We start from the raw sequence: 57,671 nt of genomic DNA, 5'->3' as shown, positions 1-57,671 counted from the left end.
TCGTGTTCTATTATGGATTGACAGAAGTGTGGATGATCAGTGGATTCTGGTCCGTAGCTCTTGGACTTGCGTTCCACAATGGTGCCTATATTGCAGAGATTTTCCGTGGATCTATCCAATCGATCGGAAAAGGCCAGTCTGAAGCTGGTCGATCACTTGGAATGAGCGGTACCTTGACGATGCGTCGTATCATCTTACCTCAGGCTTTTAGACGTGCGTTGCCTCCGCTCGGGAATCAGTTTATCATTGGTTTGAAGGATTCATCGTTGGCCGCATTTATCGGTGTATCTGAGATATTTGCTGTAGCCACCACCCAAGGGGCCAACACATTCGACTATATGACCTGGTTGCTCGTAAGTGCCGTATGGTATTTGATTCTCGTATTCCTTCTGACGCTCGTTGTCAGTGCGATTGAGAAGAAAATGGCTGTGAGTGACTAACAGAGGAGGAAACACAATTGTCAGAGCAAATGATTCGAGTTAATAAATTGAATAAATCGTTTAGAGAACTCCATGTACTGAAGGATATTGATTTCCATGTAGAAGAAAGTGAAGTGGTCGTACTTATCGGGGCCAGCGGGTCCGGTAAAAGTACAATGCTGCGCTGTTTGAATTTTTTAGAAATGAAAAATAGCGGGGAACTCTTTATTAAAGGGAAACAAATTGATCCTAAAAAAGACAATTTGAACAAAGTAAGACAACAAGTGGGGATGGTCTTCCAGCATTTTAATCTTTTCCCCCACATGACGGTATTAGGCAACGTGATGGAAGCGCCTATCCAAGTCAAAGGAATATCTAAAAGCCAGGCGAAAAAAGAAGGACAGGAGCTCTTAGAAAAAGTTGGACTTGGTGATAAAGCCAATGATTACCCTTCAAGACTCTCCGGTGGACAGAAACAGAGGGTTGCGATCGCTAGAGCTCTTGCGATGAAACCAGAAATCATGCTCTTCGATGAGCCGACATCAGCGCTCGACCCTGAACTTGTCGGTGAAGTTCTTGCGACAATGAAAGACCTTGCGAAAGAAGGAATGACGATGGTCGTCGTCACGCACGAAATGGGATTCGCAAGAGAAGTCGCCGACCGTGTTGTTTACATGCATGACGGAAAAATCGTAGAGTCAGGAGCTCCGAAAGATCTATTCGAAAACCCACAAGAAGAACGTACCCAAGCGTTCCTAAGCTCCATTTTATAAGAGACAAAACCCCAGAGGCCACCTCTGGGGTTTTGTCTCTTTTCCTTTGAAAGACAGTTGTTAAAGAAAAGGGTAGGATTGTTGAAGACTCGATTTCGAGACTTTTGTTATGAGGGTTGGGGCTGCGGGAAATGAGTCGCTTTCCGCGGGAGCGTGGTGAGCCTCCTCGGACTTCGTCCTGTGGGGTCTTACCATACACTTTTTTCCCGCAGGAGTCTCGCCATTCCCCACCGCCCCTTTGCCATGTGAGTGTCTCGAAATCACTTCTGGAATCAACTCATTTTCAACTGATGGAGATGAGTAGTTTTTAGCACACGTGTCATGAATTGGATTCCTAATGCTTGATATAGAGAGATTCCTGCGTACACCACATGGACAGTGGAAGACTGTTCTACTGTGCGAAGGGGTTCGTTTCTCCACTATATCGAATGGGGTGGTTGGGAAGCTGCGAGACTCCCGTGGGAGAAAGGAGATAGGCGAGATCCCGCAGAACTTAGTCCGAGGAAGCTCGGCGCTCCCCCACAGGAAAGCGAGTTGCTTCCCAGCCACCCCTAACGCTCAACCAGGCGACGAACCCCGGAAACATCTCGAAACTGAGTCTTCAAGAATAGGGAGCTTTAGTGGAGGATTGGTTATTTCTTCTTTAGCAAATAAAAGCCAAAAGCGATCAGAGCCACTGGCCAGAAACGTTCGATCAACTGAAAAAGGCCTTGAATCCATTGGAACCAAGCAGGGCTTGTAGGGGCGAAAATGGCAAATAAACCGATTCCAAGAAATAGAAGTGCAGGAATCAACCCATTTTTCGTTTTTCTATAATGCAATAGAAAAGCTACGCCTACAATAATAAGGTACATGCCCCAGTGATCGCGCCAGAAAGGCACATAGTCTACGGCTATGAAATGTAAACCAAACCCAGTTAAAATCACACCGGTGAACAAGGATGAATGATCTTTTGTCCAATAGCTATGTAATAGAAAGGCAAGGCCTATGAATATGACTAAAGTAGGCCATGAGTAAAATGGGCTCAGTTCGGGAATATTGAGATGACGAAGGAAATAGTAAACGCCCAGCCCGATGAATAACAGTCCGATAAGGGAATTTTGCTTGTTCAGCATGATCACATCCTTTTCTATTGTACAAAAATGTCGGATCCTTGCGATTATGCGTAGGTTTTGGTATATTACAATCGGATTATAATTTAAAGTTCTTCTAAAAAAATCGTTATTATTTTCTATATCATCTAATTTCATCCTATCATAAGGGATTCAAAATCTGTTCATATTTCTAACGAAAAATCGTCCGGATTTTGTGCTATACTAATGGATATGTGATAAGTCTTGAACGTTTAATGGGGGTAGATGAAATGCACATTTTAGCTATCGGTCTTAATTACAGAACAGCCCCTGTGGAAATTCGCGAGAAGCTCACATTTTCTGAGGATGAGCTGACAGAAGCCATGCAGCACCTCAACATACAAAAGAGTGTTTTGGAAAATGTGATTATTTCTACATGCAACCGAACGGAAATTTATGCGGTTGTGGATCAAATCCACACAGGCCGTTATTATATCAAACAGTTTTTATCCGACTGGTTTGACATCGACAAAGAAGAGTTTTCTCCTTTTCTTTCTATTTACGAAACCGACGGCGCAATTGAGCACCTGTTGCGTGTAACGGCAGGTCTCGACTCTATGGTTCTTGGAGAAACTCAAATTCTCGGTCAAATGAAGCAGTCTTTCCTGCAGGCACAGGAAGCTGGGACAACAGGAACTATTTTTAATCAGTTGTTCCGTCAAGCAGTCACTATGGCGAAAAAGGGTCATAAAGAGACGGAAATCGGTGAAAACGCTGTATCTGTAAGCTACGCGGCGGTAGAGCTTGCTAAAAAGATTTTTGGTGATCTTGTCCACAAGCATATCGTCATCCTGGGTGCAGGGAAAATGGGAGAATTAGCTGCCAAGAACCTTCATGGGTCCGGAGTCCGGAAAGTTTCGGTCGTCAACCGGACGTTAGCTAAAGCTCAGAACGTAGCCAATCAATTCAATGGACATCCGCACACGATGGACGAGCTTGAGGGTGTGTTGGAGGATGCTGATATCGTCATCAGCTCAACGGGTGCAACAGACTATGTGATTACGAAGGAAAAGATGGAACCCATTCATAAGAAACGAAAAGGGAAACCTCTCTTCTTTGTAGACATTGCTGTTCCACGAGATTTAGACCCGGCAATGGAAGCTCTGGAAAGTGTCTTCTTGTATGATATTGATGACTTGCAAGGGATCGTAGATGCGAATCTTGCACTGCGGAAACAAGCAGCAAAAGAAATTGAAATCATGATTGAAGCGGAGATTGTGGAGTTTAAGCAGTGGCTACAAACAATAGGCGTGGTTCCTGTAATTTCAGCTCTTCGTTCAAAAGCTTTAAATATCCAGGCGGAAACGATGAAGAGTATTGAAAGAAAGATGCCGGAGCTAACCGATCGCGAACGAAAAGTATTGAGTAAACACACAAAGAGTATCATCAATCAAATGTTGAAAGAACCGATCTCTCAAGCGAAGGAAATGGCAGCTCAGCCAGATTCAGAGGAAACCTTGCGTTTATTCACTCAGATCTTCGGTATAGAAGAGCAAGTGAAAAAAGAGGCGGAAGACCAAGAAAAAAAGAACAGCGCGAAGGTGAAGAACGATACAGAGGCCAGTGATTCCATCTCTATTATCAGCCCTGTAGCCCATTCATAAGGTGGAAGTGAAATGCTTGAATTCAAATGGGTTTACGAACTTATCCTTTTTCTATATGGATTGAGTATCATTGGATACTTCATCGACTTTGTACAAAATAACCGGAAGGCGAATATTACTGCCTTCTGGTTACTTAGTATGGTTTGGGTTTTACAAACCTTCTTTTTACTCTCGCAGGTTTTTGTCAAAGATGATTTTCCAATCATGACGGTTTATGATGGATTATATTTTTATTCGTGGATTTTAGTGACGTTCTCTCTCATCATTAACAGACTTTTCAAAGTGGACTTTCTCGTTTTCTTCACCAATGTGGTCGGGTTTTTGATTATGATTATTCACATTTCCACGAGGGCCCAAAATGTCCTGGAAAACAGTGGAGTGGCACTCGTCAATGAACTGCTTGTCATCCATGTCAGTTTAGCAATCATCTCTTATGGTTTCTTTACCCTATCTTTTATCTTTTCTGTTATGTATTTATTGCAGTACCGCTTATTGAAGAAAAAGAAATGGGATGCTAAGCTCTTCCGCCTTGGTGACTTAACGAAGCTGGATCACTTTTCTTATGTGTCTATTATCTTGGGTGTCCCTTTATTGTTGATTGCCATCATTCTTGGTGTCGTTTGGGGGTATGTCTCTACAGCCGCTTTTTACTGGTATGACTCTAAGACACTTGGGTCGTTACTCGTATTAGTTGTCTATATCGTATATTTGACGCTGAGAGTTATAAAAGGGTATCAAGGACGGACGATTGCCATATTTAATGCCGCAGCATTTCTGTTTCTATTGATCAACTTCTTTTTATTTGGTTCATTATCTAACTTTCATTTTTAGTATCGAGGAGGAAATGTTTTGAGAAAAATCGTCATCGGATCACGCAAAAGTAAATTAGCAATCACACAAACAGAATGGGTCATCGATCAATTGAAACAAATCGATCCATCCTATGAGTTTGAAATCAAACGAATTTCAACAAAAGGGGATGAAATCCTTGACGTCACCCTTTCCAAAGTCGGGGGCAAAGGGCTTTTCATTAAAGAGATTGAACAGGCAATGTACGATGGAGAAATCGATATGGCTGTTCATAGTATGAAGGATATGCCGGCCGTTGTTGCCGAAGGTCTGATGGTTGCGGCTGTTCCGATCCGTGAAGATCACCGCGATGCTTTTGTTTCGAATGGAAACGTTGCACTTAAAGACCTTCCCGCTGGAGCAATTGTTGGAACAAGCAGTTTGAGACGCGGTTCTCAAATCAAGGCCGTCCGTCCAGATGTAGAAATTAAATGGATCCGCGGGAACATTGATACACGTCTCCGTAAGTGTAAGGAAGAGGACTACGATGCCATTGTCCTCGCAGCAGCGGGCTTAAAACGCATGGGCTGGGATGATGACGTGGTAACCGAATATCTCGAGCCAGATGTCTGTGTCCCTGCGGTTGGACAGGGAGCTCTAGCGATTCAATGTCGTGAAAATGACTCAGAATTACGAGATTTTCTTAAGAAGTTGAATCATGAGTACACCGAAACGACGGTGACGGCTGAGCGTAAATTCCTTCATGATTTGAATGGAGGTTGTCAAGTTCCGATCGGTGGTTATGCCTACCGTAAAGGAGAAGAAATCGTCTTGACAGCGCTTGTCGGGACGCCTGATGGAAAGACCATCTTGCTTGAAACGGTTTCAGGTAAAGATCCAATTGAAGTCGGGAAAGAAGCAGCCGATCGTTTGAAAGCTCAAGGAGCACAGGAGATTGTGGATCGTGCTAAAGAGGAGTATGACCAATAATGCAGCCATTGCAGGGGAAGAGAATTCTCGTGACGAGAGGACAGTCCCAAGCACGCTCATTTATTGAGAGAATTGAAGCAGAAGGTGGAGTTGTGTATCATACTCCCCTTCTCTCCTTCCAATTGAATGATTCGGAATCTCATCAAGAGGTTTTGAAACGACTTCACGACTATTCCTGGGTGTTTATCACAAGCGCGAATGGTGTGAAGTTTTTTTTCGAGCTTCTGAAAAAGTACAAGGTTGAGATTCCGTTATCTCTTCAATTTGCCATCATTGGATCAAAAACCGAGAAACGCTTAAATGATTTTGGATTTCAGGCTGATTTCATCCCTTCAAAATACCATGCGTCTTCGATGGGGAAGGAGTTTTTTGCTAAAGAGCCTCAGCCTGGTCCCATTTTGTACATAAGAGGAAATCGTTCAAGAGACGCTCTTCCCCGCATGTTTGATGACAAGGGTGTATTTTTTCATTCCATGACCGTATATGATACGCTACTAGTGGAAGAGAAAAAGTCTGAACTCCTTGTGTGGCTTCAGGAACGAAAGATTGATGCATTAACCTTCACAAGTCCGTCAACTGTTCGTGCATTTGTATCCATGGTCCAGGATCAAGGCGTAGAGATTCCATGTTTCTGTATCGGTCCGACGACAGCGAAAGAAGCAGCAAAACGGGGGTTTACCAACGTGCATGTTCCTGAGCAGTACACCATCCCCCATCTGTTAAAACAATTGACTTACTATTTTTCTAACGAAGGGAAAAGATAAATATGAAAGATTTGCAGTTCAAACGCCACCGTCGCTTGCGCCGAACGGATTCCATGAGAGCGCTTGTGAGAGAGACCCATCTTCGTACGGAAGATTTAATCTACCCGATTTTTGTTGTAGAAGGAGAAGGCGTTAAAAACCCAGTAGCATCGATGCCTGGAGTCCATCAAGTTTCCCTCGATCACTTGAACGAGGAAATGGACGAGCTGGTGGGTTTAGATATAAAATCTGTCATTGTCTTTGGTGTTCCAGCCGAAAAAGACGACGTAGGAAGTCAAGCCTATCACGAACAGGGGATTGTTCAACGTGCCATTCGCCAAATTAAAGAAAGCTTTCCTTCCTTAACCGTGATTGCGGATACATGTTTATGTCAATATACAGACCACGGTCATTGCGGAATTGTCCGTGATGGGGATATTGCCAATGATGAGTCTTTGACTTACATTACGAAAACGGCCATCACTCAAGCGGAAGCAGGCGCCGATATTATTGCCCCATCGAATATGATGGATGGTTTTGTTGCAGCTATCCGTCAGGGTCTTGATGAAGCAGGCTTCAGCCATATCCCTGTTATGTCTTACGCTGTCAAATATGCTTCTTCTTTTTATGGTCCATTCCGCGATGCGGCTCACAGTTCTCCTCAATTTGGTGACCGCCGTGCTTACCAGATGGATCCAGCGAACCGCTTGGAAGCATTAAGAGAGGCAGAGTCAGACGTAGAGGAAGGTGCTGACTTCTTGATTGTTAAACCGGCTCTGGCTTATCTTGATATCATGCGTGAAGTGAAAGATCGTTACAACTTGCCGCTGGTCGCATACAACGTCAGTGGGGAATACTCCATGATCAAAGCAGCTGCGCAAAATGGCTGGGTCAATGAAGAAGAGATGGTTTTAGAAAAGCTGACCTCTATGAAACGAGCTGGCGCCGACCTCATCATTACGTACTTCGCTAAAGATGCGGCTCGTTATTTAAATCAATAACGCGGACAGAAAGGGTGTCTTATAATGAAAACATTTGATCGTTCAAAACAAGCCTATAGAAAAGCAGTAGATTTAATGCCAGGTGGAGTGAACTCCCCTGTACGTGCATTTAAATCTGTCCAGATGGACCCGATTTTTATGGAAAAGGGTGCCGGTTCCAAACTTTATGATCTCGATGGCAACGAGTATATCGATTATGTCTTAAGCTTCGGCCCATTAATTTTAGGACACGCCGATGAGAAAGTGACAGAATCCTTAACCAAAGCGACTGCAAATGGAACAAGCTTCGGTGCTCCTACGGAAATGGAGAATGAATTGGCTACCCTTGTGAGAGAAAGGGTCCCGTCTATTGAAATGCTCCGTATGGTGAATTCAGGTACAGAAGCGACGATGAGTGCTCTTCGTGTGGCTCGTGGATATACGGGCCGCGATAAAATCTTGAAGTTCGAAGGAAATTATCATGGACACGGTGATTCCTTGTTGATCAAAGCAGGCTCTGGAGTAGCCACTCTTGGACTGCCGGATTCTCCTGGTGTGCCGGAATCCATTGCCCAAAATACGATTACGGTCCCTTACAATGACTTAGAAAGCGTCCGTTACGTTTTCGAAGAGTTCGGAGATGATTTAGCCGCTGTCATTATTGAACCAGTCTCTGGAAATATGGGTGTTGTTCCACCAAACGAAGGGTTTCTCCAAGAGTTGAGAACAATGACGGAAGACAATGGGACGGTTCTCATCTTTGATGAAGTTATGACTGGATTCCGTGTAGGTTACTACAGTGCTCAAGGCCACTTTGATGTCACTCCTGACATGACATGCCTTGGTAAAGTAATCGGAGGCGGTCTCCCTGTAGGGGCCTATGGTGGAAAGCGGGAAATTATGGAACGGGTCGCTCCTGTTGGAGATATCTATCAAGCAGGTACGCTTTCTGGAAACCCTCTCGCAATGACCGCAGGTTTTGAAACGATCTCTGCGATGACTGAAGAAGCGTATGCTTCCATTAACAAAAAAGTAGATCGCCTGATTGAAGGATACCAACAAGCGGCGGAAAAACACGACATTCCATTGACGGTGAACCGGGCAGGTTCTATGGTAGGTTTCTTCTTTACAAACGAACCTGTAACGAACTTTGAAACAGCCAACCAATCCGATCTAGAATTGTTCACACACTATTTCCAAGGAATGATTGAAGAAGGCATTTATTTGCCACCTTCCCAATTTGAAGGTCTGTTTTTATCTGTCAAACATACGGATGAGGATATCGAGAAAACGATTCAAGCAGCTGAGAAAGTCTTTTCGCAAATTAAATCTAAATAATAAAAGCGCATGGGGAATACCCATGCGCTTTCGTTATGTATATTACTCTAACTCTCGCATAAGGTGATAATAGAGAAAAGTGTTTATTACCTTAGGGAGGGGACCGAACTTTGCAAAACAAACAAAATGTATTTTCCTTTTATTTAGATGAATCCATATGGTTCAAGGAAGGACAGGGCGTTCGCGAGTTAATCGGCATTTCATTAGAACCTGAAATAACTATCGAAGAGCTTGGAGATGAGGTCCGGCTGAAAGGGACCGTCGACCTTGCAGGCGAATACATTCCGACGGGAAGCCAAGATGCGCAGGATGAAAGTCCTCTTGCACCATCTGTACGAACCATGGATGTAGTCGAACCATCGGAAGAAGGTATTCATACATTCAACCACTCTTTTCCCGTTGAAATCACGGTACCTTTAGAAAGAGTATCGAACTTAGAAGATGTGCTCATTGACATCGAAAGTTTTGATTACGAACTTCCAGCCAATCGTCAACTTCGTCTTCATGCCCATGTAAACATTAACGGTCTGGAAGAAAAACAACATGAAGCATCAAATGAACCGACGTTCGATGAGTCTGCGACTGTCGGTCCCGTCAATTTTCAAGAGCAGAGTCAAAAAGAATCACCTGTTCTGCCAGAACGGGAGGCACCTATTTTCCGGATTGATGAAAAAGATGAAAGTGAGCATACAGAAGAAGATGATGGCCGTTGGTTTTATAAAAAATCACAAAGCTTCCCAGAGTTTTTCGGGCATGCTCAGGAAAATACCCAATTAACTCCGGAAGAGCCTTCCTATGATAGCGAGGATTGGGGAGAAGTCAGTGTAGAAGAGTCCAGCAGTGAAGAGTCTGATCAGGAAAGTGCTCAGGCACCGGGCGGCATGGATGGCATTAAACAGATTTTTAAACACTTGTTCCCGAACCGTGAGGACACGTACACTCAGATGAAAATGTATATTGCCCAGGAAGAAGAAACGTTGTCGTCTATTGCTGAAAAGTATGAAGTATCTGTGAAACAATTAGAAAGAGTCAATGATTATAAAGATGATGTTTCCCCTGGGCAGATTGTGTATATTCCGAACTAAATCCATTTATATTTGAATGCCAGATACAACCCGAGGACCAATCCGAGAAGGAAGATGTCGAAAGTAGTCGGGAAGATGATGGTTCGTAGTGCCTGAAAAATAACAATAGGCAGTAGTGATTTTTCAATCACATATAACCATGTCCTGCACCATGGAGGCAGACGATAACGATACAAACGACTCATACAGAGCACCTCTTTTCATAGGAGGATAAAGGCTCCTGGGCAATCTGCTCAGGGGTTTTCGCCTTTTTCTTTGACGTAGTTGACTAAATGCCTCTTTTTTATATACAATATGTAATATAGTCTTTATACGTGAAATGCTTAGATAGGGAAGAGTACATGAACAATTCCTTCAGAGAGGAAAACATTCGCTGAGAGTTTTCCAGGAACCCTGTTTATGGAAGGTCGCCCTTGATGCAGCTTCTTTGAACAACGAGTAGGAGAAGCCGGTTAGAAGCCGTTATTTTTATTTGAGTGTACAGGAATGATTTCCTGTAAATTAAAGGTGGTACCACGGAAATGAAACCCTTTCGTCCTTTTTTAGGATGAAGGGGTTTTTTTATTTTTATAAAGAGAATAAAAGGAGGAAGATCGAATGGATCAAAAAGATCTTTCAATGCCTACAAAGTACGATCCGGCAGCCGTTGAAAAGGACCGGTATCAATACTGGGTAGATGGTAAATTTTTTGAAGCAACTGGAGATAAAAACAAGGAACCTTATACAATCGTCATTCCACCGCCGAACGTTACAGGAAAGCTGCACCTCGGCCATGCGTGGGACACGACATTACAGGATATCCTGACACGCGTGAAACGGATGCAGGGCTACGATGTACTCTGGTTACCGGGCATGGACCACGCGGGAATTGCTACACAGGCAAAAGTAGACGCAAAGCTTCGTGAAGAAGGGGTTTCCCGCCATGATCTCGGACGTGAAAAATTTCTGGAGAAATCGTGGGAGTGGAAGCATGAGTATGCGAAATTCATCCGTGCCCAGTGGGAGAAACTAGGACTTGGACTTGATTATTCCCGTGAACGCTTCACTCTCGATGATGGTCTTTCAGAGGCGGTTAAAGAAGTTTTTGTCACTCTCTATGAGAAAGGCCTGATCTACCGTGGGGAATATATCATCAACTGGGATCCTGCCACACAGACGGCTTTGTCTGATATCGAAGTGGAGTACAAAGATGTGCAAGGTGCGTTTTACCATATGCGCTACCCGTTGAAAGATGAAGAGGGCACCATTGAAATTGCGACCACACGTCCAGAGACAATGCTTGGAGATACAGCCATTGCTGTACATCCGGAAGATGAGCGTTACAAACACTTGATTGGTAAAAAAGCAATTTTGCCGATTGTCGGCCGGGAAATCGAAATTGTTGCTGATGATTATGTTGATATGGAGTTTGGTTCCGGGGCTGTGAAAATTACTCCAGCGCACGATCCGAATGACTTTGAAATTGGAAATCGTCACAACCTTGAGCGAATTCTTGTCATGAATGAAGACGGAACGATGAATGAAAATGCCGGCAAGTATAAAGGTATGGATCGTTTTGAATGTCGTAAACAAATCGTCAAGGACCTTCAGGAAAACGGTGTTCTTTTTGAAATTGAAGAACACATGCACTCGGTCGGTCACTCAGAGCGAAGCGGAGCAGTCGTTGAACCTTATCTTTCGACGCAATGGTTTGTTGATATGAAGCCACTAGCTGACGCGTCGATCGACTTGCAAAAGGGAGACGATCAAGTACAGTTTGTTCCTGATCGATTTGAAAAGCCATATCTACACTGGATGGAAAATACGAGGGATTGGTGTATTTCCAGACAATTATGGTGGGGACACCGAATTCCAGCCTGGTACCATAAAGGAACGGGCGAAATTCATGTCGGTAAAGAAGAGCCGAAAGATCCTGAGAACTGGAAGCAGGATGATGATGTCCTGGATACTTGGTTCTCCTCCGCGCTTTGGCCTTTCTCAACGATGGGATGGCCTGATGAAAACAGTGAAGATTATAAACGCTATTTCCCAACCAACGTACTCGTTACAGGGTATGATATCATTGGTTTCTGGGTCAGCCGCATGATTTTCCAATCCCTTGAGTTCACAAATGAGCGTCCTTTCAATGATGTCCTTATTCATGGCCTTGTTCGTGATGCTGAGGGTCGTAAGATGAGTAAATCGCTGGGTAATGGTGTCGATCCAATGGATGTTATCGATAAATACGGGGCAGATTCCCTTCGTTATTTCCTGTCCACAGGATCATCTCCTGGTCAAGACTTGCGCTTCCACTGGGAGAAGGTAGAGTCTACATGGAACTTCGCCAATAAAATTTGGAATGCTTCTCGTTTTGCTTTGATGAATATGGGCGATTTGAAATATGAGGACATTGATATCACAGGTGAAAAATCTGTAGCCGATCAATGGATTTTGACTCGTCTCGACCAAACGATTGAGCAAGTGACGACAAACATCGATAAATATGAATTCGGTGAAGCCGGCCGTCACCTTTACAACTTTATTTGGGATGATTTCTGTGATTGGTATATTGAAATGGCGAAGCTTCCACTGTATGGAGAAGACGAGGCACGTATCCATACGACACGCTCCATTCTTGCGTACACGCTTGATCAGACGATGCGTATGCTTCATCCATTCATGCCATTCATTACAGAAGAAATCTGGCAGCACCTTCCTCATGATGGAGAGTCCATTACCCAGGCTTCATGGCCCGTGGTAAGAGAAGACTTTCATAATGAAGAAGCGGTTGAAGAAATGAATCGTCTCGTTTCCATCATCCGTTCTGTGCGTAATATCCGTTCAGAAGTGGATACACCGATGTCTAAAGAGATCCAGTTGATGATCCAGGCGAAAGACGATGCCATTGTCAAAGAGCTTGAGAAGAACCGTGACTATTTAGAAAGGTTCTGCAACCCAAGTGAACTGACGATCGCAACAGACTTGCAGGCACCTGAGAAGGCGATGTCAGCCGTCATTACTGGAGCTGAATTGTACCTTCCATTAGCAGGCTTGATCAATATCGAAGATGAAATCAAGCGTCTTGAGAACGAATGGAAGAAATGGGACCAAGAAGTGACTCGTGTTCAAAAGAAACTTTCCAATGAAGGTTTCGTAAGTAAAGCGCCAGAACATGTGGTGGAAGAGGAACGCAAAAAAGAAACAGACTACCTTGATAAGCGTGCCAAAGTAGAAGCGCGAATCAAAGAGTTAAAAGCATAAAGAAGGAGGAGGGTATTCTACGGAGTACTCTCCTTTTTTGAAAAGAGGGAATAGAAATGGAGTATGAAAAAGCAATGGATTGGATTCACTCTAGAGAGAAATTCAAAGTGAAGCCAGGGTTGAAGCGAATGGAATGGATGATGAAGAGGCTTGGTCATCCAGAGAAAAAATTCAGGTCGGTCCATATTGCTGGAACGAACGGGAAAGGTTCCACACTTTCCTTTCTGCGTCATATCCTTCAACAGCAGGGAATGTCAGTAGGGACCTTCACTTCTCCATATATAGAGAGATTCAATGAGCGAATCAGTGTTGATGGACAGCCCATTCATGATGAAGTTTTAGCTGAATTAGTTATTAGAATTAAACCTCTATCTGAAGAATTGAGACAAACGACTTTAGGAGAACCTACCGAATTTGAAATTATAACAGCAATGGCCATGCTTTATTTTTCCGAAGCTGCCCTTGATCTTGTATTAATAGAGACAGGTTTGGGAGGACGGTATGATTCTACAAATATCCTAACCCCTGTTCTATCCCTTATCACAAATATCGGACACGACCATATGAATGTTCTAGGTTCTACAATAGGAGAAATTGCAGAAGAAAAAGCGGGAATCATCAAACCCGAAATCCCTGTAGTTACTGGGGTCAAGCAGGAGGAAGCTGTAAAAGTAGTCACCCAAAAAGCGAGGTCATGTCATTCAAGGGTATTCAGACTTGGCCATGATTTTGAAGCTATCCATCAATCCAGTAATGATGAAGGAGAGAGTTTTGTTTTTTCAAATGCAACGTTCCATTCTGAAACTTATGTCAGTCAAATGAAAGGCCCTCACCAGGTGGAAAATGCGGCGTTGGCCATACAGTCAGCAGAAGTATTAAGGTCGCTTGGGGTGCGGATTGACCGCAGTCTTTATGGAAAAGGAATTGCGTCCACACGTTGGCCTGCAAGGTTTGAGAAAGTGAAGGATGCTCCTTTGACGATTATAGATGGCGCTCATAATGAAGAAGGCACGAGCGCGCTGGTAGAAACAGTCAAACGTCATCACGTTGGCAAAAAGATTGTCCTCGTATACTCTGCATTAGAAGACAAGCCTGTAAAGAAAATGTTGAAACAACTGCAGAGTGTTGTCGATACAGCTTATATGACAACTTTTGATTTTCCGAGAGCCTTAAAAGGCCGTGAGCTTGCTGAATACTCGGAGATTACGGAGACCAAAGCCGTTGAGGATTACGTGCAGGCCATTCGGGAAGCCTCTTCCAATGTTGGAGAAGACGGCGTCCTGCTCATTACAGGGTCGCTATATTTCATATCCAAAGTAAGGAAATATTTTGAAAGTAAAGAAAATTCGTGGTAGGATAGGTATGTTCTGTATATTCTAAAGGTAAAATAGTTGTGTGCAAGGGTAGGTCCTTAGGGTGGGGTGGTAAGATGACGAAGCAAAAGAAATATGCCGTTTGGTTTGTGTGGGCAACCATTTGGCCTGCTAGTTTAGTTTATTTGTACTTGTGGTTGACTCCTGTTTTTGAAGGGAACAGGATAGAGATTGCTGCATTTATCATTCTTGCTTCCATCGTAGCTTTATTTCCGCTGCAAATCGGAGACCACCCCGTATTTTTTACGCAGGGGATCGCATTTGCAGTTTTTTTATATTATGGACTTTTCATAGAGATCATCGTTTCTCAAGTGGCCATTTTAGCATTAATGGCAAAAATGAGGCTTGGTCGAACAAACCTTCACCGATTACCGATAAACTTGTTCATGTTTTTACTGATTTCAGTGGTCTCAGCAGGAATCTATTACTTCCTGGGAGGAACACATGGTCCATCAGCTGTGAATGACATAGGCGATGCCGTACCTATCGTGAGTTATGCACTCTCACAAATTGTCTTCAACCTATTTTCAATAAAATTTGTAGCAAAAGTTCTTTATAATAAAGAGATTAAGTGGCTCGATAAAGGTTTTCTCTGGGAACTATTGACATCGAGTCTAGTTCTGCCCATCGGCTTTGTCCTTTATATGGTTTATTCAGAATTTGGAATGAGTGGAATTTTCTTTGTCGGTATTCCTTTCGTTTTTATTTCAGGGATGTTGATGCTTTACCATAACAGTAATCAAGTGAATACATATTTAAGAGAGACGAGTATCATCGGGCATGAGCTGACAGGAAAACTTGGAGTGAAAGAAGTGCTTGATATTTTCGTCGATCGTTTGAGTGAACTCCTTCCAGTGGATTATATTTATGTCTATGACGTAAATGAGAACAAAAGGTTGGAGCTGATCCGTTTCTTTGATCGTTCAGGTGAGATCGATTTTCCTAATATCCAACTTTCCAGAGGGCAAAGCATCAGCGGTGATACCTGGCAGGAAGGGAAAAGCGTCTTTTATAAAAAGAAATCAGAATGGTCCCACTTAGAAAATCAATATACCCCTGATCGTGCTGAAACGGTCTTGTCTGTACCCGTGGAGAGAAACGGAGAAATTGTTGGGGTCATTACGATCTACTCCACCACAAAGCGAGCTTTCGTACAATTTCAATTTATGATTTTAAATATCCTGGGCAACTATTTAGGTGTGGCGATAGATAATGCCAGGCACTACGAGAAAACCAAAGCAGAAAGTGAGCGTTGTGCTCTGACAGGCTTATATAATTATCGTTATTTTGAAGACCATATCGTGAACATCTTTAAAGTAAATCAAAGGCAAGAGAATGTAGAGCCGATTTCCCTCGTTTTATTGGATATTGATCACTTTAAGCGTGTGAACGATACATACGGGCATGAAAGTGGCAATGAAGTTCTCGCTTCACTATCAGAGAGACTTCAGAAGGTAGTAGGTGGACACGGGACACTTGCGAGGTATGGAGGAGAGGAATTTGTCCTCCTTTTGCCGGGATACAATCAAAGGGAGGCCTTGGAAGTTGCTCATTCTATACGTGAGAGCATCATACAAAAGCCTTTTATTTCCTACGAACATATCGATCATTCGATAGAACCTATCTCCATTTCATTGACGGCGAGTATTGGTGTAGCTACGTATCCTGATCATTGTGATGAAGCTTTTGATTTAATCCGTCAAGCCGATCGTGCGATGTATATAGGGGCGAAGCAAAGAGGTCGGGACCGTGTTGCGAGTTATAATGAACTCATACAAACTGTTCAATGATTATTATTGGACGGTTTTTTTGTGTAATTAGTGGGTAATTTGTCGAATTCTCACAGGACAAAGTCCTAGGTTTACGATATAATTTTACTAATAGACGCAAATTGGGGGAAATGGCGGATGCCTGATTTCAGTGAAGAGAAAGCATTCTCACTCGTAGAAGTGGTTGTGGCCATGGCCTTACTTCTTGTCGTATTCATTGTCTCAACACAAATCGTCATGAATACAATGACACAATCGAACACGATAGATAAGGACTTTACGACCATGGAAATTGCTGATGGTGTTTTAAAAGCCTATCAATCTAAATCACTGGAAGATTTGGACGATCAAAAAGGCAAGGGGGAGATACCAGTGAACATCCCTGACTTGCTAGAATTGCCAGTCGACAACAACGTGGAACAATATGAAGGGCGTGTGCTGGTGACAGATCCTGATGAACCTAGTTTGAGTAATTACTTAACGAAAATTGTCGTTACAGTCTCGGCAAAAAATAAAGAGACTCAATTAGAAGGATATGTTGAGCGATGAATATTAAAAGCGAAAAAGGGATGACATTAGTAGAACTTTTAGCCGTAGTCAGCCTCTCGATGATTGTGATGGTGGCTGCTTATCATGCGTTTTACTTCGTCACAGGTGCTGTTGAAACATCCTCAACTAAAACAGAGATAAGAAAAGAAGCGAATATCCTTGTCTTAAGTTTGGAAGAACACTTAATCAACGTCGATTCCATCAACGTCCAAAATGCGGATACAACGACCTTTCAAGCATTCACCGCAAAAGCGACTCGTTTAAATGGCATGGATGACGATTCAACCTTTACATACATAGAAGAAACGGCAGAAGTCTCCATTGAAAATGGTCATTTACTTATAGACGATATTCAGCAAAATGCTGATGATATGGATTTATCTAATACAACATTCGAACTTAATGGTAATAAGTTGACGGTCCATTTAGAAATTTTTAAAGAAAATACAGAGGAAACCTACAGCCTGGTAAAAATCTTCCGCTTAGGGACTGAGTGATTAATGAGAAATCTTTTAAAAAATGAAGATGGCTATGTTCTTGTTACTGTTCTAATTATGTTTGTCATCTTCAGTATCTTAGGCTTGAGTTTGATGAGTTATACAATCGGTTCTCAGCAGTTTTCTTCGGCTAATACAGATTTTATAGAGACGAAAGCGGATGCTGAGATGACGGTGCAGGAAGCTCAGGCTCATATTATGAAAGGTGTCGATGAAATCAATGCTGATCTTGCTGAAGCGACCCCGGGTTTAGGCGGGGTTATCAGTAGAATCGATAGTGTAGTTCATCAAGCAGAGCAAAGATTAGGTGAAGATGGACTTATTAAGATAAAGGTTTTGAAGGATGGAGAAAATGGTGTGTTCCTGCAGAGGGTTGATATAGAAGTTGATGTAGAAGGTTCAGATAAAACGTTAGTCCGTACGTTTACGATATCTACGATTGCTGATGTATTCAGGTATGGGGCTGTAACTCCAGGGGACATGCGTTTGAACGGCGCACCTTTTATTAAGGGAGATGTATTTGTTGGAAATGATTTAAGGTTACATGATGAAGCTTATTTCATTTCTGGATATGGTCGATGGGCGAATACTTCCTATCCATCTATCCAAGGTGACTTATCAGTTAAGGGGCGGTATGAAGTACCCGGCTGGCTATGGAATTGGAGAATATCAGAAGAGGAATTAGACTCTTACTTTGAGATTAAACCTAGAATTGTAGATGAAAACCCTGATGTCGCTCCACTAAAAGTATTAGAATATATCACTGAAAAAAGAAATAATTCAATGGGAAATATTACAACGAATGGTTACCCTGGCAACATAGATGAGATTAATGGTTATCAAGTTATCAAAAGAGGTTACGAAAGACAGGGGAAATCTCCAAAAGCTCCTGATCGGTTTTATGGAGATACTTATATTCGTGGAGATCTAAAATTAAAAGGATCTAACTTGAAAGTGGATGGGAATTTAATTGTGGACGGTGATCTAACCCTCGAACCAGATGGAAACGATGAGTCCTCTCTCACCGTTGATGGATCCATTTATGTCCATGAAAATGCTAGCTTAACTGGAACCGTATTATTGCCGGAAGAAAAATTCATGTATATCAATGGATATCCCAAAAATGAGAATTGTAATGGAAACAACGATCAGAACAATAAGTGCGGGATTTATCTGAGTGACCTGACCTTTCAAGGAAGCATTTACACAAACCATGGAATTGATATAAGAGAAGATTTAAATATGAACGGAACTTTATATACTCGCTTTGGAGGAACTATAGAGAACTTGTCTAACGAAAGTGGTGGAACACTCGTCGTAGTAAGTGAAGGTGAACTAACGATTTCTAACAATAATTTATACAACAGTGAACCAAAAGTGATTAATGCTTTTTTTTACACGAATAGCAATTTAGATATATACGGTGTTGGCTCAAACTTGAAAATCCTTGGAGGAGTATATGGAAGAAATGTAACATTAAATGCCGTTAAAGGTTCATCCAGTGATCATTACTTCCCCGGTTCCACAAATTTTTCAAGTAGTCGTGATCCGTTGTATGTACAGGATAATCAAGACTCATTAAATCCACAATTATCCAGGTTGACGATAGAATATGCTCAAGAACTTATCTTAAATCCACCTGATGGAATACCTACGGTCGATAAAATCACAGTGAAAGAAATAGATCATCACTTTTATGATCAATAAAAAAAGAGAGGAGGAAATAACATGACAGATCTACTCATATGGTTAGTAACCATTGCTCTAGCATTCATTATTCTTAGATATGTACCGATGAACTTATCTGTTAAAGGCCGGTTGATTTTATGGCTCTCAGGATCATTGATTAGTTCATTAGCTCTTCTAGCAACCATCACTTACGCTTTTTGGATGGGAGTATTAGCTGCGGTAGCCCTTGGGGTTGTGTTTACTGTTCTACTCCAAGAAAAAGCCCCTCAGGTGTTTTTGGAGGGAAAAGGTGAAAATACCGCCACACCAGATATAAGTACCCCGTTAATAGATGACCATGATTATTCAAACCCAATTCAAAATGACCAAGAACATATCATAGAAGAACAAGAATCGGATGAAATAGAGAATTCTTACTCTAATGAAGAGTTATTACATAATGGAAACTTACTTCAAGAAATTACAGGTGAGGATCAAGAAGGTGAAAGGAATCACCATACATTAGAGTCTGCAGAGATTGAAGGAGGATATTCTCCTTCAGACGATACAGAAGTTGAGTTGAAGGATCCTGATGGAGAGTTTCAAGAGAAAGATGATAAAACCGAACTTTCAGCGGTAGAAGAGATGCAACCGCAGGAAGATGAGTTCTCCATTGACAATAACGATGATGAAGAATCTTTAATGGAGGAAGAGCTTGCTCAGTTAAGGATGGAAGAAAAAAGTTTAGTTGATGAAGAGGATCTTGATGATGCAGAGGACATTACAGAAGATGAGTTGATGGCTGAAAGGAATCTTCAATTAGATTTCGAAAAAGCTGACCTCGAACTTGACCCCATGGAGTCTGAAGAGATGCCAAGAACAGAGAATATTACTAACTTAATTTTTAAGGACGAGGATTTGGAACCTGAGGAAGATATTGTTTACTGCATGAATAAATCAACAGATTCCGACAAAGATATTACCCGGGAAATGAATAATGAGGATCAGAATATCCGTGAAGAAATCGTATCTATTCCTTATCAAGATGATATAGACCCGGATATTGAAGATAATGAAGATAGTCTCGCTCTGGAAGTAGACAATGAAGAAGAGCTGGTAGCAGATGAAGCATTACGGAAACAACTGCTTGAACTGATGATCGAAAAAATTGAACTTATGGAAGAGCAAATGTCTGTCCTTGAGTATGAAGAGTTTATCAAAGCTCATCTGTTCGATAGCTTATCGGATTTAGAGTATTACTCTATTTCCAAATTTCTAATTAAGCAATATATAAAAAATGGAAAAATAGACGAGCTTGAATTGTTTGTAGGTGAGTTGATTGATAGGTTCGCATTATACTCGCTACTTGTCGAAGAGTTAAAATATGTACTTCAACAACAAGTTCACTATACAAAATAATGATGGGTGTGTAGAAATAATATGAAAAAGAGTGTAGAAATCATCGGATTTCCAATCATTAGTATTTCAGCCGGTGAAGAAATCGGACGGGTGAAATCCATCATAGTCAATCCAGAAAAAGGATCCGTAGATTTTTTGACGGTGGAGCATGAAGACTCGCAAGTGAGTGTGAAGGCGATCCCATTCCAAAAAATCATCGGAATTGGAAAATATGCGATTACGGTAGAAAGTACGCATTCCATTCTGGATTTGAACGAGATTCCGATTGCGAATCAACTGATTAACAAGAAGGTTAATATTAAAGGAGCTCAAGTGATGACTCGGGTCGGAGAGTTAGTGGGAGAAATTACAGAGTACTATGTTAATGAAACGAATGGACAAATTCTTTCTGTTGATGTGACAACAGAAGATCAACATAGTATAGAAGTTTCTTCTGAGTACATCATCACCTATGGGGAAAGCCTGCTCATTTTGAACGAAGAGTTTTCAACAGGAGAAGTGGAAACTAGGGATCCAGTGGAAGCTCCTGCAACGGTAGAAACTAAGAAATCCTTTCATTTCTCTACAACCGCTAACCAGGAGCGTATAAAGGACCTTGACCGTAAGCAGGAGGAATTGTTGGAAGGGAAACAAGCGACCAAAAACATTGTGAATTCTCATGGCGAGACCGTGGTCACAGAAGGAAGAGTTTTAACGAAGGCTGAAATCGACCAATTAAAGCAGTACGGTCCAAGCGTCATGGTTGAATTGAGCATGAATGTAAAGTAATGCAAGTAGATCCAGAGGAGGTGTTAAAAGTTGAAACAATCATTGAACCTTAAGCTGCTTTCTTTAGTGGTTGCTGTTGGTATGTCGATGTTTCTTTTTACAGTCGGAAGTTCAGCAGCCATTCAATATGTCACCACTGGAAAACACCTCCCGGAGAATACCGTGATTGCTTCAGTTAATGTATCAGAAAAAAGTAGAGAAGAAGCAGTACAACTGCTTTCAGAGAAGGCACAAGAATGGAAAGACAACCATTCAATTGTTGTTAAGATGGATGGCAAGGAACTGACCGTTGATGCGGAAATGATCCAGTTCGATGTAGAATCAACGGTTGAACAAGCCATGGATGCAACCATCCGAGATTTGCAGGTTGCCGTTAATGAGTCTTATGTGACGGATCTCAAAACTTATATGAATGATTCACTGGCTAAAGAGTTTTCCCAGGAACAATTCATTGAAACTGTGAAAAGGGATGCCGCACAATTGGTAGATTCCTCTTTAGATTATGTCGCTTATGACTTTGTAAAAGGGAATACGGCCTCACTTAACGAAAGCATTGGTGATCAAACGGTCGTTGTGCCGAAAAAAACGAGTATGGAACGAGTTGTGAAACTATTTGATGGAGAAGAGCTTGAAGATGGGGCTGTCTTTTCATTTAACCGCTTGTTAAATGGTGATGGAGTTTATGATGAAGTTTCCCTTGATGTGTTAGCATCTGCGATTTATGGAGCGAGTGTTGAAGCAGGAATGATCATACAGGAAAGACATATCAGCCATCGATTGCCCGAGTACGTAGAAATCGGCTTGGAAGCAAATGTAGACCTCAACCAAGGCCAGGATTTGAAAGTGTACAACCCATTCACAGGGGACTATCATTTGTCTGTAAACGTAGAGGGTGGAAATGTTGATGTTCAATGGATCGGATACCCGACCACCTCTGACTTTCATGTTCAGTTGCTGAATCGCGAAGAAATATCCCCTAAAACGATCATCCAATATTCATCTCTAGTTAATAGAGGGACATTCAATCTTTTACAAGAAGGGGAAAAGGGCGAGGTGGTATCGGTTTATCGTATCGACAGGGCGGTATCAGATGGAGTGCAGGAATTTATTTCAGAAGACTATTATCCACCGGTAGCTCGAGTGGAGGAGCACCCTTCTGGTTCAGAGGGGAGTTCAGCAGAGAATTCAGGATCGGATACTGGAGCCAATAGCTCTAATTCTGAAGATGAAAAAAATAGTACCGAAGAAGATGTCAGTGGAGGGAACTCCAGTAAATCTAAATCATTGCAAAAGAATGAGGATGGCATTTGGGAGGTCGTTCCTGATGGAGAATCTAAGTGATGGACGAAAAAGGATGAGCCGGTCATGATCAAGAGGAAAAGATTAGGTGATTTGTTAAAAGATGCAGGAATTATTGAAGAGAAACAGATCCAAGAAGCTCTGGAAAGCAAAAAGCCGGACCAGAAACTTGGTGATGTTCTTGTAGAAAAGGGCTATGTGACGGAAAAGCAATTGATTGAAGTTTTGGAATTCCAACTTGGAATTCCCCACGTTTCTTTGTTTCATTTTCCTATTGATCCTCATGTCATCACCATCGTCAGCAAAGACTTCGCTATTCGTAATCTTTTAGTACCTATTCAACGAAAAGGGGAAGAACTGACGGTAGCCATGTCGGATCCCATGGACTATTTTTCTATTGATGATTTGAAAATATCTACGGGGTTCAAAATTTCTCCGGTCATTGCAACGAAGCATGAAATCCTTCAAGCTGTGAACCGCCATTATAACTTAAATGATTCGAATCTCAATGAAAGTGAAGAAGACACGGAGGAAGCACCTGCTATTAAATTAGTGGATCAGTTGCTTCAAGCGGGTGTCCAGCTGAAGTCGAGTGACATCCATATTGACCCTCAGGAATCGCGGGTTTTAATACGCTATAGGATAGATGGTGTTTTAAGGACGGAGCGTACGTTACCGAAGTCTTTCCAAAACAGTCTGATCGCCCGTGTGAAAATCATGGCAAATTTAAATATTACAGAAAATCGGCTGCCACAGGATGGGCGGATCAAAACGAACGTGGATCGGTCCCCGGTTGATCTAAGGATATCCATTCTTCCTACGGTCTATGGGGAAAAAATCGTCATCCGGATTCTAGACCTTTCAAATGCATTAAGTTCAATTGAAGACCTTGGTTTTAATAAGATTAATGCACAGAAATATAAGCAATTGATTGAGCAGCCGTCTGGTCTCATCCTAATTACAGGGCCAACGGGTTCGGGGAAATCTTCCACCCTTTATGCATCCTTGAATCGTTTGAATACTGACGATGTAAACATTATCACAGTAGAGGATCCTGTGGAGTATCAAATTGAAGGCCTGAACCAAGTCCAGGTGAACACATCCATTGGACTAACTTTTTCTAAAGGACTCCGCTCGATTTTGCGTCAGGACCCTAACATTGTCATGGTCGGTGAGATTCGTGATTCAGAAACGGCGGAAATCGCCATTCGTGCTTCGCTCACGGGGCACTTAGTTTTGAGCACGTTACATACAAACAGTGCGATAGCGACGATTCCTCGGTTATTTGATATGGATGTGGAGCCATATCTTGTCGTTTCTTCCTTATCCGGTGTGGTCGCTCAGCGATTGGTCAGAAAAATTTGCCGGGATTGCAGACACGCTCATGCCCTTACGGAGATGGAGAAAAAACATTTTCAAAAACGTGGAATGACTGCAGATACCATTTATAAAGGCTCGGGTTGTGACAGCTGTCAAAACACGGGATACCGTGGCCGTATGGCCATTCAAGAAGTGTTAGTCATTGATGATGAAATTCGCACCATGATGATGAACAATGGCAGTATGGACCAAGTCCGGCGTTACGCATTGAAGCAGGGAATGCTTTTCTTATTAGACGATGGTTTGTTGAAAGTGAAGCAGGGACTGACGACGTTAGAAGAAGTGCTTCGCGTCGCAAAAGTCGACTAGCGAGGTGGTATAACATGAAAGAGAAATTTGATCAGCTCTTGACTGTTGCAAACGAGTATGAGGCTTCTGATATTCATTTGACAGTTGGAGTGCCTCCGATATTCAGGATTCACGGTCAGTTAAGGAAGTATGGAAAACACCCATTGAAACCGGCAGATACTGATGGAATGGCGAAGGCGATTTTATCCGACGATTTACATAAACAGTTGATCAGCAACCGTGAAGTAGATGTATCTTATGGAATTGCAGGTGTTTCGAGGTTTCGTATTAATATTTACTATCAAAGAAATTGTATTTCAATGGCAGTCAGGATTGTGCCCCGGGAGATTCCTTCAATTGAAGATCTCCACATGCCACAAGTGTTAAAGAAAATCAGCAGCTACGCCCAGGGTCTCGTTCTCGTCACAGGTCCTACAGGTTCAGGGAAATCTACAACCCTCGCTTCGATGGTTGATTACATTAACCAATCCGCCCGCAAGCATATCATCACCCTGGAGGATCCGATTGAGTACACACATAATCATAAGAACTGCATCGTGGATCAGCGGGAAGTCGGATTTGATACGAGGAATTTTGCGAACGGGTTACGTTCATGCTTACGTCAAGATCCTGATGTCATTTTGGTTGGTGAGCTGCGGGACTTTGAAACGATTTCAACAGCCCTGACGGCTGCCGAGACTGGTCACCTTGTATTCGGGACCTTACATACGACGAATGCCCCAGACACAATCGATCGAATCATTGATGTATTCCCACCAAACCAGCAAGGGCAGGTGAGGGTTCAGCTTGCAAACGTTTTGCAGGCGATTGTTTCTCAGCGCTTATTCCGCCGTTTAGATAAAAAGGGAAGAAGAGCTGCGGTTGAGATTCTGTTGAATACACCTGCGGTTAAAAATCTGATTCGAAATGAAAAGATCCATCAAATTGAAAATGTCATGCAAACGTCTAAGGCCCAGCAAATGCAAACGCTCGAGATGTCGATCCAGGAGCTGCTTAGAGAAAAAGTCATTGATGAACGTGATGCGGCTCCATACTTGAAAGAAGGGGGCTTATAGCATGCCCTATTATTCCTATCAAGGACGCAGTCTACTCGGTAAAGCTCAAAAGGGCAGGTTGCGTGCGAATTCTAGAAAAGAAGCGGTCATGTCCTTAAAAGAGCAGGGCATTACCATTTCGGATATTAAAGAAATCGACAGTGTTCTCTTAAAAGATATCCAAATAGGAAACCCTGTAAAGCCTAAGGATTTTGTCATTTACCTGAGGCAATTTTCCACGCTCATGAGCGCAGGGATTTCCTTGCTTGAATCGACAAAAATTCTTGCCAAACAATCCAATAGTCGTGCGTTAAGTGAAGCTCTATATGACATCAGTGATCAGTTGGAAAGTGGGCGCGCGTTTTCTGAAGCGGCAGCATCTCATTCGAAAATCTTTTCCAACTTATTCATCAACATGGTACGGGCAGGGGAAGTTGGAGGTAATCTCGATGACATCCTAGAACGGTTAGCGGTTTATTATGAGAAACAGTACGACACAAGGCAGAAAATCATCTCCGCTTTAACCTATCCACTTGTGGTCGGACTCATTGCCATTGGCATTGTCATATTTCTGTTAACCTTCGTCGTACCAAGATTTGCAAGCATGTTTGACACAATGGGAGGAGAACTTCCATGGATCACTCAGTTAACGCTTAGCATGAGCCAGTTTTTCCAAAGCTTTTGGTACGTTGTAATTTTGATCCCCGTGGTTTTATTTGTTGCTTTTAAGTTGGTCGTAGATAGAAACCCGAAACTGCAGTATACAGTGGATGTATTAAAACTGAAAATTCCTGTATTCGGACCATTGATACAAAAAGCCGCCCTAGTGCGGATGACAAGTACACTAAGTTCGCTAATGAATAGTTCAGTGCCCATTTTAAAATCACTACAAGTGACACAAAACGTAGTCGAAAATAAAGTGGTCGAACGAGCAATCATGAATAGCTACAAATCATTGGAAAAAGGAAACACCCTCTCTGATCCTTTACGGGAGTATCCAATTTTTCCGCCTCTGGTCATTCAAATGATGGCTGTAGGAGAGGAAACAGGTTCGCTCGATTATATGCTCTCAAAGGTGGCTGAATTCTATGAATCTGAGCTTGAATATACGACAGACCGATTGAAAACGCTGATCGAGCCTTTAATGATTTTAGCATTAGCGCTCGTGGTTGGGGGAATTGTTGCGGCTATTGCAGTGCCGATGTTTTCGATCTTCGATACAATCAATTAAGATTTTGTAAGAATGTGCAAAAATGCTAGTTTGCTAGTGATTTATCCTTTATAATGAACATAGGACATTTTGCTAATGAAAAAAGTATTACATATCCATTAGCGAAAAATCGAAAGTACTACAAAAGGAGCGGAAAAATGAAGAAGTTGAGAGAAATGTTAAAGAATGAGAAAGGTTTCACGTTGATCGAACTTTTGGCTGTTATTGTTATTTTGGGGATTATTGCTGCGATTGCTGTTCCTGCAATTGGTAGTCTGATTGCTAGTACGGAAGAAGATGCACATGACGCAAATGCGCTATCATTATTAGAATCTGCTAGATTAGCCTTTGTTAGTGGTGATATAACTGAAGCTGATTCACCGGTTTCAGCAGACACTTTGGTTACTGAAGGATATCTCGATGGAGTTCCTCAAGACCCTGAAACAGACGCTCCATATACTACTGCCCAAGTAACAATTAACAATAATGGAGATTCTAACCAAGTTACTTATCAGGTTACTCTTGGTGCTGATGCAGGTGGTAACAATTATATAACGAATGCAACTAAGTCCGAGTTGAATGGTCAAACAGATTAAAGGAAAAAGCCTGGGGTTGCCCGGGCTCTTCTTTTCGAAAGAGGTAAAAAGATGAACTTATTTATATACATATTCATATCAGGAGCTATTTTAGGTTCGTTCTACAACGTCGTCGGTCTACGCTTACCAAAAAACATCCAATTCACAACCTCACGTTCCGCATGCCCTCATTGTTCCACCCCTCTACAAGCAAGAGACCTAATCCCACTCTTTTCTTACCTCTTATCCAAAGGTAAATGTAGACACTGTCAGCATTCAATCTCAATTACATACCCACTCGTCGAGCTAATTACGGGTTTTCTTTTTTTATTGGCATACATGAATCTAGGTTTATCATTGGCGTTCGTAGGCGCGTGCCTGTTGATTTCACTTGCAGTAATAGTGACGGTCAGTGATATCAACTACATGCTGATCCCGAATAAATTGTTACTGTTTTTTACGGTTGTTTTTGTCATTTTTCGAGCTATTCACCCGCTGCAACCGTGGTATGACTCGATTTTCGGTGCACTTGTCGGATTTTCGATCATCTTCGTAATTATTCTTTTGAGTAAAGGTGGCATGGGAGCGGGGGACATGAAACTATTAGGGACGTTAGGAATCTTGCTGGGATTAAAACTAACGTTGCTTACCTTATTTTTAGCAACATTGATTGGAACGGTTGTTAGTCTGACCTTATTGAGCTTCAAAGTAATCGGAAGGAAAGATCCCTTTCCATTTGGTCCATCCATTGTGTTAGGAGCCGTCATCAGTTATCTTTATGGATTTGATTTATTGCAACTTTATTTTGATACGTTTTTCTTATAGGAGGAGGAGAGACTTTTGTTTGGTTTTTTTAATTCAAGCGGCCGGGTAAATTTCGTAATCAAAAATCATTGCATTCGCTATGTGTATTCGAAGTCAGGGAATGCAGGTGAAATTGATGACACTGGAGAAATTGCTCTTCCTGCTCATGTGATGGAGGACGGTAAAATTAAAGATACTCATGAGCTTACTACAATCGTTGAGAACTTTATTGAAAATAAAGGGTGGAGCAACAAAATGCTTTACTTTACGGTACCTGACCACTCAGTTGTTGTTCGTCCTTATGATGTACCTGTTCATCTGAAGGATGATGAAGTCAAAGGTTATTTATATATGCAATTGGGCGAAACGCTGCACCTTCCGTTCGACGACCCTGCATTTGATTACAGTGTGATGAGTGAGAATGAAGAAAAGAAGAAGCTTCTTCTTTTCGCTTTTCCAGAAGAACAAATTCGCGTGCTGGACCAAGTGTTCAAGGATGCCAAACTTAAAACAAGGGCAGCTGATATTAGTGCACTATCCATTTATCGTCTGTACGACTATTTGGACTTAGCTTCAAACGGAGAACATTTATTATTAATCGACTGGAACTTGGATGGTTGTGTGCTGACAGTGTTTAATGAACATGTTCCGGCGTTCATCAACCACACAAAAAGCCCGCTTTCTATGGCGTTATGGAAGAGGGAAAATGGCCGCTACATTTGGCAGGGAGATGAAGAAGCTCCAACCGAATTTACATATGATCAGGTGAATGAAGTGGAAAGGATCATGGACTTTTATAGATTCTCGGTTATGAATGGAAAGGTCTCGGTGTCGAAAGTCCTTCTCACAGGAGATTGGCCGGAGAATGACCGGGTGAGGGAGTTGCTTGAAGAGAGAGGTATCCGGGTGGATACATTGAAGGATGCAGATATTTTCTTGGATTCAGAACAACCTTCTGAGGCCGGATGCATGGATGCGATTGGATTGTCAATCAAGCCATAAATGATGTAGGGGATGAGAGAATGGTAGTAGAAATAAATTTACTGGAACAAAAAGAAAAAAGAAATATCCTCCCGTATTTGGTTGTCGCTTTCTTTGCCTTCTTTTTATTAACCTTAGCGATCGTCTTTAATACTCAAAAGTCAAACCTGGTTGAAGAGGCTGTTCGATTGGATGAGCAGATTGTACAGGTCCAGGCCGAGCAGGAGAGCTTTACGACCTCATCTGGTGGAGAAGGTAGCGGAAGGGAAGAGTTGAAAACTTCCCTCGAACAGCTCAAAGGTACGATTGTCCCTACCGTTCCTGTGGTGGAGGGGCTTGTTTCTTTGCTGCCAGAGCGTGGATTCTTTGAATCATTTGCTTTAACTGGCACTTATGAAATTACCGTGAATGTAAGGTTTGATAGCATCCAGGAAGCTGCGAAGTACACCAATATCCTTCTTCAACAATCGTTTATTTCTGATGTTGAACTAGCAGGTGTGGAAACAGATGTTGTGGACAATACAGAGGACCTGTACGATTATCAACCTCGTTACATTGCAAGTTATTATATCGTGCTCGAAGAATCGACGCTCGCAACTGTGGGGGTGTCTACCCAATGAAAATCGAATGGAGTCGTTCGACTTTATGGGTCATTATTGCTGGGGTAGTCCTCATCCTAGCGTTTTACCTACTAGGTCAAAAAGTCATTCTTGCTCCCTACAAGGAAGAGGTAGTGGAAAAGGAAGCGGCTTTAACCCAAGAACAAAAGATTCTTTCCGCTATAGAGAACAATCAAGAAGGGAATGAAAGAGAACAAATCCTCACTTCCCGTACCATTCAGCAGCAGCTGCCGGTTATTCCTCTCATGGATCAACTTTTGATTGGCCTTGATCGTGCAGAGAATGCTTCCACGAGTCTGATTAACAGTATGGCTATTTCTGATTCTGAGTCATCCATCCCTATGATAGAACCAGAAAATGAACGAGAGGCAAATGGCGTGAATAACGACGAGGAAGAGAATGTAGATAAAGATGTAGTTGAGGCGCCAGTCGAAGATGAGGCAGTGGAACTGATTGAAGGACTGCATACTCTACAGCTCACGGTCGATGTAACATCGGAGAACTATGATGAAATGATCTCATTCATGAAAGAGATCCAGTCGCTCTCCCGTGTGATTCAAATCGAGTCCATTCAGTTTGATGCACCTGAGAGCGAAAATGAACTTGGCTATTCCATCGTCTTGAATAGTTATTATCAGCCAATATATGAAAATCTTGCTAATGAAGCGCCCCAATACCATTATGGTGGAAGTCCGAACAAGGTGGATCCTTTTGCTATCGAACAGTGGGACGATCCGAGTCCATCTACATCTACTATTACAGAAGAAGCAGCTGATCAAGAGTCTTTGGATGAGGAAGATCTAGACCGCTTAGAGGAAGACGAGGAAGAACCCTCTGATTCTGAATCTGAAAGTCAATTGTAAGCCGAAATTGTCGAAGGGCTACTGACAAATTTCAGCGTGGTTTTCAAAACTGCTGTGATAGGGTTGGAACAAACCTTGCAGGAGTGATCAAACCATGGATTCCAAAAATAAGATCTCCATCTCATTTCGGAACGAACATCAGCAGGAAACGAAAAATGAAGTTGTACGCACACAAAAGGAACATGCCGCTGCAGTAGAAGAAGATAAGGAAGACGAACGTCCGGCCACACGGGTGTACCACATTCCTTTTAAAAAGAAACGCTTTTCTTCAACACCTGTCAGACCGTTAATCACAACTGCTCTGACTGCCCTTTTTGTCAGTCTTGGCCTTGGTTTCCTGCTGCTTCGTATGTTTGTATCTTTAACAGATTCATCTGCGCCAGGAACTGAAACCGTACCAGCGTCTGGAGAGGCGAATACGGACACGGAAGTGGTGACATCACAAGATGAACCAGCGGCTGAGCTTCCGGCTGGCCCCGCGCAAACGTTTGATACATATATCGTTCAGGCGGGAGCTTTTTCAACAGAGGGAAAGGCGAATGAATGGCAGAGCAAATTAACTGCTCTTCTTGTACCCTCCTTGGTTTGGCAAAGGGATGGGCAATATTTCTTGTTTGTTGGGAGTGCTCCGAATAAACAGGAAGCGGATCAGATTGCTGATCGCCTTGCGGGAAAGAGCATTGAGACTTATGTGAAGCCTTTTGTGGTAACGATTGATAAAGAAATCCCCCAAGTGTTGGCAACCTCAATTGAAACACATGAAATGGGAGATTTGACTGAAAATGAAAGAAAGAAACTCATGGATGAAGTCGGAGAGAATACATCACTTGGACAAGCTATGAATGAATGGGAATCCCAGGATGATACGAATATTAATTGGTTAAAAGTTACTCAATCATTAGAATAAGGAAAACATCACGTGATACTCTATGAAAAAAGGAGTTTTCTTAAAAGGAAGCTCTTTTTTTATACCTTATTTCTTGTGGGAAATGAGTCTTTCTATAATCCTCGGTTTCATGGAAATCTTGTAGTATAGAAAGAGCCCCATGTGTAGAAAGGATGATGTTTGGAATGAAGCGCTTAGTTTTAGGGTCACAGTCCCCAAGAAGAAAAGAACTGCTCGAGCTTGCAGGCTTTGCATTTGAAGTCCGTCCATCGAATGCTGAAGAAGTGATCGAGGAAGGAATGTCACCGGAAGAGGCCGTCCTTCATTTGGCGAGGGTGAAGGCTGAAAACGTAAAGGTGGATGAGAGTGAGGTTCTCCTAACTTCGGATACGGTCGTTGTTTACAATGGTGAAATCCTTGGGAAACCGAAGGATGATCAAGATGCAAGGAAGTATCTAAGAACTTTAAGTGATACGACACACGAGGTTTACACAGGGGTTTGTTTAAAGACAAATCAAACCGCGGATAGGTTTCATGTTAAGACAGAAGTGACCTTCTACAACTTGTCAGATGATGAGATCGATGCCTATATCAGGACTGGGGAGGCTTGGGATAAGGCTGGAGGATACGGCATCCAAGGGAAAGGGTCCTTGTTCGTAGAAAAAATCCACGGAGACTATTACAGTGTCGTCGGTCTGCCGCTGTCACGGGTGGCACGTGAACTTAAGAGGTTAGGCATCTCCCCCGAGTGACTCCTTCTGGCATGGGGACTTAGAAGGAAAGGATGCGAATCATTGACCCAAACGAGTGTAATGATTAAAGATGTTCCGAGGCAAGACCGGCCGAGGGAACGGCTGATTGAACTCGGAGCTTCCCATTTATCGAATCAAGAATTGTTCGCCATTTTGTTAGGAAGTGGAACAAAACGGGAGTCCGTGATGGAGCTCTCCAACCGGCTCCTTGTCCATTTTGAGGGAATCATGCTTCTTAAAGATGCAACAATCGAAGAGCTGACAGCCATTCGAGGGATTGGATCAGCAAAAGCCGTTTTGCTCTTGGCAGCGATAGAATTAGGAAAACGAATGCAAAAAATGAAACCTGTGGAACGTTATATGATCAGAAGTCCAGAAGATGGAGCGGACTTTATCATGGAAGAGATGAGAGATTTAAAACAGGAACACTTCATCTGTTTGTTTTTGAACACGAAAAACCAGGTCCTCCACAGACAAACCATCTTTATCGGCAGCTTGAATGCTTCAATTGTCCATCCGAGAGAGGTGTTCAAAGAAGCGGTGAAAAGGTCTGCCGCCTCTATCATTTGCGCCCATAACCACCCTTCCGGCGATCCCACTCCGTCTCAAGAAGATATCCAAGTGACACGCAGGTTGAAAGAATGCGGGAAGATGATTGGCATCGAATTGCTGGATCATCTGGTCATTGGTGATCGTAAATTCATTAGTCTTAAAGAAAAAGGCTATTTGTAACACTATCTATTTTTGTGGATTTTTCGTATAATTGAATAGATGAAAAAGAAAAAGCGCCATTTATAGGATTTTCTTATAAATAGGCGCTTCTTCTAATCATGATTCTATATAGATGCCTAACCCCCGCTGAATGGAAAGCGGGTTTTAGAAAGGAAGATATTATTGGGGATTTTTGGATTCTCTCAAGATTTAGGAATTGATTTGGGCACTGCCAATACACTTGTTTTTTTGAAAGGTAAAGGAGTCATTGTTCGAGAGCCTTCCGTTGTTGCTAAAAATACGCAAACCGGTGACATTGAAGCTGTCGGGAATGATGCGCGGAACATGATTGGGCGAACGCCAGGTTACATAAATGTTATCCGACCGATGAAGGATGGCGTGATTGCCGATTATGACACGACTGCTCAAATGATGAAATATTATATAAAGAAGGCGTTGAAAACGCGTTCCTCTTTTGCAAGTAAACCAAACGTCATGGTTTGTGTACCTTCTGGCATTACGATGGTAGAAGAACGTGCGGTCATTGATGCAACAAAACAGGCCGGAGCCAAAGAAGCTTATCCGATTGCGGAACCATTTGCGGCTGCTATCGGTGCAGGCCTTCCTGTATGGGAACCGACCGGAAGCATGGTCGTTGATATTGGTGGTGGCACCACAGAAGTAGCAATCATCTCTCTAGGTGGAATCGTTACAAGCCAGTCCATCCGCATCGCAGGGGATGAAATGGATGATAATATCATTCAGCATGTCCGCAAAAAGTACAACTTGATGATTGGTGAACGTACGGCTGAAGAAGTGAAGATGGAATTAGGTGGAGCAGGAGAAGTCTCTGAAGTTGACGAAATGGACATTAGGGGCCGGGATTTGCTCAGCGGTCTGCCGAAAACCATTAAGGTACAAAGCGACGAAATTGTAAGTGCTATGAAAGATACGATTGATTCAATTATTGAAACGGTCAAAAACACGTTAGAAAAAACACCTCCAGAACTAGCTGCGGATATCATGGAGCGCGGGATTGTCCTTACTGGGGGAGGCGCCTTGCTAAGGAACATCGATACAGTCATCAGTGAAGAAACGAACATGCCCGTATTTATTGCCGACAATCCTCTTGATTGTGTGGCGGTTGGAACAGGGAAGTCTTTGGAGTATATCCATCATTTCCGTTCGCAACCGAATGTAGCAAGCCGGGCGAAAATGGAGTAGTTTAGCCCGTTATGCCTTCGTTATTTCGTAGAAAAAGACTGATGATTGTATTAGTAGGATTTATCGTACTCGTAGCATTGATCGGCTTTTCAATCCGTGACCGTGATTCGTTAAGCACACCTGAGAAATTTCTGCATGATTCGGTCGGTTGGATGCAAACCATCTTCCATAAACCGGTCAGTCTTGTGGACAACACCATTGAAAATATTCAAGACATGTTTGGTGTTTATGAACAAAACGAAGTATTGAAAGCGAGACTCTCTGAATACAAGGGTGTCATTCAAGAAAATCAATCACTACGTAGTGAAATTGAAGACCTTCAAGAAACATTGGACAAGTCCGATAGTTTGAGTGATTATTCTCCTGTGCAGGCGACGGTCATTGCGAGAAGTTCAGACCGTTGGTTTGAGCAGATGACCATCAATAAAGGGGAAGAGCACGGTGTTGAAAAAGATATGGCCGTCATGACCAGCGATGGTTTGATCGGAAAAATTAAGTCCGTGGGTGCTTTCCATTCCACGGTTCAACTCTTAAGTGGATTCGATCGCTCCAACAAAATATCTGCTTGGGTCGTTCGTGAGGATCAGGATGAAGCTTTCGGTCTGATTGAAGGCTATGATGATGAAACTGGACGCCTTTTACTAGAAGAAATCAAGCTGGATGAGGAACTTAAACCAGGAGATACTGTGATTTCATCTGGGTTGGGAGGGGTTTTCCCAAGCAACTTGAGAATTGGAACGGTTGAAGAAGTCGTCAATGATCAGTTTGGCCTGACTCAAACCGCTTATGTTGAACCGTTTGCCGATTTGTTTGATATCAATCATGTGATGGTTGTCGATCGTACAGTAGAAACAGTGGATCCTGAAGATGAACAGGAGGATGAAGCATCATGAGTCGATACTTCATTGCGCTCTTATGTTTGTTTTTCTTGATCATGCAGGGGATGGCCATGAGTATGCTGCCGGCGAATCTTGTTTACTCTGATTTGCTAATGACTCCACATTGGATATTGATATTCCTTTTGATCCTCGCCATTTTTTATGACAGGGACGATACGTACAACGCTGTCTGGTATGGTCTTGCTTTCGGTTTATTGATCGATGTTGTCTACACAGGCGTGCTGGGGGTATATATGATTACATACACCCTGATCATTTATATCGTGCATGGTTTAAACAAATGGCTGCATGCCAATTTTTTTGCGGCATCTTTATTGGCGGTCGTCGGTGTGGCGTTAGCTGATACGATGCTATATATCATTTATTCATTCGTACAAATTACATCCATGACTTGGGGAGATTACGCTCTATTGAGGTTGCTGCCGACTCTGGCAGCGAATATGATCTTCTTCATCATCCTCTATCCACTCGTGAAGGAAAAAGTGTATGCCTGGGGGGAAGAAGTGAGCAATATCTAATCTGATGGAAATGTTTGAGGTTTGAGGTGAAAGAGCCTATGGCTGCTAATGTACAAAAGGTGATGATTAAAGGAACGAGGGACGGTCTGACATTGCATTTGGATGATCAATGCTCCTTCTCATCTCTTTTAAAAGAATTGCAAAACCAATTGTCAATGAACGGATTGACAGACGAACATCCGATGATCCGAGTGACGATCAAGCTCGGTAACAGGTATTTGAATGAAGAGCAAAAAGAAGAGCTCTCCGAGGTTGTCCGGGAAAAGCAGAAGCTCGTCGTCGAAAAAATCGAGTCGGATGTTTTAACGAAAAAGGAAGCTCTTGAATGGAAAGAAAATACGGAGATCACCCCTGTCGCTAAAACCGTCCGGTCCGGGCAGTTAGTGGAAGTCAAGGGTGACTTGCTTTTGATTGGTGATGTGAACCCTGGAGGCCAAATCAAAGCCACAGGCAACATTTTTGTCATGGGAAGTTTGCGAGGGATTGCGCATGCAGGATACGAGGGGGATACGGATGCGGTGATTGCCTCCTCCTACATGCAGCCGAGCCAACTTAGAATCGCTGATCAGTTAAGCCGCTCTCCGGATTATGAGTCGGAGGGTGTGTATATGGAATGTGGATTCATTGATGAATCCATCGAAAAAATTCGGATCGATCGAATTCAAGAGGTTGTAAAAAAGAGACCGGATCTGGTTAGTTTTGAAAGGAGAATGATCAATGGGTGAAGCGATAGTCATTACCTCTGGAAAGGGAGGGGTCGGAAAGACGACAACTACTGCGAACCTGGGGACCGCTTTGGCCTTGCAGAAGAAAAAGGTGTGTCTCGTTGATACTGATATCGGTCTCAGAAATTTGGATGTCGTGATGGGGCTTGAAAACCGCATCATCTATGACATTGTCGATGTCGTAAACGAGCGTTGTAAGACGAAACAGGCCTTAATTACGGATAAGCGTTTTGACTGTCTGCATTTGCTTCCGGCGGCCCAGACATCGGACAAATCAGAAGTGACTCCGGAAGCGGTCAAAGCCATTGTTGAGGAATTGAAACAAGAGTACGATTATGTCGTCATCGATTGTCCGGCAGGGATTGAGCAAGGGTATAAAAATGCGGTTGCAGGTGCGGACAAGGCAATTGTCGTCACAACACCGGAGAAATCAAGCGTGCGTGACGCGGATCGGATCATTGGTCTGTTGGAGCAGGAAGAAATGGAATCTCCGAAACTGGTGATCAACCGTATTCGGAATCATATGATGAAAAACGGGGACATGCTGGATGTCGATGAAATCGTCAATGTCCTGTCTATTGATCTGCTTGGGATTGTCATCGATGATGATGCGGTCATTAAAGCATCCAACAGTGGTGAGCCTGTGGCTATGAAACCGAACTCGAAAGCTTCTCTCGCATACAGAAACATCGCAAGAAGAATTCTTGGAGAAACGGTCCCCCTCATGAAGCTTGATGAAGAACGGGGCGTTCTCGCGAAAGTTAAGAAATTCTTCGGTATGCGCACATAACGAAATCTTTACCTGTCACAGACTGTGGCAGGTTTTTTTATTTTGAATTAATAAACCACCTCCTTGTCCCATAGACTGATAGAAAAAGAGTAGAGAGGGGTTTGGTTGTGAAAAAGAACATTCGTGATGTACGCAAGAATATAGCTGATCGCAAAAAGAGGAAAATGCATCGTCAGGGGACAAGCCCGCCTGGAGTCTTCTCTCCCCCTCAAGATGAAGAAATGCATGGATACCCACCACTGGTTAATGGCTATGGTCATAAACCGGTGAAAAAGGAAGAACAGTCAAGTGCTACGAGTCGTTTAGGCATGCAAGTGTTATTCGCTGTCTTATTATTTGCCGTCGTAGCTTTAGGGAAAAATACAGACCTGGCTATTGTTAAAGCACCAGGCGATTGGGCGGTCAGCCAAATGCAGGAAGAATTCCCTTTTGCCAAAGTAACCGCATGGTACAGCGACCGATTCGGTGACCCCCTTCAGGTCCTCCAGCCGGAAGATGAGACGGGTCAAGAACCTCTAGCGATGCCTGTGAATGGAACCGTAACGACTCCATTCCAAAATGACGGCAAGGGGATCATTTTAACGACGGAAAATGGATCTCAAGTGAAAGCGGTACGGGAAGGGACCGTCATTTTTGCCGGCAATGATTCAGAATCAGGGAAGACCGTTGTCTTACAGCATGAAGATGGAACGAAAACGACGTACGGATATTTATCGTCTATCGATGTCCATTTATATGAACATGTCCAATCGCAAAAGGATTTGGGATCCGTGAAAGCGGAAGAGGGGCAGGCAGCGGAATTTTTCTTCGCTATTGAAAAAGACAACACATTTCTAGATCCAGTACAGGTGATCAAAGTGAATGAAGGTCCTTAAATTTCGCGACTATATCCATATTCACCCCCTCTTCTTTTTACTCGCTCTTTCCGCTCTGTTGACCGGAGCGATCTATGAATTTATCGTTTTGTTTTCTATTGTCATTGTTCATGAACTGGGCCATTTCCTTATGGCAAAAAGGTTTGACTGGCGCGTGGAGAAAATGGAAATCTGGCTGTTCGGCGGGGCTGTTGTAAGCGAAGAACACAACACAAGGCCCTTCCGGGAGCAGATGCTTGTGGTGATGGCGGGTCCTTTCCAGCATTTGTGGATCTTTGTTTTGCTCCTTACCATTCAATCCATGATCGGTGTTCACCCTTTATTAAATACCGCCTTCTTTTATAATGGAGTCATTTTTCTTTTTAACATGCTCCCGGTTTGGCCGTTAGATGGTGGGAAGCTACTCTTTTATTTATTGAATCGTTTCTTTGCCTTCAGGGTGAGTTTGGCTGTAGCCCTTAGTTTATCGCTCCTATTCATGACATTCGCTGGGTTCTGGATGTTTACGGAAGGGCGCTGGACGTTAGCTGCCATCCTTCTGACCGCCTTTTTGTTTATTGAAAACGTCCTCGAATGGAAACGGAAGTCTTACACGATGATGCGTTATCTTCTTTATTGCACGTATCAAGACAGGCAATCTTTGAAAACCAAGTACGTAAGCGTTCATCAAGAAACGCTCGTCCGTGATGTGCTGAAAAACATCCACTCTAACCGGCGCCATAAGTATGTATTGAAACATACGAATCCTTTCTATATAGTAGATGAACAAGAGTGTCTCCGAGCTTTTTTTGAACAAAAGAAGCCGCACTTAAAAGTCAGGGACATTGCTGAAATCGCTATATGATGAGGGATGACATGAGGAAATTAGTTTTACATACAAAGGCAGCTGAAAAATCGGGAGTGGTCATTGAAAATGGGGAAATCCATGAATATGTTATTGACCGGCCCGGTGCTGAAAAGCTCACGGGTTCTATTTTTTTAGGAAAAGTAGAACGGGTGGATCAAGGATTGGATGCCGCTTTTATTGATATAGGAGAGGAGCGCTCCGGTTTTCTACGAAAGGAAATGGTTCCCTGGTGTGAAGGGAAATTATCAACCGCATTGAATGTAGGGCAGAAGGTTATCGTACAAGCGATCAAGGAACCTATAGGGAACAAAGGTGCTCCATTGACTGCTAACGTGACGTTGCCTGGGTTGTATACGGTTTATCAGCCTTTTGCTCAAGGCAAACTTTCTATTTCGCGAAAGCTGGAGGGCGAGAAAAAAGCGGAGCTGGAATCGTGGTTGGAGCAGGAATTCGATCGTTCTGAAGGTTGTATCATAAGGACGGCAGCTGGTGACGTAGCTCCTGAGACCGTTAGAGAAGAGCTGAGAGGGCTTCGGGATGAGTGGAAAACGATGGTGCAGAAAAAAACCAATCAGCCTCGCTGCTTATGGAGTGAGCCTGGAATTCCAGATGCATTTGTTCGTAAATTTCCAGCGACTACGATTCAAGAAGTGCTCATCGATGAAGCGAGCACGTCGAAGCGCTTAAAGGAAAAGTTTCCTTCATTGGCAGAACGCATCCGCTGGGAAAGGGATGTGGAAGGAAACCTGCCTGTTTCGTTCTCAAGTCTTCAGGAGCAAATCATCCATCCTCTTGTTGAGTTGAAGAATGGTGTGAGCTTAGTTATCGAAGAAACGGAAGCGATGACCGTGATCGATGTCAACAGTCATAAAGTCAAAGGCCGATCCTTTTCAAATTCCCAGGCCCTTGATGTCAACATTCTGGCTGCAAAAGAAATACAAAAGCAGGTGCGTTTGAGAAATTTATCAGGCATCATTCTTATTGATTTCATTTCAATGAAAGATGAGAGCAAAGAGAAACAGCTTCTCTCCGAAATGAGGAAGCTGATGAAAGAGGATCCGACGAAGACAAACGTGTTCGGCATGACAAGATTGGGACTTTTAGAAATGACGAGAAAAAGGGAAAGCGCGAGCCTGCCTTCTTTATTAGCCCATTCTAAGGAAGTGAATGTCACGGATGAAACGGCGGTTTACCGTTTAGAGAGAGAGCTTCTTCAAAAGAGAGAAGCGGACGCCTTGATGATCGCTGTGCATCCGAGGTTCATGGATTGCAAAAAACGATTGCTTTCTGAGCCGATATCTAGTAAAATTCCACAGGAGCTGTTTGTTAGGCAGGATGCTGACATCACTGGCTATCAAATAGAGCTTGAAGGGTCTTTAGACATGATCCGGGAAGCTGTTCAGCGTCGCGGATATCATGTTGACAACTTGTTTTGATCTGTGGTAACATTGTTTTGTTATTCTAGTAGCACTCCGTTGCTACAACCGCACAGAACAGGTTTTAAAACCGATTTCCGGTACCTGAATGGCGAGTCTGAGTATATTGAGGAGGTGCAAGTATGTACGCAATTATTGAAACTGGTGGTAAGCAGGTAAAAGTAGAAAAAGGCCAGGAGATCTATGTTGAAAAAATGGACGTAGAAGCTGGTGAGTCTATCACTTTTGACAAAGTTCTTTTCGTAGGTGGAGGCAACACGAAAGTTGGTGCTCCATACGTTGACGGTGCTTCTGTAACAGCTAAAGTTGAAAAACAAGGCCTTCAGAAGAAACTGACTGTTTTCAAATACAAGCCTAAAAAGAACTACAAGCGCAAACAAGGTCATCGTCAGCCGTACACGAAACTTGTCGTTGAAGAAATCAACGCGTAAGGGTCGTATCGGATGATACATGTATCGATGTTTCGCTCACAAGGAGAAATAACAGGTTTTGAAATATCCGGACATGCAGAGAGTGGACCTTATGGTCATGATCTCGTCTGTGCAGCCGTATCGGCTGTTTCATTCGGTGCGGTCAATGCCGTTATCAGCCTTTGTGGATTCGAACCTGATCTCGAACAAGGTGGTGAAGGTGGTTATTTAAAAATCACTCTTCCTGAAGATCTGGATGATGCCATTCATTCAAAAGCTCAAACCTTATTGGAAGGCATGCAGGTGTCCTTGGAAACGATTGAACAAGAATACGATCAATATATGAAAATATCCCAACGATAAGGAGGTGAAGACTCATGCTACGTCTTGATTTGCAGTTTTTCGCCCAGAAGAAGGGTGTAGGTAGTACAAAAAACGGTCGTGACTCTGAGTCCAAACGTCTTGGAGCTAAACGTGCAGACGGACAACAAGCAACAGCTGGTTCCATCCTTTACCGCCAACGCGGTACAAAGGTGTACCCTGGTGCGAACGTTGGCCGTGGTGGAGACGACACATTGTTCGCGAAAGTGGACGGTGTTGTTAAATTCGAACGTTACGGACGTAACCGTAAAAAAGTCAGCGTTTATCCTGTAGCACAGGAAGCGTAAGCGAATAGTCCATCAGCAAAAAAGCCGCGCTTTGCTTTTCGCATAAGCGCGGCTTTTTTTATATCTTCAACTTCAATTTTCTAATCAGCAAGCGTAGGATTTTTTACGATTAGGTGGAGAGGTTCTCTAGTCTTATTGAACCTATTCATTTCCAATGGATTCGCACTGTCCTCCATTCACCGGCACAAAAGCAACGGACCTATACATTTAGGTTTTTTGTTTCCTTGGATTTTTGCTATACTTTTTATTATTATGGGTTGAACGAGGGAGCTGAAAGGATGGAAGAAAAAGAAATCATTGCGCTGCTCAGACATAAGCGTCATGACTGGATGAATCAAATTCAATTGCTTCAAGGATACGCTACCCTGGGAAAGCAGGATCGCTTGCTGTCACAATTGGAAGAGATTAAAGAAGAGGCAGAAGAAGAACGGAAATTATTGAACAGTGAGGCTCTACAGTTTCCTTTATGGCTGCTATCTTTTAATTGGGTACATAAGACCTACCGATTGCGGTATTTCATAAGGGGAGAAGTTGATTTATCCCGTCATGATCATACATTGTTGGCTTATGGAAAACGGATGATTGAAATCATGGATGGACATATTGGAAATGAAGAACTTTATGAAGGCACATGTACCATCTATGTAGGTGGTCAAGATACGCTTGGATTGAGCTGGGAATGGGATGGTCTATTTCATGAACCGGAACGTTTGAAAGAGACGCTTAATGCAGAAGGATTTATTGCAACGATTTTTGACAGTAAAGAACTTTCTATTGAAATGACAATAGAATGAAGAGGTGAATAGACATGTTTGTCGATCAGGTGAAAGTATTTGTAAAAGGTGGCGACGGAGGAAATGGTCTTGTGGCTTACCGTCGTGAAAAATTTGTACCAAGAGGTGGACCTGCCGGTGGTGATGGTGGAAATGGCGGAGATGTCATTTTCGAAGTTGATGAAGGCCTGAACACGTTGATGGACTTCAGGTATCAACACCATTTTAAAGCGGCTAAAGGTGAAAACGGGATGAACCAGAAACAGCACGGGAAGAACGCGGATCCACTGGTCGTCAGTGTTCCTCCTGGGACGACAGTGAAAGATGCGGAGACAGATAAAGTCATCGCTGATTTGACGGACCATAAACAAAGAGCGGTCATTGCTAAAGGTGGTCGCGGAGGACGAGGAAACGCACGTTTTGCAACGGCTAGGAATCCCGCTCCAGAAATTGCTGAAAATGGAGAGCCAGGTGAAGAACTGGATGTCGTCGTCGAGTTGAAATTATTGGCTGATGTCGGATTAGTCGGTTTTCCAAGTGTCGGTAAATCGACATTCTTATCAGTGGTTACCGCGGCAAAGCCGAAGATTGCCGATTATCACTTCACCACTCTTTCTCCAAACCTTGGGGTGGTAGAAAGTCAGGACCATCGTAGTTTCGTAATGGCCGATCTTCCCGGGCTTATCGAAGGAGCGCACGAGGGCGTCGGTCTAGGTCATCAATTCCTGCGCCATGTCGAGCGGACGCGTTTGCTGCTCCATGTTATTGATATGTCTGGAATGGAAGGCCGCGATCCATACGAGGATTATGTAACGATTAACAATGAGTTATCCTCTTATGATCAACGATTAGAAAATCGTCCTCAAATCATTGTAGCGAATAAAATGGATATTCCTGATGCTAAAGAAAATTTAGAACTGTTCAAGGAACAGCTTGGCAATGATGACATTCCCATTTATTCAATCTCTACAGTTACACGGGACGGGTTGGATGAATTGTTATATGCCGTAGCAGATAAACTGGATGAAATTCCGAAACAGGAAGAACAGGTCGAAGAAGTGGATGAGCGCGTTATCTACAAATTTGAAAAAGAGGAAGCACCATTTAAAATCACGCGTGATGATGACGGTGCCTACGTCTTATATGGGGAGAAGATTGAGTCCCTGTTCAAGAGAACGGACTTCTCCCATGATCAATCCATCAACCGTTTCGCTCGTCAGATGCGGAGTATGGGTGTGGATGAAGCGCTCAGAAAACGCGGAGCGAAAGATGGCGACACGGTAAGATTGATGGATTATGAATTTGAATTTGTCGATTAAAGGGGAGGATTTTTCATGGCGGATTACAATGAGAAATTTTATTTAGTCCGTAGCGACATTCTTCCTGAAGCTATGATGAAGACCATAGAGGCGAAAGAATTATTAGAACGGGGAAAAGTTGAGTCCATTTTTGAGGCTGTCCAGCAAGTGGGCTTATCCCGCAGTGCTTTTTATAAATATAGAGATGCTGTTTTTCCTTTTCAGGCGATGGTCAAAGAGCAAATGATTACATTGTTCTTCCACCTTGAAGACCGAAAAGGAACGTTGTCGAATTTATTAATGACGGTTGCTCAGTCGGGGTGTAATGTTTTGACCATTCATCAGACAATTCCTCTTCAAGGGAAAGCGAACGTGACTCTCTCTTTGAATACTTCCGGAATGGAAGACAGCATAGAAAAACTGTTGCAGCAGCTGCACAAGTTAGATTTCGTAGATCGTGTAGAGATCTTAAGTACGGGAGCTTAATTGGAGGGGAAATCATGACGGAACAACGGATTGGATATTTAGGACCAAAGGGTACATTTACAAAAATGGCAGTAGATGCTTTGTTCGATGGTGGAGAGTTCGTCGGTTACGAAAACATTCCAGCCTGTCTGGATGCAGTGGAGGCTGGGGAGATCAGTACGGCCGTTGTCCCGATTGAGAATGCGATTGAAGGTTCTGTACACTTGACGGTGGATTATCTCGTCCATCACGTCAACCAATCAATTATTGCAGAACTTACGGTTCCAATCAAACAGCACCTCCTCGTCCATCCGGATCATGAAGGGGAAGTAAAGAAGGTTTATTCTCACAGCCATGCCATTGCCCAGTGTCACCAGTACTTGTACACAAAGTACCCGAACGCTGAAGTTGAATACACAGCTTCGACAGGAAAGGCGGCTGAGGTGGTAGCAAGTGAAGGTCCGGGTGTCGCTGCCATTGCCAACCATTTAGCGGCAGAGCAGAATGGGCTGAGGTTTATGGATACGGACATCCATGATTATGATAATAACCATACGCGATTTGCGGTCGTCCAGAAGACCCCGACCACTCTGAAGGTGAAGGATCATCCTGTGACGAAGCACAAAACGACGGTCATGGTTACCTTGCCGAAGGATTATGTCGGGGCCCTTCATCAAGTACTCGCAGCTTTTGCATGGAGGAAAATGAACTTATCTAAGATTGAATCCAGGCCGATGAAGACCGGTCTTGGGAACTACTTTTTCTTGATAGATGTCGATCAACCTTATGATCACGTGCTTTTTCCTGGCGTGCAGGCAGAACTTGAAGCGTTAGGGTGTCAGTTGAAGGTGCTCGGAACGTATCCGAGTTACCAGGTCGATGTTCCGACACCTGTGAAATAAGCTTGACCCTCATAACCCCTGAATCCCTTTATTAATAGGGATTCAGGGGTTTGTTTATATTTTTCTTCAAATTATTATAGGCTTTTTCATCAATGTTTTGGCTTGTGTTGCATAGAGTGTTATGAAGCTATTATTGCCTTATTGTTTTTACAGAATTACAGGAAGGGAGTTGCAGATGTGAGAATTCACATTGTACAAAAAGGAGATACACTCTGGAACATTGCCAAAAAATATGGGGTCGACTTTGAACAGTTGAAATCCATGAATACCCAGCTTTCCAATCCTGATATGATTATGCCGGGTATGAAGATCAAAGTCCCTCAAGGTACGAAGCAAGTGAAAAAAGAGGCTCCTAAAAAAGAGGCCCCTAAGCAACAAGCACCCGCACCTAAGAAGGAAATGCCTTCTCAACCACCATATAAAGATACAACACCAAAGCCGATTCCAAAGATCAAGGAAGATGAGAAGAAGCCAGCGCCTAAAGGTGTAATGGAAAAACCGATGAAGCCGATGCAACCCATTAACATGAATATGCCGATCACCATGCCGAGTATCGATCAGCAGATGCAAAATTATTATACAACGTTCCACCTTCCTCAAATGCCGATGCCGCAGCCGAAAGAAGAATCACCAAAAGAGGTTTTAAAAGAAGAAGTAAAAGGAGAAAAGATGGAAGAAGTGAAGGGGATGCAATCTCCGGAACAAGCTCCTATGTTCGAGCAGCCTTATTATCAACCCATGCAGCCGATGCAACAACCGATGCAACAGCCAATGCAGCAACCAATGCAGCAGCCGATGCAGCCGCAGTTGGTTCATACAGACTATTATTGCTGCCCGCCGTATCCTGTTATGATGCCCATGCATATGCCGATGTACCAACAGCCGATGCAGCAGCCCATGCCTATGATGGGGGATGAATCAAGCGATAATATGGTCCAAGGCGTGCAAGCAGGTGGAGACTGTGGTTGTGGAGGAGGACAGCAACAACCATATGGACCGATGATGGGCCCATGGGGTCAGTCTCCTTATGGTGCTCAGCAGCCATGGGAGCAAGCACCTTATGGCGGAATGCAGTATCCGATGGGTTATGGGCAGCAGCAACCTCCTCACATGGGTTGGGGTCCACAGCAAGGTTGGGGTCAACCGAACCCACAACAAATGGGCCAGTGGGATCCCCAGCAGATGGGCCAAGGATATCAGCAGCCTTGGAGGGAAGATGATATAGATGAAAGCTGAACATCGAATGGGCGATTCATACACGGATCGCCTTTTTCAATGGATGCAAACGGAGGAAAAGCTTCCGATTGAATATGAACAGACCATCAAACCGAAGGTGTACAAAGTAACATATGAAGGGCACCCTTTTATTTTGAAGGGATATCGCAGGTTTCATGTGATCGAAAAACAAGTGGAGTTTTTCGATCACTGGAATTATGCCTATAAAATAGCTGCAAGACCATATCCTTTCTATGAACGAGTCTTTACCATCAGTAAATTAGGTTGTGACTGGGCCTTATTTGAACGTGTAGAAGGAAGGCATGCAGACTTCAACCGGCATAAGGATCGAAAGCAAGCGGTCCGAATTCTCCATCATTTTCATCGAACGACCAAAGGAATTGGAGTGTTATCGGTTCCGAAGGACCCACTATATGTGAAATGGGAAAGACGTTTAGAACATTTTGAAGAAACAAAAGATCTATTTACGGACTTACGGAAGCGGGAGTTATTTCAGGAACTGCATGCCTGTATGAGCAAACGCTTGGAAGATTTTACAGATTATCCGTGGGGGGAAGTTGAGGAGAGGGCCTGGGACCGTCATGAGTGGCTGCATGGAGATGTGGCTCATCATAATTTCATTGTTGACGCCGATAAGAACATAAAAATGATTGATTTCGACCTTTTGCATACAGGACCTCGTTTATATGATCACATTCAACTAGCGCAGCGGTTTTTGCCATACGTGGAGCTTAGGAAATCTACATTGCTGCCATACTTTCCCCACTTTACTGACAAGGAGATCTGGTGGAAAGGCGTCCTCGTCCCAGCTGACCTTTTAAGGGAGTGGCTGTATGGGTACCGATTAAGCCTAAGGGAAGAAGCATCGATGCCCCGCCATATGAGGAAATTAGAAAAAGCATGGGAGAACCGGAAGAAGTTTGTCCGATATGCTGAGCATATGCTATGATTAGATATCATATGTGTGAAAGGATGAACAATCCGGTGGAACAAAAAGTTGAAAAAATCGTGTCCTGGCTTCAGGAACAAGTGAAAGAAGCGAAAGTGGAAGGGCTGCTCGTTGGAGTCAGTGGTGGAATCGATTCCGCAGTCGTTGCCAATCTTATTAAGAAAGCATTCCCTCATCGATCCTTGGGAGTCATCATGCCTTGTAAAAGTCAGTCCGATGATCAAATCCATGCAGAAAGTGTTGTGAAAGCATGTAATTTGCCGGTGATGACGGTTGATTTGACAGAAACTCATAACGTCATGTTTCAAACGATTAAACAGCAATTGAACGATGCTGGCTCTCTCAATGAAGATCAAGAAAAGTTGGCTGATGCTAATTTAAGAGCCCGTTTACGAATGAGTACCCTCTATACAATAGCCACCAATCATAAATACTTAGTTGTCGGTACAGATAATGCAGCAGAATGGTATACGGGATACTTCACGAAGTTCGGAGATGGAGGCGTGGATCTCGTCCCACTTGCGAATTTGACTAAAGGTGAAGTTCGAGAAATGGCTGAATATTTAGGTGTGCCGGATGAAGTCATCCATAAACAGCCGAGTGCAGGATTGTGGGAAGGGCAGACCGATGAAAATGAAATGGGCACGAGTTATGATATGATCGATCGTCATTTGAAGGGTGAAGAGATCCCTGAGGAAGATCGTAACATCATCGAAGCGATGCACAAGCGTTCCGCTCACAAACGTCAACTGCCTCCTGCACCTCCAAAGTAAGCTTGGCGAATATTGACAGACTAAAACATTCTTCTTGGACCCATAGTAAGGGTAAAAGGAGAATGTTTTTATGTGGAAAATCGTTAGTATTCTTATGTTGAGCTCGTTATTCATGTTTGCGTGTCAGGCGGATGAAGCCGCTGAACCGAAGGAAGAAGAAGCTTCCCCTTATCAACCTCTTGGTTATGCTCAAGATGGAGCGATTGAACGCCGTGGCCAAATTCCTACAGGAAAAGACAGTTATTTTAAACGTACTGCAGAGGAAGAGTTCAGAAATGCGAAGTATGGCGAAACCAATCGTTCTCACGACAATGACTTTAATAACGAAGATGCCATGGCTGTCGTGGAAAAAGTGAATGAATTGAAGGAGATTACGATGACTCAAGCTTATACAACCGATGATAAAGTGTATGTAGCTGTCATGATTAACCCGTATGATTTGAGAGATGAGACGATACCGGGAAAAATAGAAGCCAAGGTAAAGCAAGTGACAGATAAAGACTTGATCGTCTACACGAACAATAATAGCTGGGATCAAATGAAAAACTTCAATTCACGCCAAGATACATCCGAAGCTCCTAAGAAGATCAGAGAACGCATGCGCAATTTCTTCAATCAATAAACGTTGTCTGCATAGAATGACTTGGATGATGAGTTATTAAAGTATATGGCAGGATTCTTGAAGACTCAGTTTCGAGACTTTTGTTGAGTGGATGGGGGCTGCGGGGAATCACTCGCTTTCCGCGGGAGCGCGTTGAGCCTCTTCGGACTCCGTCCTGTGGGGTCTCACCTAGGACTCTCTTCCCGCAGGAGTCTCGCCATTCCCCTCCGCCCCTTTGCCATGTAAGTGTCTCGAAACTATGTCTGGAAACGCTGCTGGTATATTCAAGCAAAATGGATAATATCATATCCTCTTCAGGAGTCATTCAAAGCTCGGAAGCATGGTATAGAGCCCCTTATCCCTACTTCTGAGTATAGTGTAAACACCCCTCCTCTTGATATAGGGGTTCGTTTCTGTTCCACATGGAATGGGGTGGTTGGAAAGCGAGTAGCTTCCCAGCCACCCCTGACGCTCAAAAAAAGCAAACGAACCCCGGTTATCTCGAGACTCAGTCTTCCACAATCGGAAGCTTATCTAATACTTACAATGAGATGGAACAGTGTCGTAGAGAGAAGAAAAGGTGTTGCTTTAAAGAAGATTGGGGATTGTGATATATTTAAGCATAGAGTCATATGCGTAAGTATACTTACGAAAAAATACAAAGAATGAATAAAGATTTGTTTGGGAGAGGAGAATGTCCAATGGCTGGCCATTCAAAATGGAGTAATATCAAGCATCGGAAAGGTGCTCAAGATGCGAAACGCGGAAAACTCTTCATGAAGCTTGCTCGTGAGATTTTCATGGCAGCGAAACAAGGAGGCGGGGACCAAGAAACCAATCCTGCCCTTCGTATAGCTGTAGATAAAGCAAGATCAAACAATATGCCGAAAGATAATATCGATCGCGCCATTAAGAAAGCGACAGGAGATCTTGACGGTGTCAATTATGAAGAATATACGTATGAAGGATACGGTCCCGGCGGAGTAGCGGTTATGGTTAAAGTATTGACGGATAACAAAAACCGTACGGCTGCAGACGTCAGACATGCTTTCAATAAAAATGATGGCAATTTAGGTGAAAATGGCTGCGTCTCCTTCATGTTCAACCGGTCAGGTTATCTTGTCATAGACAGGGAAACAACAGAAGCGGATGAAGAAGAAATGATGCTTGAAGTTATAGAAGCCGGTGCAGAGGAAATGGAAACAACAGAAGAACAATTTGAAATTTATACAAATCCTGAATCTTTTTCCGATGTAAAACAGGCTCTGGAGTCTAGTGGATATGCGTTTACCACGAGTGAAGTGACCATGATTCCTGAAACTTATACGGAGCTTGGCGAAGAAGGCGTGGAAAAAATGTTGAAACTGATTGATATGCTCGAGGATAATGACGACGTTCAAGAAGTCTATCACAACCTCGATGCAGATGAAGCGATTCTTGAAAAATTATCGTGATCTCCCGTTGCTATGATAATAACTTCTGTTTCTGGACACACTAGAAACAGAAGTTATTTTTATTTAGGGGGGATCCTGTCATGAAACGATGGGCCTTGATTGTTGGGTTAACCATAGGCGTTGCCGTATTGAGTTGGTCGTTGATCGACCAAGCTCTACCGAAAACCTTTAAAGATAACACGCCTCAAAGAGTTATCCAAGGCAAAGATAAGCAATCCGAATCAGTGGAAACTCTGGTGAAGCCTGAACCTTTGAAACTGACGGTCATTTTGAAGGAGCATTATATAGATGGTGTGACAGAAACGACCAAGAAAGAAGAAACCATTTGGTCTATGATGGATTTCTGGGCCTCCTATGAGGGGTGGACGGTTGAAGAACAGCAGTTGGACAGAGTCGTTTTTCAAAGGGGAGTCGATGATATATCCCCTTTGACAAAACAGACGGGCTACTTTGGATTGACAGAAGATGGGGAGTTAGCCGTTTTTCAAGGATTGCCCGATCAAGGGAAGGTGATCGAATCCTTTAAACCTGTACCGATTAAGCCGTTAGAGACAAAAAGAGAGAATGAATTGAAACAGGGCATTAAAATCAAGGATCATCGTCACTTTGAGCAAGTCGTTCGTCAATTCTCAAAACAAGAGGAAGTATAAAAAACGTTAAAACAGCCACAAATTGTTGTGGCTGTTTTATGCCGTTTCAAAGGGGATTCACGGCTTATAACCATGGGCGAACATGTGCTTGTATGTTACAATAGGAAGGATAGCAATAAAGGGTAGAGAGGGAATTTTACAATGATTAGTTACGTAAAAGGTCAATTGACGACACTCGATGAAGGGTCGATTATTATAGAAACAGGCGGCATAGGATACGAAGTGCTATGCGCAAATCCATATCATTTTCAAGAGGCAATGAACAAGGAAGTCAAAGTACATACGTACCACTATATAAGAGAAGATAACCAGTCGCTATACGGTTTTAAGAAAAAAGAAGACAAGCAACTATTCGCTCAATTACTGAACGTTTCCGGGATTGGACCAAAAGGAGCTCTTGCCATTCTTGGTACAGTCAGCGTACCTGAATTCGTTTCGGCCATTGAGCAAGAAGACGATAAATACTTAACGAAATTTCCAGGGGTCGGTAAGAAGACGGCCCGTCAGATGATTCTGGATTTGAAAGGAAAGCTGATCGTCTGGCTTCCTGACGAAGATAATGAGGACACCCTTTTCTATCAGGAGGATTTGACCTCGAAAGAAAAAAGGGCTGTAGTAGACGACGCAATCGAAGCTTTAAAGGCTTTAGGCTATACAGAAAAAGAAGTGAAGTTTGTCCGTACAGAACTTGAAAAAGCCAAACATGGCAGCGTGGATGATTATGTCAGACAAGGGCTGCAACTACTGATGAAATCTTAAGGTGAGGAGGGATGAATGTTGGAAGATCGCATGATATCTGGAGAACAACAGGAGACGGATCAGGAGATTGAGCTTAGTTTACGACCAGAAACACTGAAGCAGTATATTGGTCAAGATCAGGTGAAAAATAATCTAAGCATCTTCATTGAAGCGGCTAAAATGCGAAACGAGCCGCTTGATCACGCGCTGTTGTATGGCCCTCCTGGGTTAGGTAAAACAACACTTGCTTCAATCATTGCTAATGAAATGGGCGTCCAGTTTCGGACAACGGCTGGTCCGGCGATTGAGAGAGCCGGGGATTTAGCAGCGATTCTGTCTTCTTTGGAACCCGGGGATGTCCTTTTCATTGATGAAATCCACCGCCTTCCCCGCTCTGTAGAAGAAGTCCTTTACCCTGCAATGGAAGATTTCTGTCTTGATATTGTTGTAGGAACAGGACCAAGCGCCCGCTCGGTAAGACTTGATCTTCCGCCTTTCACGCTGGTTGGTGCTACAACTCGAGCCGGGTTGCTTTCCGCACCACTCCGGGATCGTTTCGGGGTGCACAGCCGGTTGGAATATTACGATACTAAAGCGCTTTGTTCGATCGTAGAGCGGACAGCAGAAATCTTCTCTGTAGAAATCGATCGTGCAGCAGCCGTAGAGGTCGCACGTCGTTCCAGAGGTACCCCTAGGATTGCCAACCGTCTATTGAAGCGTGTCCGCGACATTGCTCAGGTGAAAGGTGAGAACATTATCAACAAGGAAACGACACAGGAAGCGCTGGAGATGCTTCAAGTCGATGCGGAAGGTCTTGACTTCATCGATCACAAATTGCTTAAGGGGATCATGGACAGCTTCCAGGGAGGTCCCGTAGGCTTGGATACGATAGCCGCAACGATCGGGGAGGAACCTCAGACCATTGAAGATGTTTATGAGCCTTTCTTGTTGCAGATCGGTTATATCCAGCGAACACCTAGAGGACGGGTGGTCACACCAAAAGCTTACGCTCACTTTAACAGGGAGGTGCCTGGCTCTTGACGGGCTTTGGTAAAATCTTTATTGTTATAGGGATTGTGTTCATATTGATCGGTATACTATGGAGTATATTTGGAAAATTACCAGGTGATCTCAGCTTTAAAAAAGGGAACGTTACGTTTTATTTTCCTATTATGACTTCCATTATCGTGAGCATTGTCCTTTCGTTAATTTTCTATTTCATAAGAAAATTTTGATACATTAAACATAAGAATAGGGGATTCACATGGATATTAAGCAATACGATTTTGATTTGCCGGAGGAGCTGATCGCTCAAGTTCCATTAGAAGATCGGACAGCTTCCCGGCTCATGGTTTGTGACCGTACAGAACAAACCATTGAACATCGGCATTTTTCTCAAATTACCGATTACTTAGAAAAAGGCGACTGCCTTGTCTTGAATGACACAAAGGTTTTACCTGCTCGGCTTTACGGTGCCAAAGAAGGGACCGGTGGGAAAGTAGAAGTCTTGCTTCTTCACCAGACTGAAGACGATGAATGGGATGTTCTTGTCAAACCGGCCAAAAAGGTAAAAGTCGGTACGAAGATTGTCTTCGGTGAAGGAAAGCTTATAGCCGAATGTACGGAATTGCAAGAACACGGAGGACGCAAGGTTAAATTCAGTTACGAAGGAATTTTCCTTGAAGTATTGGAATCTCTAGGAGAGATGCCTTTGCCTCCGTATATTAAAGAGCAGTTGTCGGATAGAGACCGTTATCAGACCGTTTATGCAAAAGAAGAAGGATCAGCAGCTGCTCCTACTGCTGGTTTGCACTTTACAGAAGAGCTGTTAAAGGATTTGCAGGCGAAGGGGATTGGACTCGTGTATTTGACACTACATGTGGGGCTTGGAACTTTCCGGCCCGTCAGTGTGGATCAGGTTGAGGAACACGATATGCATGCAGAATTCTATCAGCTAAGTGAAGACTCAGCGAATCAACTGAATGCGGTCAAAGAAAAAGGTGGAAGAATTATCTCTGTCGGGACGACCTCCACCAGAACTCTTGAGACCATCATCCGTGATTACGGAACATTCAAAGAGGCTAGTGGTTGGACGGATATCTTCATTTATCCTCCTCAAAAGCTAAAGGCCATCGATGGATTAATTACAAACTTCCATTTGCCGAAGTCCACATTAATCATGTTGGTGAGCGCATTTGCCGGACGCGATTTTATTTTGGAAGCCTATAAACAGGCAGTAGAAGAAAGGTATCGTTTCTTTAGTTTTGGAGATGCGATGTTCATAAAATGATCTTATGGATCAACAGTGAGAAAGGGTAGAAATCATGGCAATCACATATGAATTGATTAAAACATGCAAGCAGACAGGCGCACGTTTAGGGAAGGTCCATACCCCGCACGGATCTTTCGAAACACCGATGTTTATGCCTGTCGGTACACTAGCAACCGTTAAGACAATGAGTCCGGAAGAGTTGGAGCGGATGGGCGCCCAAATCATCCTCTCAAATACGTACCATTTGTGGCTCCGTCCAGGAGAAGACATCATTGAGGAGGCGGGCGGTCTTCACAAGTTCATGAACTGGAACGGATCTATTCTAACGGACTCCGGCGGATTCCAAGTCTTCAGTTTGAGTGATCTCAGAAAAATTGAAGAAGAGGGTGTCCATTTCCGTAACCATATTAGTGGGGAAAAGCTTTTCTTATCTCCAGAAAAAGCGATGCACATTCAAAACGCCCTGGGACCAGACATTATGATGGCCTTTGATGAGTGTCCCCCATATCCAGCCGAGCATAAGTATATGAAGGATTCTGTAGAGCGTACGAGCCGCTGGGCTGAGCGCTGTTTGGAAGCACACAAGCGTCCGCATGATCAGGGCTTGTTCGGAATCATTCAAGGTGGAGAGTATGAAGATTTACGCCGTCAGAGTGCTCGTGATCTGACATCCATGGACTTTCCGGGGTATGCAATCGGGGGTCTTTCTGTTGGTGAACCGAAGGACGTTATGAATCGGGTTCTTGAATTCACCACACCTCTGATGCCAGATCAAAAGCCTCGTTATCTAATGGGGGTCGGTTCACCGGACTCTTTAATTGATGGAAGCATCCGGGGGATCGATATGTTTGACTGTGTTCTCCCAACAAGAATTGCAAGAAATGGAACATTGATGACTTCTGAGGGAAGACTTGTTGTGAGAAATGCGAAATTTGCACGTGACTTCCGTCCAATTGACGAGAATTGTGATTGCCACACGTGCAGAAATTACAGCCGTGCTTATATCCGTCATTTAGTCAAAGCTAATGAAACATTTGGTTTCAGACTTACGACTTATCATAATCTTTATTTTCTGTTAAACTTAATGAGGCAAGTGCGTGAAGCCATTAGAGAAGATCGACTCGGTGACTTTAGAGAAGAATTCTTTGAAATGTATGGTTTCAACAAACCAAACGCAAAGAACTTTTAGAAAGGGGGAAAATAAATGGATACATTAGTAGGTTTACTGCCAATTATTCTAATGTTTGTCATTTTCTATTTCCTATTGATTCGACCGCAGCAAAAGAAACAGAAGCAAGTACAACAAATGCAGTCGGACCTCCAAAAAGGCGATAGAGTTATAACAATCGGAGGACTTCACGGAACGATTCATGCGATTGATGAAGGTAGTCTTGTGATTTCTGTACAAGATGGTACTCAACTGAAATTCGATCGTTCTTCCGTACGTGAAAAATTGAGCTAATCAAATGCAATCCCGCTACATAACCTTGTAGCGGGATTTTTCATACCCTCATCTTTTTACGGTTTTACGTGGTAGGTTGACCCCTATCATTCCCCCAAACCAGGCCGCAAGAACCAGTCCTCCGAAATAGCTCAATTGAGGCAGGGAAACCCATGAGTTTTCAAAAATGACCTGAAATAAAATCATGGCACTGACAAAAATCAGCCCTGTCATCCCTCCAGAGAGCCAACCCTTCTGTTCACCCTTATAAGCAGCCATCATGCCACCAATGGCGAGTATGCTAATGCCGGCGACTAATGCCATTTGGTTGAGCGTCTCATATTCCATTCCAGTGAACCTTAGTAAAAGTGCTAACACGCCAGCAAACACAATCATGAGAATAAAAATAGAGCCGACTCCGTACCCCAGGACCCCTGACAATAGCTTTTTCATCCTATCCCCCCTCGATATGCTTGTCACTTTTATCTATATGCATGAAAACTCTAGAGATAGAAGCAGATATTTTCCTCTGGACTTGAATAAGTATTAGTAAAGTCCGTCCAAAAAGGGGAAGATCTATGTCAACTGTACTCGCAATACTCATTTTTGTAGCTAGCTATGTACTGATTATGACGGAGAAGTTAAACCGTGCACTGGTAGCTGTAGCAGGTGGCGTACTTCTTTTAATGACAAAGATTTATGAGTGGGAACAAGCTTTTGGCTTTATAGACTGGGAAACCGTTGCCCTTCTCTTTTCTATGATGGTGTTGGTGTCCATCACGAAAAAAACAGGGATTTTCACTTTTTTGGCCATTTGGTTAGCGCAGCTTGTAAAGGGGAGGCCTGTTCCACTTCTGCTCGTAACAGCGCTTTTTACAGCGGTAGGGTCTGCTTTTTTAGATAATGTTACAACCGTCCTCTTGTTTGTACCTGTGCTATTAACTCTCGTAGATCGTTTGAAACTTCCTGCGTTTCCGTATTTGATCATGACGATTTTCAGCTCCAACATTGGGGGTACCGCTACACTCATCGGTGATCCTCCAAACATTATGATCGGACAAGCAGTGGATCACTTCAGCTTTGTATCATTCCTTTATCATCTAGGACCTGTGGTGTTGATTATTTTTGTGCTGGTGACGATAGGCGTCATCTTACTATTCCGTCAAGGGCTTACGTATGATCACGCACTAGCCCAAGACTTAATGAAAGTAAATGCAAAAGAACATTTAAAAATGTCTCCCTTGCTCTTTCAATCCATCTCAGTCATGCTCCTTACCATTATCGGCTTTATGATGCATCCGTTTATCCACATGGATATAACGACTATTGCAGTCAGTGGAGCTCTTTTATTACTGTTTTTATCAGAAAAAGAGCTTGACGTGGAACATGTCTTTCAGGAAGTCGAATGGGTGACATTATTTTTCTTCATGGGATTGTTCATGCTTGTAGGAGGATTAGAGACAGTAGGAGTAATCGACGAATTGGCAAGAGGGATGGTGTGGATCTCAGGTGGAGATATGCCGGTCACCTCGATGGTGATGCTTTGGAGTGCAGGGATTCTTTCGGGTGTTGTCGATAATATACCGTTCGTAGCTGCAATGATTCCTGTGGTGCAGGAGCTACAAGGGTATGGGATGATGAACGTCGACCCCGTCTGGTGGTCCTTGGCTCTCGGAGCATGTCTTGGAGGAAATGGTACACTTGTCGGGGCATCCGCCAATGTGGTTGTGGCCGGACTAGCGGCCAGCCATAACAAACCGATTCCTTTTCTTAAGTTTTCACTATACGGCTTTCCCGTTTTAATCCTTTCCTTACTCGTGTCATCCATTTATGTTTGGTTCCGCTATTTGCTTCCATTTCTCTAATAAAACAGGAAAAATAGGTGATGTTAACTAGAGGGAAACCTTTAGGAAAGGTTGTGCTCGGAGTGCTTGTACTCAGCATTATTATTCGCACACTTATCACCTATTTGATCATCCTTTTTGTTTTCCGCTTTATGGGAAAAAGAGAAATTGGTGAACTTAGTGTTATGGATCTGGTCGTATTTATCATGCTCGCAGAAATTGCTGTCTTTCTGATTGAAAATCCAGAGGAGGCTATTTGGAAAGCGATCGTCCCTATGGCTGTCCTCCTCGCGATCCAAATTGGGAGCGCATGGATTTCATTGAAAAACCAGCGGTTCAGGAATTGGTTCGACGGAAAGCCGTCCATCATCATTAAACATGGGAAAGTAGATGAAAAAGAGATGAAGCGGCAGCGATATAATTTTAATGATTTGTTGTTACAGTTGCGAGAACACGGCATTCAACAAGTCGGAGACGTCGCCTATGCGATTCTGGAGCCCTCGGGTAAGCTCTCTGTATTTGAAAAAAAGAATGACGGCAGCTCTGATTATGCCGTTGTTTTAATTGCTGATGGTGAAGTGCAATATAGTGGGCTCCAAACGATTCGGAAAAATAAACAATGGCTCGTAAATGAAGTACGAAAACAAGGCTTCCATTCCTTCGAGGAAATATCCTTATGTACCATCAACGATCAAGGAGAAGTCCAAATCGACCAAAACAACGAATTCAAATAATCCTTCTCTTCAAAGAAGAGAATAAGGTTATTCTACTAACTAGCAGGATTGTTGAAGACTCAGTTTCGAGATGTTTCCGGGATTCGTTGCCTGGCTGAGCGTCAGGGGTGGTTGGGAAGCGCCGAGCTTCCTCGGACTGCGTCCTGCGGAATCTCGCCTATCTCCTTCTCCCACGGGAGTCTCGCAGCTTCCCAACCACCCCATTCGATGTAGGAAAGAAACGAACCCTCTTCCACGCATGGAACGTCTTCCATAACCACTGCTCTATCGCTGAAAAGTGCTCGATCTCAAGCTCTTAAAACCCTATTCCAGCTTGGATGTTTGTATTCGAGAACCTCCTTCATGCTGAAAAGCTGCTTATACAGGAAGTGGGTTCGAGACACTGATAGACAAAGGGGCGGAGGGGAATGGCGAGACTCCTGCGGGAAAAAAGTGCAAGGTGAGACCCCACAGGACGAAGTTGAAGTGAACCCCAATAGTTGGACACTTATCCAACCAAAAGGGGGTACTTGTTTTGAAAAGATTTTCGAATGACGAGAAACATCAAGCTGTGCGTCGATACTTAAACGGTTCGGTCGGCTATGGTCA

61 protein-coding genes and 2 other annotated features (1 of these 63 running past the window's edge) are annotated in these 57,671 nt (G+C 43.3%); of the genes, 58 read left to right on the top strand and 3 right to left on the bottom strand.

The features are described 5' to 3' along the window. A protein-coding gene (locus tag GLV98_RS12045; RefSeq protein ID WP_160915879.1) for an amino acid ABC transporter permease crosses the window boundary here: on the top strand, positions 1 to 440 show its 3' portion. 175 nt of this gene lie to the left of the window's left edge; 440 of the gene's 615 nt are visible here — the last part of the coding sequence; its start codon lies off the left edge, out of view; it ends in the stop codon at positions 438 to 440. Between the two features lie 29 nt (positions 441 to 469). After that, positions 470 to 1,192, top strand: a complete 723-nt coding sequence (locus GLV98_RS12040) for an amino acid ABC transporter ATP-binding protein (protein WP_160915882.1) — start codon at positions 470 to 472, stop codon at positions 1,190 to 1,192. Positions 1,193 to 1,824: 632 nt separating this feature from the next. Here the strand turns inward: GLV98_RS12040 and GLV98_RS12035 are convergent. After that, a complete protein-coding gene (locus tag GLV98_RS12035) occupies positions 1,825 to 2,307 on the bottom strand; it encodes a LiaI-LiaF-like domain-containing protein (protein WP_237417128.1) in 483 nt (160 codons plus the stop codon). A 248-nt stretch (positions 2,308 to 2,555) separates the two neighbouring features. On the opposite strand from GLV98_RS12035, the gene hemA reads away from it, so the two are divergent. The 7 genes from hemA to GLV98_RS12000 all read left to right on the top strand — a co-directional run bounded on the left by hemA (position 2,556) and on the right by GLV98_RS12000 (position 9,854). Further along, the gene (gene hemA, locus GLV98_RS12030) at positions 2,556 to 3,929 is read left to right on the top strand and encodes a glutamyl-tRNA reductase (protein WP_160915493.1); all 1,374 of its coding nucleotides are present in this window, start codon (positions 2,556 to 2,558) and stop codon (positions 3,927 to 3,929) included. 12 nt (positions 3,930 to 3,941) lie between these two features. Then, positions 3,942 to 4,760: a cytochrome c biogenesis protein gene (locus GLV98_RS12025; RefSeq protein WP_160915491.1), complete on the top strand. Its 819-nt coding sequence runs from the start codon at positions 3,942 to 3,944 to the stop codon at positions 4,758 to 4,760. 18 nt (positions 4,761 to 4,778) lie between these two features. Continuing rightward, positions 4,779 to 5,708 (top strand): hydroxymethylbilane synthase, encoded by a 930-nt coding sequence (gene hemC / locus GLV98_RS12020; protein ID WP_160915481.1) that lies wholly within the window; start codon positions 4,779 to 4,781, stop codon positions 5,706 to 5,708. Next, positions 5,708 to 6,472, top strand: coding sequence for a uroporphyrinogen-III synthase (locus GLV98_RS12015; protein WP_160915478.1), 765 nt, complete (start codon positions 5,708 to 5,710; stop codon positions 6,470 to 6,472). Before hemC ends, GLV98_RS12015 begins: the two co-directional genes overlap by 1 nt. Before the next feature lie 2 nt (positions 6,473 to 6,474). Beyond that, positions 6,475 to 7,452 carry a porphobilinogen synthase gene (gene hemB, locus GLV98_RS12010; RefSeq protein ID WP_160915476.1) on the top strand — a complete coding sequence of 326 codons (978 nt, stop codon included), beginning with the start codon at positions 6,475 to 6,477 and terminating at the stop codon, positions 7,450 to 7,452. 24 nt (positions 7,453 to 7,476) lie between these two features. Continuing rightward, the gene (gene hemL, locus GLV98_RS12005) at positions 7,477 to 8,769 is read left to right on the top strand and encodes a glutamate-1-semialdehyde 2,1-aminomutase (protein WP_160915474.1); all 1,293 of its coding nucleotides are present in this window, start codon (positions 7,477 to 7,479) and stop codon (positions 8,767 to 8,769) included. A gap of 110 nt (positions 8,770 to 8,879) precedes the next feature. Beyond that, positions 8,880 to 9,854, top strand: coding sequence for a LysM peptidoglycan-binding domain-containing protein (locus GLV98_RS12000; RefSeq protein WP_160915472.1), 975 nt, complete (start codon positions 8,880 to 8,882; stop codon positions 9,852 to 9,854). Here GLV98_RS12000 and GLV98_RS11995 read toward each other — a convergent pair. Continuing rightward, complete coding sequence (locus GLV98_RS11995) at positions 9,851 to 10,039, bottom strand: hypothetical protein (protein ID WP_160915470.1); 189 nt, start codon at positions 10,037 to 10,039, stop codon at positions 9,851 to 9,853. The genes GLV98_RS12000 and GLV98_RS11995 overlap by 4 nt on opposite strands. A gap of 130 nt (positions 10,040 to 10,169) precedes the next feature. Next, positions 10,170 to 10,397, top strand: a binding site (T-box leader). A 54-nt stretch (positions 10,398 to 10,451) separates the two neighbouring features. On the opposite strand from GLV98_RS11995, the gene GLV98_RS11990 reads away from it, so the two are divergent. The 47 genes from GLV98_RS11990 to yajC all read left to right on the top strand — a co-directional run bounded on the left by GLV98_RS11990 (position 10,452) and on the right by yajC (position 54,526). After that, on the top strand, positions 10,452 to 13,094 hold the full coding sequence (locus tag GLV98_RS11990) for a valine--tRNA ligase (RefSeq protein WP_160915468.1): 2,643 nt from the start codon (positions 10,452 to 10,454) through the stop codon (positions 13,092 to 13,094). A 56-nt stretch (positions 13,095 to 13,150) separates the two neighbouring features. Then, complete coding sequence (locus GLV98_RS11985) at positions 13,151 to 14,449, top strand: bifunctional folylpolyglutamate synthase/dihydrofolate synthase (protein WP_202410037.1); 1,299 nt, start codon at positions 13,151 to 13,153, stop codon at positions 14,447 to 14,449. Positions 14,450 to 14,523: 74 nt separating this feature from the next. Next, on the top strand, positions 14,524 to 16,257 hold the full coding sequence (locus GLV98_RS11980; protein WP_160915457.1) for a sensor domain-containing diguanylate cyclase: 1,734 nt from the start codon (positions 14,524 to 14,526) through the stop codon (positions 16,255 to 16,257). A gap of 117 nt (positions 16,258 to 16,374) precedes the next feature. Then, positions 16,375 to 16,785, top strand: coding sequence for a PulJ/GspJ family protein (locus GLV98_RS11975; protein ID WP_160915455.1), 411 nt, complete (start codon positions 16,375 to 16,377; stop codon positions 16,783 to 16,785). Beyond that, positions 16,782 to 17,282: a PulJ/GspJ family protein gene (locus tag GLV98_RS11970; protein ID WP_160915453.1), complete on the top strand. Its 501-nt coding sequence runs from the start codon at positions 16,782 to 16,784 to the stop codon at positions 17,280 to 17,282. Before GLV98_RS11975 ends, GLV98_RS11970 begins: the two co-directional genes overlap by 4 nt. A gap of 3 nt (positions 17,283 to 17,285) precedes the next feature. Then, positions 17,286 to 18,989: a hypothetical protein gene (locus tag GLV98_RS11965; protein ID WP_160915451.1), complete on the top strand. Its 1,704-nt coding sequence runs from the start codon at positions 17,286 to 17,288 to the stop codon at positions 18,987 to 18,989. A 21-nt stretch (positions 18,990 to 19,010) separates the two neighbouring features. Beyond that, a complete protein-coding gene (locus GLV98_RS11960; protein WP_160915449.1) occupies positions 19,011 to 20,369 on the top strand; it encodes an AzlD domain-containing protein in 1,359 nt (452 codons plus the stop codon). Positions 20,370 to 20,390: 21 nt separating this feature from the next. Beyond that, entirely contained in the window at positions 20,391 to 21,137 is a 747-nt protein-coding gene (locus GLV98_RS11955) for a PRC-barrel domain-containing protein (RefSeq protein ID WP_160915447.1), read from the top strand. A gap of 30 nt (positions 21,138 to 21,167) precedes the next feature. Further along, positions 21,168 to 22,478, top strand: coding sequence for a VanW family protein (locus tag GLV98_RS11950; RefSeq protein WP_160915445.1), 1,311 nt, complete (start codon positions 21,168 to 21,170; stop codon positions 22,476 to 22,478). 24 nt (positions 22,479 to 22,502) lie between these two features. Continuing rightward, complete coding sequence (locus GLV98_RS11945; RefSeq protein ID WP_160915443.1) at positions 22,503 to 24,125, top strand: GspE/PulE family protein; 1,623 nt, start codon at positions 22,503 to 22,505, stop codon at positions 24,123 to 24,125. Between the two features lie 14 nt (positions 24,126 to 24,139). Then, the gene (locus tag GLV98_RS11940; RefSeq protein WP_160915440.1) at positions 24,140 to 25,180 is read left to right on the top strand and encodes a type IV pilus twitching motility protein PilT; all 1,041 of its coding nucleotides are present in this window, start codon (positions 24,140 to 24,142) and stop codon (positions 25,178 to 25,180) included. A gap of 1 nt (position 25,181) precedes the next feature. Beyond that, on the top strand, positions 25,182 to 26,390 hold the full coding sequence (locus GLV98_RS11935) for a type II secretion system F family protein (RefSeq protein ID WP_160915438.1): 1,209 nt from the start codon (positions 25,182 to 25,184) through the stop codon (positions 26,388 to 26,390). 137 nt (positions 26,391 to 26,527) lie between these two features. Then, positions 26,528 to 26,965 carry a competence type IV pilus major pilin ComGC gene (locus tag GLV98_RS11930; RefSeq protein ID WP_160915436.1) on the top strand — a complete coding sequence of 146 codons (438 nt, stop codon included), beginning with the start codon at positions 26,528 to 26,530 and terminating at the stop codon, positions 26,963 to 26,965. Between the two features lie 51 nt (positions 26,966 to 27,016). Beyond that, the gene (locus GLV98_RS11925) at positions 27,017 to 27,769 is read left to right on the top strand and encodes a prepilin peptidase (RefSeq protein WP_160915434.1); all 753 of its coding nucleotides are present in this window, start codon (positions 27,017 to 27,019) and stop codon (positions 27,767 to 27,769) included. Between the two features lie 15 nt (positions 27,770 to 27,784). Beyond that, positions 27,785 to 28,750 (top strand): type IV pilus biogenesis protein PilM, encoded by a 966-nt coding sequence (gene pilM / locus GLV98_RS11920; protein ID WP_160915432.1) that lies wholly within the window; start codon positions 27,785 to 27,787, stop codon positions 28,748 to 28,750. A 20-nt stretch (positions 28,751 to 28,770) separates the two neighbouring features. Beyond that, the gene (locus tag GLV98_RS11915) at positions 28,771 to 29,349 is read left to right on the top strand and encodes a PilN domain-containing protein (RefSeq protein WP_160915422.1); all 579 of its coding nucleotides are present in this window, start codon (positions 28,771 to 28,773) and stop codon (positions 29,347 to 29,349) included. Further along, a complete protein-coding gene (locus GLV98_RS11910) occupies positions 29,346 to 30,212 on the top strand; it encodes a hypothetical protein (protein WP_160915420.1) in 867 nt (288 codons plus the stop codon). Before GLV98_RS11915 ends, GLV98_RS11910 begins: the two co-directional genes overlap by 4 nt. 94 nt (positions 30,213 to 30,306) lie before the next feature. Beyond that, a complete protein-coding gene (locus tag GLV98_RS11905) occupies positions 30,307 to 31,119 on the top strand; it encodes an SPOR domain-containing protein (protein WP_160915418.1) in 813 nt (270 codons plus the stop codon). 164 nt (positions 31,120 to 31,283) lie between these two features. Beyond that, positions 31,284 to 31,850 carry a Maf family protein gene (locus tag GLV98_RS11900; RefSeq protein WP_160915416.1) on the top strand — a complete coding sequence of 189 codons (567 nt, stop codon included), beginning with the start codon at positions 31,284 to 31,286 and terminating at the stop codon, positions 31,848 to 31,850. 60 nt (positions 31,851 to 31,910) lie between these two features. Then, a complete protein-coding gene (radC, locus tag GLV98_RS11895; RefSeq protein ID WP_143015261.1) occupies positions 31,911 to 32,582 on the top strand; it encodes a RadC family protein in 672 nt (223 codons plus the stop codon). A gap of 162 nt (positions 32,583 to 32,744) precedes the next feature. Further along, positions 32,745 to 33,785 (top strand): rod shape-determining protein, encoded by a 1,041-nt coding sequence (locus GLV98_RS11890; RefSeq protein ID WP_202410036.1) that lies wholly within the window; start codon positions 32,745 to 32,747, stop codon positions 33,783 to 33,785. Positions 33,786 to 33,826: 41 nt separating this feature from the next. Further along, positions 33,827 to 34,678, top strand: coding sequence for a rod shape-determining protein MreC (gene mreC, locus GLV98_RS11885; RefSeq protein ID WP_423785011.1), 852 nt, complete (start codon positions 33,827 to 33,829; stop codon positions 34,676 to 34,678). Continuing rightward, positions 34,675 to 35,202, top strand: a complete 528-nt coding sequence (gene mreD / locus GLV98_RS11880) for a rod shape-determining protein MreD (protein ID WP_160915412.1) — start codon at positions 34,675 to 34,677, stop codon at positions 35,200 to 35,202. The genes mreC and mreD overlap by 4 nt, the downstream gene beginning before the upstream one ends. A 38-nt stretch (positions 35,203 to 35,240) precedes the next feature. Further along, complete coding sequence (gene minC, locus GLV98_RS11875) at positions 35,241 to 35,927, top strand: septum site-determining protein MinC (protein WP_160915410.1); 687 nt, start codon at positions 35,241 to 35,243, stop codon at positions 35,925 to 35,927. Then, positions 35,920 to 36,717 carry a septum site-determining protein MinD gene (gene minD, locus GLV98_RS11870; protein WP_160915408.1) on the top strand — a complete coding sequence of 266 codons (798 nt, stop codon included), beginning with the start codon at positions 35,920 to 35,922 and terminating at the stop codon, positions 36,715 to 36,717. The genes minC and minD overlap by 8 nt, the downstream gene beginning before the upstream one ends. Positions 36,718 to 36,824: 107 nt before the next feature. Beyond that, positions 36,825 to 37,592: a peptidoglycan DD-metalloendopeptidase family protein gene (locus GLV98_RS11865; RefSeq protein ID WP_160915406.1), complete on the top strand. Its 768-nt coding sequence runs from the start codon at positions 36,825 to 36,827 to the stop codon at positions 37,590 to 37,592. Next, positions 37,579 to 38,436 (top strand): site-2 protease family protein, encoded by an 858-nt coding sequence (locus GLV98_RS11860; protein WP_160915404.1) that lies wholly within the window; start codon positions 37,579 to 37,581, stop codon positions 38,434 to 38,436. Before GLV98_RS11865 ends, GLV98_RS11860 begins: the two co-directional genes overlap by 14 nt. A gap of 11 nt (positions 38,437 to 38,447) precedes the next feature. Beyond that, the gene (locus GLV98_RS11855) at positions 38,448 to 39,875 is read left to right on the top strand and encodes a ribonuclease E/G (protein ID WP_160915402.1); all 1,428 of its coding nucleotides are present in this window, start codon (positions 38,448 to 38,450) and stop codon (positions 39,873 to 39,875) included. A 36-nt stretch (positions 39,876 to 39,911) separates the two neighbouring features. Next, positions 39,912 to 39,984 (top strand) — a sequence feature (ribosomal protein L21 leader region). A 13-nt stretch (positions 39,985 to 39,997) separates the two neighbouring features. Beyond that, positions 39,998 to 40,306: a 50S ribosomal protein L21 gene (gene rplU, locus GLV98_RS11850; RefSeq protein ID WP_160915400.1), complete on the top strand. Its 309-nt coding sequence runs from the start codon at positions 39,998 to 40,000 to the stop codon at positions 40,304 to 40,306. A 12-nt stretch (positions 40,307 to 40,318) separates the two neighbouring features. Beyond that, complete coding sequence (locus GLV98_RS11845) at positions 40,319 to 40,648, top strand: ribosomal-processing cysteine protease Prp (protein WP_160915398.1); 330 nt, start codon at positions 40,319 to 40,321, stop codon at positions 40,646 to 40,648. 14 nt (positions 40,649 to 40,662) lie between these two features. After that, on the top strand, positions 40,663 to 40,953 hold the full coding sequence (rpmA, locus tag GLV98_RS11840; protein WP_035509352.1) for a 50S ribosomal protein L27: 291 nt from the start codon (positions 40,663 to 40,665) through the stop codon (positions 40,951 to 40,953). 278 nt (positions 40,954 to 41,231) lie between these two features. Beyond that, positions 41,232 to 41,747: a Spo0B domain-containing protein gene (locus GLV98_RS11835; protein ID WP_160915396.1), complete on the top strand. Its 516-nt coding sequence runs from the start codon at positions 41,232 to 41,234 to the stop codon at positions 41,745 to 41,747. Positions 41,748 to 41,761: 14 nt separating this feature from the next. Continuing rightward, entirely contained in the window at positions 41,762 to 43,045 is a 1,284-nt protein-coding gene (gene obgE / locus GLV98_RS11830) for a GTPase ObgE (protein ID WP_160915394.1), read from the top strand. A 15-nt stretch (positions 43,046 to 43,060) separates the two neighbouring features. Beyond that, positions 43,061 to 43,510: an ACT domain-containing protein gene (locus GLV98_RS11825; protein WP_089652653.1), complete on the top strand. Its 450-nt coding sequence runs from the start codon at positions 43,061 to 43,063 to the stop codon at positions 43,508 to 43,510. A 14-nt stretch (positions 43,511 to 43,524) separates the two neighbouring features. Next, positions 43,525 to 44,391, top strand: coding sequence for a prephenate dehydratase (pheA, locus tag GLV98_RS11820; RefSeq protein ID WP_160915392.1), 867 nt, complete (start codon positions 43,525 to 43,527; stop codon positions 44,389 to 44,391). Positions 44,392 to 44,568: 177 nt separating this feature from the next. Further along, on the top strand, positions 44,569 to 45,627 hold the full coding sequence (safA, locus tag GLV98_RS11815; RefSeq protein ID WP_160915390.1) for a SafA/ExsA family spore coat assembly protein: 1,059 nt from the start codon (positions 44,569 to 44,571) through the stop codon (positions 45,625 to 45,627). Further along, a complete protein-coding gene (locus tag GLV98_RS11810) occupies positions 45,617 to 46,576 on the top strand; it encodes an aminoglycoside phosphotransferase family protein (protein WP_160915388.1) in 960 nt (319 codons plus the stop codon). Before safA ends, GLV98_RS11810 begins: the two co-directional genes overlap by 11 nt. 35 nt (positions 46,577 to 46,611) lie before the next feature. Beyond that, on the top strand, positions 46,612 to 47,349 hold the full coding sequence (gene nadE / locus GLV98_RS11805) for an NAD(+) synthase (RefSeq protein ID WP_160915386.1): 738 nt from the start codon (positions 46,612 to 46,614) through the stop codon (positions 47,347 to 47,349). A 70-nt stretch (positions 47,350 to 47,419) separates the two neighbouring features. Continuing rightward, a complete protein-coding gene (locus GLV98_RS11800; RefSeq protein WP_160915383.1) occupies positions 47,420 to 47,971 on the top strand; it encodes a YhcN/YlaJ family sporulation lipoprotein in 552 nt (183 codons plus the stop codon). Positions 47,972 to 48,651: 680 nt separating this feature from the next. After that, positions 48,652 to 49,404 carry a YebC/PmpR family DNA-binding transcriptional regulator gene (locus GLV98_RS11795; RefSeq protein ID WP_160915381.1) on the top strand — a complete coding sequence of 251 codons (753 nt, stop codon included), beginning with the start codon at positions 48,652 to 48,654 and terminating at the stop codon, positions 49,402 to 49,404. Between the two features lie 80 nt (positions 49,405 to 49,484). Beyond that, a complete protein-coding gene (locus GLV98_RS11790) occupies positions 49,485 to 50,054 on the top strand; it encodes a BofC C-terminal domain-containing protein (protein ID WP_160915379.1) in 570 nt (189 codons plus the stop codon). Between the two features lie 141 nt (positions 50,055 to 50,195). Then, positions 50,196 to 50,813: a Holliday junction branch migration protein RuvA gene (gene ruvA / locus GLV98_RS11785; protein ID WP_160915377.1), complete on the top strand. Its 618-nt coding sequence runs from the start codon at positions 50,196 to 50,198 to the stop codon at positions 50,811 to 50,813. Positions 50,814 to 50,831: 18 nt separating this feature from the next. After that, entirely contained in the window at positions 50,832 to 51,833 is a 1,002-nt protein-coding gene (gene ruvB, locus GLV98_RS11780) for a Holliday junction branch migration DNA helicase RuvB (protein WP_160915375.1), read from the top strand. Next, positions 51,830 to 52,027 carry a DUF2905 domain-containing protein gene (locus GLV98_RS11775; RefSeq protein ID WP_089652644.1) on the top strand — a complete coding sequence of 66 codons (198 nt, stop codon included), beginning with the start codon at positions 51,830 to 51,832 and terminating at the stop codon, positions 52,025 to 52,027. The genes ruvB and GLV98_RS11775 overlap by 4 nt, the downstream gene beginning before the upstream one ends. Positions 52,028 to 52,056: 29 nt before the next feature. Next, positions 52,057 to 53,082 carry a tRNA preQ1(34) S-adenosylmethionine ribosyltransferase-isomerase QueA gene (gene queA / locus GLV98_RS11770; RefSeq protein ID WP_160915373.1) on the top strand — a complete coding sequence of 342 codons (1,026 nt, stop codon included), beginning with the start codon at positions 52,057 to 52,059 and terminating at the stop codon, positions 53,080 to 53,082. A gap of 31 nt (positions 53,083 to 53,113) precedes the next feature. Continuing rightward, positions 53,114 to 54,253 carry a tRNA guanosine(34) transglycosylase Tgt gene (gene tgt, locus GLV98_RS11765; protein WP_146812735.1) on the top strand — a complete coding sequence of 380 codons (1,140 nt, stop codon included), beginning with the start codon at positions 53,114 to 53,116 and terminating at the stop codon, positions 54,251 to 54,253. A 15-nt stretch (positions 54,254 to 54,268) separates the two neighbouring features. Further along, entirely contained in the window at positions 54,269 to 54,526 is a 258-nt protein-coding gene (gene yajC / locus GLV98_RS11760; protein ID WP_160915371.1) for a preprotein translocase subunit YajC, read from the top strand. A gap of 48 nt (positions 54,527 to 54,574) precedes the next feature. Here the strand turns inward: yajC and GLV98_RS11755 are convergent, their stop codons facing one another. Then, the gene (locus GLV98_RS11755; RefSeq protein WP_160915369.1) at positions 54,575 to 54,958 is read right to left on the bottom strand and encodes a TIGR04086 family membrane protein; all 384 of its coding nucleotides are present in this window, start codon (positions 54,956 to 54,958) and stop codon (positions 54,575 to 54,577) included. A gap of 125 nt (positions 54,959 to 55,083) precedes the next feature. On the opposite strand from GLV98_RS11755, the gene GLV98_RS11750 reads away from it, so the two are divergent. Next, a complete protein-coding gene (locus GLV98_RS11750) occupies positions 55,084 to 56,370 on the top strand; it encodes an ArsB/NhaD family transporter (protein WP_160915367.1) in 1,287 nt (428 codons plus the stop codon). 20 nt (positions 56,371 to 56,390) lie between these two features. Beyond that, on the top strand, positions 56,391 to 57,083 hold the full coding sequence (locus GLV98_RS11745; protein WP_160915365.1) for a DUF421 domain-containing protein: 693 nt from the start codon (positions 56,391 to 56,393) through the stop codon (positions 57,081 to 57,083). Positions 57,084 to 57,671: the final 588 nt, after the last annotated feature.

This window comes from Halobacillus litoralis (genome assembly GCF_009856415.1).
Lineage (GTDB): Bacteria > Bacillota > Bacilli > Bacillales > Halobacillaceae > Halobacillus > Halobacillus litoralis_C.
Note: the sequence above shows the minus strand (reverse complement) of the source record. Positions and strands in the feature narration are given on the sequence as shown.

Coding starts and splice junctions, on each gene's coding strand:
- GLV98_RS12040 (WP_160915882.1), top strand. CDS start 470: ATGATTCGAGTTAATAAATTGAATAAATCGTTTAGAGAACTCCATGTA.
- GLV98_RS12035 (WP_237417128.1), bottom strand. CDS start 2,307: ATGCTGAACAAGCAAAATTCCCTTATCGGACTGTTATTCATCGGGCTG.
- hemA (WP_160915493.1), top strand. CDS start 2,556: ATGCACATTTTAGCTATCGGTCTTAATTACAGAACAGCCCCTGTGGAA.
- GLV98_RS12025 (WP_160915491.1), top strand. CDS start 3,942: ATGCTTGAATTCAAATGGGTTTACGAACTTATCCTTTTTCTATATGGA.
- GLV98_RS12015 (WP_160915478.1), top strand. CDS start 5,708: ATGCAGCCATTGCAGGGGAAGAGAATTCTCGTGACGAGAGGACAGTCC.
- hemB (WP_160915476.1), top strand. CDS start 6,475: ATGAAAGATTTGCAGTTCAAACGCCACCGTCGCTTGCGCCGAACGGAT.
- hemL (WP_160915474.1), top strand. CDS start 7,477: ATGAAAACATTTGATCGTTCAAAACAAGCCTATAGAAAAGCAGTAGAT.
- GLV98_RS11995 (WP_160915470.1), bottom strand. CDS start 10,039: ATGAGTCGTTTGTATCGTTATCGTCTGCCTCCATGGTGCAGGACATGG.
- GLV98_RS11990 (WP_160915468.1), top strand. CDS start 10,452: ATGGATCAAAAAGATCTTTCAATGCCTACAAAGTACGATCCGGCAGCC.
- GLV98_RS11985 (WP_202410037.1), top strand. CDS start 13,151: ATGGAGTATGAAAAAGCAATGGATTGGATTCACTCTAGAGAGAAATTC.
- GLV98_RS11980 (WP_160915457.1), top strand. CDS start 14,524: ATGACGAAGCAAAAGAAATATGCCGTTTGGTTTGTGTGGGCAACCATT.
- GLV98_RS11975 (WP_160915455.1), top strand. CDS start 16,375: ATGCCTGATTTCAGTGAAGAGAAAGCATTCTCACTCGTAGAAGTGGTT.
- GLV98_RS11970 (WP_160915453.1), top strand. CDS start 16,782: ATGAATATTAAAAGCGAAAAAGGGATGACATTAGTAGAACTTTTAGCC.
- GLV98_RS11965 (WP_160915451.1), top strand. CDS start 17,286: ATGAGAAATCTTTTAAAAAATGAAGATGGCTATGTTCTTGTTACTGTT.
- GLV98_RS11960 (WP_160915449.1), top strand. CDS start 19,011: ATGACAGATCTACTCATATGGTTAGTAACCATTGCTCTAGCATTCATT.
- GLV98_RS11955 (WP_160915447.1), top strand. CDS start 20,391: ATGAAAAAGAGTGTAGAAATCATCGGATTTCCAATCATTAGTATTTCA.
- GLV98_RS11945 (WP_160915443.1), top strand. CDS start 22,503: ATGATCAAGAGGAAAAGATTAGGTGATTTGTTAAAAGATGCAGGAATT.
- GLV98_RS11940 (WP_160915440.1), top strand. CDS start 24,140: ATGAAAGAGAAATTTGATCAGCTCTTGACTGTTGCAAACGAGTATGAG.
- GLV98_RS11935 (WP_160915438.1), top strand. CDS start 25,182: ATGCCCTATTATTCCTATCAAGGACGCAGTCTACTCGGTAAAGCTCAA.
- GLV98_RS11930 (WP_160915436.1), top strand. CDS start 26,528: ATGAAGAAGTTGAGAGAAATGTTAAAGAATGAGAAAGGTTTCACGTTG.
- GLV98_RS11925 (WP_160915434.1), top strand. CDS start 27,017: ATGAACTTATTTATATACATATTCATATCAGGAGCTATTTTAGGTTCG.
- GLV98_RS11915 (WP_160915422.1), top strand. CDS start 28,771: ATGGTAGTAGAAATAAATTTACTGGAACAAAAAGAAAAAAGAAATATC.
- GLV98_RS11910 (WP_160915420.1), top strand. CDS start 29,346: ATGAAAATCGAATGGAGTCGTTCGACTTTATGGGTCATTATTGCTGGG.
- GLV98_RS11905 (WP_160915418.1), top strand. CDS start 30,307: ATGGATTCCAAAAATAAGATCTCCATCTCATTTCGGAACGAACATCAG.
- GLV98_RS11900 (WP_160915416.1), top strand. CDS start 31,284: ATGAAGCGCTTAGTTTTAGGGTCACAGTCCCCAAGAAGAAAAGAACTG.
- radC (WP_143015261.1), top strand. CDS start 31,911: ATGATTAAAGATGTTCCGAGGCAAGACCGGCCGAGGGAACGGCTGATT.
- mreC (WP_423785011.1), top strand. CDS start 33,827: ATGATTGTATTAGTAGGATTTATCGTACTCGTAGCATTGATCGGCTTT.
- mreD (WP_160915412.1), top strand. CDS start 34,675: ATGAGTCGATACTTCATTGCGCTCTTATGTTTGTTTTTCTTGATCATG.
- minC (WP_160915410.1), top strand. CDS start 35,241: ATGGCTGCTAATGTACAAAAGGTGATGATTAAAGGAACGAGGGACGGT.
- minD (WP_160915408.1), top strand. CDS start 35,920: ATGGGTGAAGCGATAGTCATTACCTCTGGAAAGGGAGGGGTCGGAAAG.
- GLV98_RS11860 (WP_160915404.1), top strand. CDS start 37,579: ATGAAGGTCCTTAAATTTCGCGACTATATCCATATTCACCCCCTCTTC.
- GLV98_RS11855 (WP_160915402.1), top strand. CDS start 38,448: ATGAGGAAATTAGTTTTACATACAAAGGCAGCTGAAAAATCGGGAGTG.
- rplU (WP_160915400.1), top strand. CDS start 39,998: ATGTACGCAATTATTGAAACTGGTGGTAAGCAGGTAAAAGTAGAAAAA.
- GLV98_RS11845 (WP_160915398.1), top strand. CDS start 40,319: ATGATACATGTATCGATGTTTCGCTCACAAGGAGAAATAACAGGTTTT.
- rpmA (WP_035509352.1), top strand. CDS start 40,663: ATGCTACGTCTTGATTTGCAGTTTTTCGCCCAGAAGAAGGGTGTAGGT.
- GLV98_RS11835 (WP_160915396.1), top strand. CDS start 41,232: ATGGAAGAAAAAGAAATCATTGCGCTGCTCAGACATAAGCGTCATGAC.
- obgE (WP_160915394.1), top strand. CDS start 41,762: ATGTTTGTCGATCAGGTGAAAGTATTTGTAAAAGGTGGCGACGGAGGA.
- GLV98_RS11825 (WP_089652653.1), top strand. CDS start 43,061: ATGGCGGATTACAATGAGAAATTTTATTTAGTCCGTAGCGACATTCTT.
- pheA (WP_160915392.1), top strand. CDS start 43,525: ATGACGGAACAACGGATTGGATATTTAGGACCAAAGGGTACATTTACA.
- GLV98_RS11810 (WP_160915388.1), top strand. CDS start 45,617: ATGAAAGCTGAACATCGAATGGGCGATTCATACACGGATCGCCTTTTT.
- GLV98_RS11800 (WP_160915383.1), top strand. CDS start 47,420: ATGTGGAAAATCGTTAGTATTCTTATGTTGAGCTCGTTATTCATGTTT.
- GLV98_RS11795 (WP_160915381.1), top strand. CDS start 48,652: ATGGCTGGCCATTCAAAATGGAGTAATATCAAGCATCGGAAAGGTGCT.
- GLV98_RS11790 (WP_160915379.1), top strand. CDS start 49,485: ATGAAACGATGGGCCTTGATTGTTGGGTTAACCATAGGCGTTGCCGTA.
- ruvA (WP_160915377.1), top strand. CDS start 50,196: ATGATTAGTTACGTAAAAGGTCAATTGACGACACTCGATGAAGGGTCG.
- queA (WP_160915373.1), top strand. CDS start 52,057: ATGGATATTAAGCAATACGATTTTGATTTGCCGGAGGAGCTGATCGCT.
- yajC (WP_160915371.1), top strand. CDS start 54,269: ATGGATACATTAGTAGGTTTACTGCCAATTATTCTAATGTTTGTCATT.
- GLV98_RS11755 (WP_160915369.1), bottom strand. CDS start 54,958: ATGAAAAAGCTATTGTCAGGGGTCCTGGGGTACGGAGTCGGCTCTATT.
- GLV98_RS11750 (WP_160915367.1), top strand. CDS start 55,084: ATGTCAACTGTACTCGCAATACTCATTTTTGTAGCTAGCTATGTACTG.
- GLV98_RS11745 (WP_160915365.1), top strand. CDS start 56,391: ATGTTAACTAGAGGGAAACCTTTAGGAAAGGTTGTGCTCGGAGTGCTT.